Source organism: Klebsiella sp. GG_Kp175, from assembly GCF_040062325.1.
Classification (GTDB): domain Bacteria; phylum Pseudomonadota; class Gammaproteobacteria; order Enterobacterales; family Enterobacteriaceae; genus Klebsiella; species Klebsiella quasipneumoniae.
Genome location: NZ_JBEAFX010000004.1, coordinates 449,385 through 506,236, shown reverse-complemented (window position 1 = coordinate 506,236; position 56,852 = coordinate 449,385). Strand labels below are relative to the sequence as shown.

Below are 56,852 nucleotides of genomic sequence, written 5' to 3'. Positions count from 1 at the left end.
TGGTCCCAGACGCGGGAGCCCGCCGCCCTCACCGGAATAAACGGCGCGGGGGCAAAACAGGGAACCAGGTAAGCGTCAAAATCTTCGCGAGTCATGCTGCCTGACATAATTTATCTCCGGAACGTAAGGCGACGGAAAACCCTCCCGTCGCGTTGGACAATCGACATTAACCCTGACCCTCGGCTTATTTTGGGCACGAGCGCGCCCGCTGCGATGGTAAAAATATTCACCACAGAAAAGTTAAGCCCTATTCTTTGTGCGGGTAATTGTTAATTCATGGTTAATGCCATGTTGTTGTGTGGGCTAATGCTGGCCTGTGAACAATAAGATTGTCAATACGGGGAAACGCAATTTATTCACTTTTTGAAGATCATCAAGATAATGAAAAACATAGAAAAAATATTTTCCTATTCACTTAAGTGAATAAAAAGTGAATTAAAATGCACAGCTTGCGGGTGGTTCTTGTGCGTAGTTATTCACTTAAAAAATAAAAAATCTAACAAAAATTTAAAAATCGGAATTGCCGTCAAATACCGCTTTATAAAATTGGTGATACCATTCATTGCACAGAGTTTACTGCTGTAGCTATTCCACGGTTTTACACGACATAAATAACACTGAGAAACAGGACTCTTATGGAAAAGTTATCTTACGCATCTGAAAGTAGTACATCTCCATGGACCACCTACCTGCGCCAGATCGACCGTGTCGCGCCTTATCTCGGCGATCTTGCCTACTGGGTGGAAACCCTGCGCCATCCGAAGCGTGCGCTGATCGTCGACATCCCTGTGCAGATGGACGACGGCACCATTCGCCACTTCGAGGGCTATCGCGTTCAGCACAATCTTTCGCGTGGACCGGGTAAAGGTGGTGTTCGCTACCATCCGGATGTCGATCTTAACGAAGTCATGGCACTTTCTGCCTGGATGACCATTAAGTGCGCCGCGGTCAATATTCCTTACGGCGGAGCCAAAGGCGGCATCCGCGTCGACCCCTTCTCGCTGTCGGAAGGTGAACTGGAACGCCTGACTCGCCGCTACACCAGCGAAATCGGCATTATCATCGGGCCGCAGAAAGATATTCCGGCGCCGGACGTTGGCACCAACGGCAAAGTGATGGCGTGGATGATGGACACCTACTCCATGAACCATGGCACCACCATCACCGGCGTGGTCACCGGCAAACCGATCCACCTCGGCGGCTCCCTCGGTCGTGAAAAAGCCACCGGACGCGGCGTGTTCGTCACCGGCCGGGAAGTGGCCCGTCGCGCCGGCATCGAAATTGAAGGCGCTAAAGTGGCGCTGCAGGGCTTTGGTAACGTCGGTAGCGAAGCGGCGCGCCTGTTCGCCGGCGTCGGCGCCCGTATCGTGGTTATTCAGGATCACACCGCCACCCTGTACAACGAAGGCGGAATTGATATGGCCGCCCTCACCGCCTGGCAGGCGGAGAAAAAGCAGATCGCGGGTTTCCCGGGCGCCCAGGAGATTGATAAAGAGGCTTTCTGGACCACCCCAATGGACATCCTGATCCCGGCGGCGCTGGAAGGGCAAATCACCCGCGAGCGCGCTGAGAAGCTGACCTGCAAACTGGTGCTGGAAGGGGCCAACGGCCCAACCTATCCGGAAGCGGACGATGTGCTGGCCGAGCGCGGGGTGATCGTGGTGCCGGACGTTATCTGTAACGCCGGCGGGGTGACCGTCAGCTACTTTGAGTGGGTGCAGGACATGGCCAGCTTCTTCTGGAGCGAAGAGGAGATCAACGCCAAGATGGACCGCATCATGACCGACGCCATCATTCACGTCTGCGATAAAGCGGCCGAGAAAGAATGTACGCTGCGTACCGCCGCCTATATCGTAGCCTGCGAGCGCATCCTGATGGCGCGTAAAGACCGCGGCATCTACCCGGGCTGATCCCCGTCAGAAAGTGCACCAGGGGTGGCATTGCGCCGCCCCTTTTTTTTTGCCGTCGCGCCGTCAGCCGACGGTGGACCACAGCACTGGCCATCCCCGACGCTGCGCCTCCGCCAGCAGACCCGGACAGGGATTCACCGCGCAGGGGTGACCAACCACGGTGAGCAGCGGCAGATCCGAGATATGATCGCCAAAGGCGTAGCACGCCGCCAGCGGCTGGCCCTGTTTCTGCGCATAGCACTGGGCATGCGTCGCCTTGTGTTCGCCGATGGCGGTCCGCCAGAGCTCGCCGGTATAGCGGTCATCCACCACCACCGGCTCCGAGCACAGGGCATGTTCCACCCCCAGCGCCGCCATCGCCGGCCAGAGAATGTCGGTCATCGACCCGGAGACAAACACCACGTCATCCCCCCGCGCCTGATGCTGCCTGAGGCGCGCCACCACCTCGTGGTGAAAACCATATCCGCCTTCGCGATACAGACGCTCGGCGACCGCCCGCACCCGGGGGCGCGACTCGTGGCGAAACAGCGAGTAATAGTAGCGGTTGATCGCTTCCCGCGGTTGACCCGCTTCGCTAAGCGCCTGAAGCTGGCGGACAATCGCCGCGGCCGTCAAACCGCACTGCAGCGGATATTCCTCGGCATAGCGGTGCAGAAACAGGAACATACTTTTGCCGGTAATCAGCGTTTCATCCACATCAAAAAAGGCGATGCTCATCCCCGTCCCCCTGCTCAATACTGACCAGATAATGTTGATGGCACTGCGCCGCCTGCTCGCACTCTTTGCGAGTGATGTAGTTAAGGTCATAGACGCTGAAGCTAAAGCCAACTTCCGCTTTGCGGGTGCCGGTCTGGTCAAACCCCACCGAGCATTCGCAGGTGAAGCGGCCATGGGCTGAACTTTTGCGTGACACCACATTGAGGACGATGGTCACCGGCAGCGGAAAAACAAAGCAGGAAAAGGCCACCTGCAGCGAGCTCAGGGTAAAGTACTTCTCCGCCATTGCCACGCCGGCCTCCGCCAGCAGGAATTTTTCCGAGGTGGCGATGATGGTCTGCCGCGCCGCCTCGATCAGCACCATCCCCTGAATATGTTGCCCGGTCTGGTGGTCGCAGAGTAACTCCGAGGCATCCTGCAGGATCAGGCGCGCGCAATAGCTATCCTCATCGCGTTGTTCCGGCGAGGTGATGAGGATATTCGCTTTTTTACGTTTATGTACCAACCGCTGATGATCGCGGTTGTTTTGATAATAGAGATCCTGCAGATTGACGATCTGGCGGATTTTGTCCGGATAGTGCTGACGAATAATGCAGATGGTGCGGGAGATGTCGTCGAGCTGTACCCCCTGACCGATAATGATTTTATCGACGCCGGCCAGCTCGCCGCTCCAGACAAACCGCTCAAACTCATTAACCGTCAGCACATTCTCATGCCGCCGGGCAAAATCGGTAAATTTCTCACCCACCACAATTAATTTTTCCATGGCGCTTGTCTCCTCAGATCGTTTTCACCAGTAACGCAATCCCCATCCCGCCGCCGATGCACAGCGACGCCAGGCCGGTCGGTTGATTCTCCCGGCGCAGCGCGTGCACCAGACTGACCACGATCCGCGTCCCGGAACTGCCCAGCGGGTGACCGAGGGCGATCGCGCCGCCGTGGACGTTCAGGCGGGAAGCAATCTCCTCCTCCGTCATCTGATGCTCTCTGGCCAGTCCCCTGACCACCCCCAATACCTGCGCGGCAAAGGCTTCGTTAATCTCCAGCCGGGCCATATCGCTGAGCTGAAAACCACCGCGGCGCAGGGCGCACGCTATCGCCGGCAGTGGGCCGAGCCCCATCAAGGACGGATCGACGCCGCCTTCGCCAAAGGAGACGATCTCCGCCAGCGGCTGCAGGCCATAGCGGGCAACGGCGCGCGCCGAAGCGAGGATCACCGACGCGGCGCCATCGTTCAGCCCGGAGGCGTTGCCCGCCGTGACGCTGCCGTCAGCGCGAAAAGCCGGTTTCAGCGCCGCCAGCTGCCCGGCGCTAAGATCATGGCGGATCGGCTCATCCTCGCGGACCGTGCTGACGCCCCGCTTCGCGCTGACCGTCACCGGCACAATCTCATCGGCAAAATAGCCGGCACGGCTGGCGACGGAGGCTTTTTGATGGCTCTCCAGCGCATACCGGTCCTGCGCCGCGCGCGAGATCTGCTCCTGCGCGGCGATGGCCTCCGCCGTTTCCCCCATCGGGATCTGCAGCAGCGGATCGGTTAACCCGTCGCGCTGGATCACATCCTCACTGCTGAATGCGCCGAATTTCATCCCGCCCCTTATCTCTCCCTGCAGCAAAAACGGCGCCTGACTCATATTTTCCATTCCGCCGGCGACCACCAGGTCGGCATAACCGCTCTGGATATGGATCGCCCCTTCGGTCATGCTTTTCATGCCGCTACCGCAGATCATATTCAGGGTGTAAGCCGGCGTTTGCACCGGGATCCCTGCCCGCAGCGCAACCTGACGCGCCGGTCCCATTCCCTGCCCGGCGGCGAGGACGCAGCCGCAGATCACCTCATCGATCCACGCCGGGTCAATGCCGGCCTGCTGCAGGTTGTGCCTGACGGTGAGCGCTGCCAGCTCCACCGCGGAGACCGTTTTCAGGGCACCAAGAAAGCGCCCCACCGGCGTACGGCAGGCCGCGACGATATAGACTTTGTTCATGATTATTCCATTACGTAGAGCGAGGAAAGATACTGCCGCGTCCCGGCTTCGCTGCCGGTAAAGCCCACATAGCCATCGGGATTAACCACCGCGTAGTCATCGGGACCGATCTGTAGCGCCTCAAGAAACGCCTTGTCCGCCGGTTCGAGGGAGCAGAACATAAACCAGCCGGCCTGCTTCAGGCGGGACAAAGGAGGACAGGCGGCGCGGGCGGAAAAGATCACCACCTTACCGCTGGCGAAGGCGTCATAGCTGTTGCGAAACGTCGCCTGCGGCGAGGCAAAAACGTACCAGGGAACATGGTGCCCTGCCAGGCCGTCCGTCTCCTGCGCCTGCGTCGCGGTGAAACCGGCGTACTGCAGCGGCAGCTGGTGACGATAGTAGTGACGGTTGCAAAACTCCGGAAAGTAGACCCCATCGATATGATTTCTCGGCACCAGACCGGCGATCAGGCCAGTATCATGGTCGGTGGAGCGCATCACACCGCTCACCGCGGCGAAGCGCTGGGTGCGATAGGACGCCGGCAGTCGGTCAGTGGCCACGCCGTGCAGACAGAAAGCCAGCTTCCAGGCGAGGTTCACCGCATCCTGGACGCCGGTGTTCATCCCCTGCCCGCCAATGGGACTGAACAGGTGGAAGGCATCTCCCGCCAGCATAATATGGTGCTGCAGATTGTCTTCGGCGATGCGGTTATAGAAATTGGCGCTGGAGGACCAGGTGAGCCTCTGCGCCGGCGGCACCTGAGGGCAGTAGCGCGCCAGCGCGGCGTTAATCTCCTGCAGGTCCGGCACCGGACGCGGCGACGGCAAGCGCCCGGCTTTTTTAATCACAATCCTGACCTGATTGTCCGGCATGGGCAGGAAAATCAGAAAGCCTTGCTCATCAATATGGTAGGAGGTCCCCGGGAGCGCCGCCGCGGGGTCGAACTGCACATCCGCCATCACAAAATGCAGCGGATAGTCATGACCGCTAAAGCCGATCCCGGCCAGCTCCCGGACGGTGCTGGCCGCGCCGTCGGCGCCGATAATATAGTCATAAGCGGCGGAACAGGCCCGACGGGCATCGTCGAGCAGGGAGACGTGATAGCGCTCCCCCTCCCGCCGCCAGGAGACCAGCTGGTGCCCGCGTTTTACCTGCCGCCCGGCGGCGGCTAATGCCGTTTCGAGGATCTTCTCCGTCCGCGGCTGCGGGATACTGACATGGAAGGGATAGCAGGTGGCGAGTCGGCGGTTATCAATATGCAGAAATTTGCGGTTTTTATAGTAAGCGTAGACTGACTGCACCTGTTTTCCCTGGGCGATCAGTTCCCCGGCAAGGCCTAAGCCGTGGAAGGCTTTAATGGTCGCCGGACTGACGCTCAGCGCTTTGGACCAGGTGGTGCTGTGGGTATTTTTATCAATGATATCAAAATCAATTCCATACTTATTCAGATAGCAGCCAATGATTAACCCTACCGGGCCGGCGCCAACAATGAGTACTTTTTTCACGATCGAGCCTCTCTGTATGCCCCATGTGGGGCATACGCGTGTTGCCTGGGTGCAGGGTGATTAGGGATAGATATCATCGGCCAGACGACGATCGCCGGCGACATTGCAGATATGCCAGTAGGGGTATGGTTTCTCTTTCTCGCTCACGCTGTTGAGGATCGCCGTCTCCTCGTCGCTCAGCGTCCAGTTCAGCGCCGCCAGGTTATCTTCCAGTTGGGCCAGTTTGGTCGCGCCGACCACCAGCGAAGCGATCCCCGGACGGGTACGCAGCCAGTTGAGCGCCACCTGCGCGACGCTGGCGTTGCGCTGGCGGGCAATCTCCTGCATCACCTCCAGGGTCTGCCAGGCCTGCTCGCGGTTGGCGATCGGCGCGGATTCGAACGGCGTGGCGTTCGCCAGGCGACTACCTTCGGGAAACGCCTGATTGCGCGGGTATTTGCCGGTGAGAAAGCCCCCGGCCAGCGGGCTCCAGACGGTGATGCCGACGTTCTGATCGACGCTGAGCGGGATAATCTCATGCTCCAGTTCACGCGCGGCGATATTGTAATAGCCCTGATAGACGCAGAATTTCTCCAGCCCAAGGCGCTCCGAGATCCCCAGCGCCTTCGCCAGCTGCCAGGCCGCGTAGTTGGAGACCCCGATATAGCGAATTTTCCCGGCGCGGATCAGGGTATCCAGCGTGCGCAGGGTATCCTCCAGTGCGGTGCGCGGATCGAACCCGTGAAGGTGATAGATATCGATATAATCGGTCTTCAGCCGCTGCAGGCTGGCCTCGACGGCATTGATGATATGGTAGCGCGACGCCCCCAGCGCATTCGGGTTGGGGTCGGTTTGCCAGCGCCCTTTAGTGCCGATAATCACCTGCTGGCGTTTTCCCTTCAGCGCGTTGCCGAGCAGCTCTTCGCCCTGGCCGTTCTTATAACAGTCCGCGGTATCAAAAAAGTTAATCCCGGCGTCCAGCGCTTTGTACACCAGATCGTAGGCCGTCTGCTCAGGCACCACGCCGAATTCCGACCAGTTGCGCCCCGGCGCGCCGAGAAAGGCCCCTTTCTCACCAAACGTCATGGCGCCGAAACAGAGCTCCGAAACCGACAGCCCGGTGGAACCTAAATACCGATACTTCATGCTTGACTTCCTTTTAAAGGTGACAACGTCACACTAGCGATAACCAATCCGCTGGCGGTCAGGCAAGCACCGGCCAGAGGAATGTGAGATAGAGAGACGCCGGAGGCGAGCAGCAGCCCGCCAAACCAGGCGCCGCCGGCATTGCCGAGGTTAAAGGCGGCGATATTGCACGAGGAGACCATGCTTTTACCGCTCTCACTGCTGTCCAGCGCCTGCATCTGCAGCGGCGGAATGGTGGAGAACATCGCCGCCCCCAGCAAAAACACCGCCGCGCAGGCACCAGGCAGCGTCTGAATAGCCAACGGGAAAAGGCACAGGACGACGCTCAGCAAAGCGAGAGTCAGCAGCAGCGCCCGGCGGACGCCGCCGTCGGTCAGTCGGCCGCCAAGATGATTCCCGGCGACCATCCCAACGCCGAACAGCATCAGCACCGGCGGAATAAGGTGTTCGCTCATCCCGGTGACGGTTTTCAGCATCGGCGCGATGTAGGTGAAGGCGGCGAAGACGCCGGAGAACCCGAGGGCAGTGATCAGCAGGCTGCGCAGCACCGCGGGATGGCGGAGCACCTTTAGCTCATCACGGATCCGGCTCTGGGCCGACGGTTGCGCCTGACGGCCAGGCACCAGGGCAATGACTGCCAGGGCGGAGAGAACGCCGATCAGCGTGACCATATAGAAGGTATAGCGCCAGCCAAGGTACTGCCCCACCCAGGCGCCGAGCGGCACGCCCAGAATATTGGCCAGGGTGGCGCCGAGAAACACGGCGGAGACCGCCGAAGCTCTTTTATCTACCGGCGCCAGCTCCGCGGCATAGACTGAGCTTATTCCGAAAAACGAAGCGTGAGCGAAAGCGGTTATTACCCTGGCAATAATTAGCATGGTCATATTACCGGCGATCGCGCAGCCTAAATTTCCAATGGAAAATAAGATCATCAAAAATAACAGCGCCGGTTTTTTGCGATAACGGCTTAATAGCGGCGTAAGCAGCGGCGCGCCAATCACCACCCCACAGGCATAAGCGGTAATAGACCAGGCGGCAAGAGTAATGGATATATGAAAATCATGGGCCACATCGAGTAATAAACCCATAATCACAAATTCGGTGGTGCCAATACCAAATGAACCCACGGAAAGCGCATACACCGCCGCAGGCAATCCCGCCGGACGGGAAACAGCAATAGTCATAAGTTACCTTATCTCCCGCCAGAACGGCGGGAGGAACGTATTCAGGAGATTATTTATCGATTAAATTAAAGTCGCCCTGGTTATAGCGTAAGCCGGCGACGTTTTCGGCAGCGAAAATATGATCGATGGTGTGAATATCTTCAGGCGAGAGCATAATATCGGCCGCAGCGGCATTATCGCGCAGGTGATTGATTTTTCGTGCCCCGGGGATCGGCACGATATCTTCGCCTTTGCTCATCACCCAGGCGAGAGCCATCTGCGCCAGGGTGGCATCGTAGCGGCCGGCGACCTGCTGCAGACGGTCGAGCAACTGCTGGTTTTTGCGCATGGTTTCGGCCTGGAAGCGCGGCAGATTGCGACGAAAATCATCGGCAGCGAAGAGGCTGGGGTCGGTGATTTTGCCTGTCAGGAAGCCGCGCCCCAGCGGGCTGTAAGGGACAAAGCCCACCCCCAGCTCGCGGCAGGCCTTGAGGATGCCGCCCTCCGGCTCACGGGTCCACAGCGAGTATTCCGTCTGCACCGCGGTAATCGGATGCACCTTGCAGGCCCGGCGCAGCGTCTGGGCTGACACTTCCGACAGCCCGATGTGGCGAATTTTACCCTCTTTAACCAGGTCGGCCATGGTGCCCACCACCTCTTCCACCGGCACCGCGGGATCGACGCGGTGCTGATAGAGCAGATCGATGGTCTCGATATTCAGCCGCTTCAGCGACCCTTCCACCGCCTCACGAATATGTTCCGGACGGCTGTCGACGCCGGCCATCCGCTCCAGCCCCTGGCCGGTCGGCAGAATACGAAAGCCAAATTTGGTGGCAATCTGCACCTTATCGCGAATGCCTTTAATCGCTTTCCCGACAAGGACTTCATTGTCAAAAGGCCCATACACTTCGGCGGAATCGAGGAAGGTCACGCCCATGTCCACTGCGGCATGGATGGTATTTATCGCCTGCGACTCCTCAGCGCCGCCATAGGCAAAACTCATTCCCATACACCCGAGACCCAATGCGGAAACCTGGAACTTCTCTTTTCCGAGATAACGTGTTTTCACCTTATTTTCCTTACGTGCTGAATGTTATTAAATATATACTTCCCTTTTACATTGATAACAATTAATCTATTCCGAACGCGGTGTTAGCTGGAAATTAACAATGAAAACGTTGCCTGATTTGCAACAAATTGAAATATTAATACTCATAGTGAAACATGGTAGTTTTCGACAAGCTGCCAGAGCATTAAATCTTTCACCGCCGGCCCTCACCAGCGCTATTAATCATCTGGAAGAAAAATTAGGCGTGCGCCTGCTCAATCGCTCGACGCGCAGTTTGTCTTTAACCGCCGTGGGTGAGGAATTTCTTAATAATATGACGCCGGTGGTGAATGATTATCGCCGGGTAGTCGACAGTCTGAATTATCACCGTCTGACCCCGGAAGGGGTGGTGAAAGTCAATTTACCGCGCATTGTTCTCGACCTTTTCTTTCAGCGCTATTTTATTGCTTTTAAAACCGCCTATCCAGACGTGACGCTGGAGCTGTTTACCACCGATCGGAAAGTGAATATTATCGAGTCCGGTTTTGACGCTGGCATTCGTTATTCCCGGGATGTGCCCAAAGATATGATTGCCATCCCCTTTGGCGAGAAACTGTCGCTGATCCCGGTAGCCAGCCCGGACTATCTCCGCCAGGCCGGAGCGCCCGACACCCCGCAGTCGCTGATCAATTTTCGCTGCATCAACCGATGTTTTCCCAGCGGCGAAAAGTACCGGTGGGAGTTTATCAGCCCCGACGGCGAGCCAGGCGAAGTCGCAGTCAAAGGCGATCTGGTCGTCGATTCCGATACGGCGATGATCCAGGCGGCGGAGAGCGGACTGGGGATCGCCTTTGTCTATCAGTCGCTGGTCTCCGCGCAACTGAACGCCGGCAGCCTGATCCGCTTATTGCCCAGCTACCGCTACCCGGCGGATCATTTCTGCGTCTACTATCCGAGTCGCAAACATATTCCCGCGCCCCTGCGCGCTTTTATCACCTGGGTGATGGCGCAGAATAAGAGCATCCTCCATGAGTAAATGGCCTGAGGGGGTATCCTCCTGTTCGCTACAATAAACGCACACACCGTTAACCCTTATTTATCCTTTCCCTTGAATTTCGTCGGTCGTCAGGCATAAACTCGTTAGAGCTCTAACGATTTTGGCAGACGACCTATGGACCATCGACAGCTAAACTTCTCCCATCTTTTATATCTGACCGCCCATCACTGGCGGCTGGCGGTTAATCGTCGGCTGAAAAACCTCGGCCTCAGCCAGGCCAGCTGGGTAGCGGTCGCCGCTATCGCCCGCAATCACCAGCCGCTGTCGCAAAGCGAACTGGCGCAGGAGCTGGGAGTGGAGAGCGCGACCATTGTGCCGCTGATCAACCGCCTGGTGACCCTCGGCCTGGTGGAGCGCGTCACCACCGACCGCGATAAACGCAAGCGGCTGCTGGTGGTCACCGACCAGGGGCAGGCCCTCTTCGAGCAGGTCAAAACGGTGGCGGACGATCTGCGTGAAGAGATCCTGACGGCGATTACTCCGCAGGAGCGGGAACAAACTCAGCGGGTGCTGGAAAAGCTGTTGCGCGAAGTGGAGAAGAAATAATGCCCCGTCGTCAGAGTAACCCTTACGCCCCCCATGACTGGGCGCCGCATGAAAAACCGGCCCTGCTCGGCTCGCCATCGACGCCGCTGCACAGCCCGGCGAAGCGCCTGGCCTACGGGGTGGTCGGGCTGCTGGTGTGCCTCACCGGCGCGCTGGGCAACGCGGTAGTCACCGCCAATCTGCAGCTGCTGCAGGGCACCTTCGCCGCCTGGTCGACGGAGATCGCCTGGCTGCCGGCGGTGTATGTCATGACCAACGTCTCCATCAACCTGCTGCTGGTGAAATTTCGTCAACAGTTCGGGCTGCGCGCCTTTACCGAAGGCTTTCTGGTGCTCTATGTGCTGGTCACCTTCTTCCACCTGTTCGTCAACGATCTCAGCTCGGCGATGATGGTCCGCGCCGCCCACGGCATGGTGGCCGCGGCGCTCAGCTCGCTGGGGATCTACTATCAGGTGCAGGCCTGGCCCGCACGCCACCGCCTTAAAGGGCTGACCATCGGTATCACTGGCTCGTCGCTGGCCATTCCGCTGGCGCGCCTCTTTTCCACCGAGCTGCTGCAGACCGACGAATGGCGCGGGCTCTACTTCTTTGAACTGGGGCTGGCGCTGGTGTCGCTGGCCTGCGTCATCGCGCTGAAGCTGCCGCCGAGCGATCGTAAAAAGGTGTTCGAGAAGAAGGATTTTATCACCTTCTTCCTGCTGGCCCCCGGCATGGCGCTGGTGTGCGCGGTGCTGTCGCTGGGGCGGCTCGAGTGGTGGTTCGAAGCGCCGTGGATCGGCTGGTCGCTGGCGGCGGCGGTGGTGCTGATCGTCGCTGCCATCGCCTTCGAGCATAACCGCAGCAATCCCCTGCTCAATACCAAATGGCTCTCCAGCGGCAGTATCCTGCGCCTCGGTCTGATTATGCTGCTGATCCGCATCGTGCTGGCGGAGCAGAATACCGGGGTGATCGGCTGGCTGCAGTACGTTGGCCTGCAAAACGAACAGATGACCAACCTTGCGTGGTCAATTTTCGCCGGCATTCTGTGCGGGATCATTGCCAGCTGCCTGACGCTTAACCCGCAGAAGCTCTACTGGCCGACCGCCACCGCCCTGGCGCTGATCATGGTGGCCTCGCTGCTCGACAGTCAGTCCAACGCCCTCACCCGCCCGGAACAACTGATGTTCAGCCAGTTTTTGCTTGGCTTCGGCAGCGCCTTTTTTCTGGCGCCGGCGATGCTCGCCGGTATTGGCGGGGTATTCGCCGATCCGCGCAACCTGGTCAGCTTCTCGGTGCTGTTCGGCATGAGCCAGAACATCGGCGGCCTGCTGGGATCGGCGATCCTCGGTACTTTCCAGACCTGGCGGGAGAAATTTCACTCCAGTCAGCTGGCGGATCAGATCACCACCCTCAACCCGCTGATCGTCGAGCGCCTGCAGCAGTACAGCCAGATGTACCAGAGCCAGATCGGCGACAGCACGCTGCTTAACGTCCAGGCCACGACGCTCCTGCAAAACGCCGCGACGCTGCAGGCCAATATTCTCGCCTGGAATGATACCTATCTGCTGACGGCGGCGATCTCCGCCGGGACGTTAGTGTGGGTTTTCTGGCGCTTAATTCGCTTACGACTGACCGCCCGTATCGCTTTAAAACGCGCCACTGGCAGCAAATAATTATCATCATTTCATCTCTGGAGTCGTTATGAGTCAGCAGGATGCGGCCAAACAACAGGCCAATACCCGAAACAACATTCGCGTGGTCTCCATTTTTACCGCCGCGGCGATAGGCCTCGTCGGCGTACTGGTGATCCTCTATGCCTGGCAGCTACCGCCGTTCACCCGGCATAGCCAGTTTACCGACAACGCCTACGTGCGCGGGCAGACCACCTTTATCAGCCCACAGGTCAACGGCTACATCACTGCCGTCAACGTCAAGGATTTCGCCATCGTTCAGCCGGGCGAGGTACTGTTCCAGATAGACGATCGCATCTATAAGCAGCGGGTGCACCAGGCCCAGGCCACCCTGGCGATGAAGGAGGCGGCGCTGCGCAACAACCTGCAGCAGCGCAAAAGCGCCGAGGCGACGATCGCCAAAAACGAAGCCGCGCTGCAAAACGCCCGCGCGCAGAATCTGAAAATCCAGGCCGATTTAAAAAGGGTGCAGGAACTGACCGCCGATGGCTCGCTGTCGATCCGCGAGCGTGATTCCGCCCGCGCCAGCGCCGCCCAGGGGGCAGCGGATATTGAACAGGCGAAAGCGGCGCTGGAGATGTCGCGCCAGGATCTCGAATCGACCATCGTCAATCGCGATTCGCTGGAGGCCGACGTGGCCAGCGCCAAAGCCGCCCTCGAACTGGCGCAGATTGACCTGCAGAATACGCAGATCATCGCCCCCACCGGCGGCCAGCTGGGGCAGATTTCGGTGCGTCTTGGCGCTTACGTCAGCGCCGGAACCCATCTGACTTCGCTGGTCCCGCCGCAGCACTGGGTGATCGCCAACCTGAAAGAGACCCAGCTGGCCGATGTGCGTATCGGCCAGCCGGTTACCTTCACCGTTGACGCGCTCAACGGCGAGACCTTCCACGGCAAGGTGCAGAGTATCTCCCCGGCGACCGGGGTGGAGTTCAGCGCTATTTCGCCGGACAACGCTACCGGCAACTTCGTCAAGATCGCCCAGCGCATCCCGGTGCGCATCACGGTTAACGAGGGGCAGCGCAACAGCGAGCGCCTGCGCCCCGGCATGTCGGTGCAGGTGACCATTGATACCCGCGCGGAGAAGCAGCCATGATCCGCCCGGTCACCCTTGTCATCGTCCTGGCGCTGGTCGGCTGTCAGTCCGCCGATGTCCAGCGCGCGCAGCCGACCCTGACCATCCCTGCCGCCTGGCGGGCCGACGTTGGCCCTGCCAGCCCGGTGGAAGGCGTATGGTGGCGCAATTTTCATGACAGTGCGCTGAATCAGTATGTCGACCGGGCGCTGCGCTATAACAGCGATGTGCTGATTGCCCGCGAGCGGGTCAATGAGTATCAGGCGCGGGCGTATGCCGCCGACAGCAGCCTTTTTCCCTCGCTGGATGCCAGCCTGACCGGCACCCGCGCCCGCGCGCAGTCCGCCGCCACCGGCCTGCCTATCCACAGCACGCTGTACAAAGGCGGCCTGACCGCCAGCTATGATGTCGATATCTGGGGCGCTAACCGCAGCGCGGCCAGCGCCGCCGGGGCCAGCCTCGAGGCGCAGAAAGCCGCTGCCGCCGCGGCCAATTTGAGCGTCGCCGCCTCGGTGGCCGTGGGCTACGTGACGCTGCTGTCGCTGGATGAGCAGCTGCGGGTTACGCAGCAGACGCTCCAATCACGGGAAGACGCCTGGCGGCTGGCCAAACGTCAGTTTGAAACCGGGTATACCTCGCGCCTTGAGCTGATGCAGGCGGATTCGGAGCTGCGCTCAACGCGGGCGCAGATCCCGCCGCTGCAGCACCAGATTGCGCAGCAGGAAAACGCCCTCAGCGTGCTGCTGGGGGATAACCCCGGCGCGGTAAAACGCGGCGAATTCGCCGGGCTCACCCCGCTGCGTCTGCCCTCGCAGTTGCCGTCCACCCTACTCAACCGCCGCCCGGATATCGTACAGGCCCAGCGTCAGCTGGTAGCCGCCGATGCCACCCTGGCCTCGTCGCAGGCGCAGCTGCTGCCGTCTATCAACCTGACCGCCACCGGCAGCCTGCAGGACCGGACGCTGCCGGATCTGCTCGACGATCCGCTGCGACTGTGGAGCATTGGCGGTAGCATCCTGGCGCCGCTGCTTAACCGCCAGGCGTTAAACGCCCAGGTGGATGTCTCCATGGCCCAGCGCAACCAGGCGCTGTACAGCTATGAGAAAACGGTGCGCGGCGCGTTCAAAGAGGTCAATGACAGCCTTGACGCCATTAGCCGCTACGGCGAACAGTTGACCGAGCTGCAGGGACAGGTGGCGGTAGCGGAGGAAACATTGCGCATTGCGCAGAATCGCTACCGTAACGGCTACTCTTCGTATCTGGATGTGCTTGATGCCCAGCGAACGCTGTTCTCCACCCAGCTTAGCGTGGTCCAGGTGAAGAATAACCTGCTGCTGGCGCAGATCGATCTGTACCGGGCGCTGGGAGGCGGCTGGATGAACGCGTGAAAAGCCTGCTCGCGTCGGTCCGCCACCGTCCAGAGCGCGGAAGCCAGTATTCAGGCCGGGATAGCGTTGCGCCACCCGGCCACTACTACCACCAGGGAGTTAATCTATGCAACAACAGTGGTCTGCTGTCGATAATTACATGATTTCTTCGCTTATTCCTGATGATGACGTGCTGAGACAGGTTCTGGAAAACAACAAACGCGCCGGGCTACCTGAACATGATGTTGCGGCCAATCAGGGGCAATTTCTGGCGCTGTTGGTGCGCATGACCCAGGCGCGGCGGATCCTTGAAATTGGCACGCTCGGCGCCTATAGCGCCATCTGGATGGCGCGTGCGCTGCCCGCCGACGGAAAGCTGATTACCCTCGAGGCCGACCCGACGCATGCGGGGGTGGCGCGCCAGAATATCCGCCTCGCCGGGCTAAACGAGCGCATTGAGCTTATTGAAGGACCCGCGCTGAACACGCTGGAAAATTTGGCGAACACGCCGCCATTCGACCTGATCTTTATTGATGCCGATAAACCTAATAATCCTCACTATCTGGAGTGGGCGCTGCACTATTCCCGCCCCGGGACGCTGATCGTGGGCGATAACGTGGTGCGCGATGGCGAGGTGATTAATGGGCAAAGCGATGACGCGCGTGTGCAGGGCGTGCGTCGGTTTATCGAGATGATCGGCGATAACCCGCGGCTCACCGCCACCGCGCTGCAGACGGTGGGCATTAAGGGATGGGATGGCTTTACGCTGGCGCTGGTGAATGGCTGAGATCCGGGCGGCCTGATGCCCTCACCCCGGCCCTCTCCCCCAGAGAGAGGGAGAAACCCCGCTCTCCTGCCCGGCAGCACCAGCCTGCATGAACCTATGCTGCCGGGCCAGCGGGGCTTTCTGCCGCGGAGGATCATCGAGGATAATAGGTATACTGGTAGTGCAGAGACTGATCTTTCATTGCCCCTGCAGCAGGCTGCTCGCCATACTCCGCAGTACAGTTCCCCTCGGGATCCCACCCTAAACAACGGGCCTGGCGTGGTCCATTATACGTTGAGGTCGTTTCCCGGGATATCCAGCGCCCTTTTTCATCCCAACGCAGCGTCGAGGTGGAGTCCGAGTCAGCCATGCGGCTAAGGCGCCCATCCGTATAGCGGTAATCGACAGCAAGCATGACCATCATACCGCCGTTGACCGTTTTACGGACCAGGCGGTGCCGGTCGTCATACTGATAGGTGGTCGTATGCAGGACTTTGGGCGGTTGCTGCGTCGCGGACACATTTTCGGCGCGCACAATCCGCCCGAGAGAATCGGTATAAAACTGTTCGCGCATCACCATCTTGCTGATATTTCCCGTCGCGCTCCGGGTCTGCCGGATATATTCCCGCATCCATCCTTTATCATTTCGCCAGCGAACATTATCTCTGACGATCGTTGAGCCATGTGCTGTGTTAAGGGTTTTTGCCCGCTCATAGCTTGCCAGCCGGCGGCATCGCGCGAAACGAAGGGCGCCATATTCGTTATTCTGGCTGCCGACGATTTGCACGCTCTGCACTTCGCCGTTCAGCGGCGGAAGGGAGGTCAAAATAAAAAAGTTCGCATCGTTGATCGCCCGCTGTGTTTCATCGCAGGAGGAAGCGTCAACGAAGGGTTTACACGCGGGCATCACAAGGATAGCCAGCGCCAGCATGAGGAATTTGTCCATATCAAGAAGGGTAAAAATAGACTCCGTGTTCTGGTTTTCCTGCGAAACAAGGCTAAAAATACGCGAAGACAGCCGATGACCCAAGCCGGCAGGTCGATTTTCAGATTCCGTTCATTTTTCATTCGGCGGGGAAGCATCAGGGCGGGGAGATAACCGGGTACGGCGTACGGCTTCGCGACCGCTCCCGGGTTTCCCCTGCCCGGCAAGCACTGCGCCGCCGGGCAGGGAAAAGGGTGGGATTACGGCGTCACCTGCTCCATCGCCTGCAGGACACGCTTGTCCGAGATGGGGTACGGGGTCCCCAGCTGCTGGGCGAAGAAGCTCACCCGCAGCTCCTCGATCATCCAGCGGATCTCCCGGACATCGTCGTCCTCACGGCGGTTCGGCGGTAGCTTATTCAGCCACTGCTGCCACGCCTGCTGCACGCTCTCAATTTTCAGCATCTGCGCGCGGTCGCGGTGCGGATCGATAGCCATCTTCTCCAGGCGCTTTTCAATCGCCTGCAGGTAGCGCAGCGTATCGCCAAGACGACGGAAGCCGTTGCTGGTGACAAAGCCGCGGTAAACCAGCCCCGCCATCTGCGCTTTGATGTCCGACAGCCCCAGCGCCATGGTCATATCCACCCGGCCTTTCAGCCGTTTGTTGATATTGAACACCGCAGTGAGGATCTGCTCGACCTGTTTGGCGATCTCTACCACCGTCTCGTTGAGCTCGGCGCGAACTTTATCGTGCAGCTGGTTGAAGCCCTCTTCCGTCCATACCGGACCGCCCGCCTCGTCGATAAGCTTATCAACGCCGCAGGAGATACAGTCGTCAATCAGATCCAGCACTTTGCCGTACGGGTTGAAATAGAGCCCGAGCTTGGCTTTGTTCGGCAGTTTCTCGTGCAGATACTTAATGGGCGACGGAATGTTAAGCAGCAGCAGGCGACGCAGACCGCGCCACATGGCCTGCTGCTGTTCCTGTGGATTATCAAACAGCTTGATGGCCACGCTGTCGCGCTCGTCCACCAGCGCCGGCCAGGCTTTCACCTTATAGTTGCCGCGCTTCTGTTCATAGCTTTCCGCCAGGGTGCCAAAGCTCCAGATATGCAGCCCGCTCTGCTCGATGCCATCATCAGCAACCGCCGACAGCGTCTCCTGAACTTTGCCCTTCAGCGCCTCTTTCAGCGCCTGCAGCGAGCGCCCTTCCTGCAGCTTCTTGTTTTTATCATCCACCACCCGGAAAGTGATTTTCAGGTGATCGGGCACCTGATCCCACTGCCAGGCTTCGCGGTCGATGGTCACGCCGGTCATCTTACGCAGCTCGCGCTCCAGGGAATCGAGCAGCGGCAGCTCAAGCGGCGTCGCCCGGCCAAGAAACGCTTCCGCATAGTTGGGAGCCGGGACAAAATTGCGCCGCACCGGCTTCGGCAGCGATTTTATCAGCGCGATAATCAGCTCACGACGCAGGCCGGGGATCTGCCATTCAAACCCAGCCTCCTCCACCTGGTTCAGCAGCGGCAGCGGAATATGCACCGTCACGCCGTCGGCGTCGGCGCCCGGCTCAAACTGATAGCTAAGCCGCAGCTTAAGGTTGCCCTGATGCCAGAAGTTCGGATAGTCCAGCTTGCTAACCTGCTCCGCCCCTTCCTTAATCAGCATGCTCTTCTCAAAGTTGAGCAGATCCGGCGTCTCTTTGCTGGCCTGCTTCCACCAGCTGTCGAAGTGGCGGGCGGAGATGACGTCGTGGCTGATGCGCTGGTCGTAGAATTCGAACAGGGTCTCGTCGTCCACCAGAATGTCGCGGCGGCGCGACTTATGCTCCAGCTCTTCGATTTCCGCCCGCAGCTTCAGGTTCTCCCGGAAGAAGGCATGGCGCGTTTGCCAGTCGCCCTCCACCAGCGCGTGGCGGATAAACAGCTCGCGGCACAGCGCCGGATCGATCTGGCTGTAGTTGACCTTACGCGCGCCCACGATCGGCAGGCCGTAGACGGTGACCTTTTCCGTCGCCATCACCGCGCCCTGCGCCCGCTCCCAGTGCGGCTCGCTATATGAGCGTTTGATCAGGTGCTGCGCTACCGGCTCCACCCACTCCGGCTCAATGCGGGCGGCAATGCGGCCCCACAGCCGGCTGGTCTCCACCAGTTCCGCCACCATCGTCCACTTCGGCGGCTTTTTAAACAGACCGGACCCCGGGAAAATGGAAAAGCGGGCGTTGCGCGCCCCGGTAAACTCCTGTTTATCGGCATCCTTCATGCCGATGTGCGACAGCAGACCGGTCAGCAGCGCGGTATGGATCTCGCGATATTCCGCTGGCTCGCTGTTGATCGGCAGGCCAAGCTCCTTCACCACCTGGCGCAGCTGGGTATAGATATCCTGCCACTCGCGCACGCGCAGATAGTTCAGAAAATCGACCCGGCACTGACGGCGGAACTGATTCGACGACAGGGCTTTCTGCTGTTCGCCGAGATAGTTCCACAGGTTCACAAAGGCAAGGAAGTCAGACTCTTTATCGTGAAAGCGGCGGTGTTTTTCGTCAGAGGCCTGCTGTTTGTCCATCGGCCGCTCGCGCGGATCCTGAATCGACAGCGCGGAGGTGATGATCATCGCTTCTCGCACGCAGCCGTGCTTCTGCGCCTCCAGCACCATCCGCGCCAGACGCGGGTCTACCGGCAACTGGCTAAGTTGACGGCCCATCGGGGTCAGCTTGTAGGCGGTGGCCTGCTCATCGGTGGTGATGGCGCCCAGCTCTTCCAGCAGGCGCACGCCGTCCTGAATGTTGCGCTTATCCGGCGCTTCAACGAACGGGAAGGCGGCGATATCGCCTAAGCCCAGGGCGGTCATCTGCAGGATGACCGACGCCAGGTTGGTGCGCAGAATTTCCGGATCGGTAAATTCCGGGCGCGACAGGAAATCGTCTTCTGAATAAAGACGAATACAGATCCCTTCCGAGACGCGACCGCAGCGGCCTTTACGCTGGTTGGCGGAGGCCTGGGAAACTGGCTCGATCGGCAGGCGCTGCACCTTGGTGCGGTAGCTGTAGCGGCTGATACGCGCGGTACCGGGATCGATAACGTACTTAATGCCCGGTACGGTCAGCGAGGTTTCCGCCACGTTGGTCGCCAGCACGATGCGTCGTCCACTGTGCGGCTGGAAGACGCGGTTCTGCTCGCTGTTGGACAAGCGAGCGTACAGCGGCAGCACTTCGGTATGGCGCAGATCCAGCTTATTCAGCGCATCGGCGGTATCGCGAATCTCCCGCTCGCCGCTCATAAAGATCAGAATATCGCCGGGCCCTTCGCGCCCGAGCTCATCGACGGCATCAAAGATCGCCTGCAGCTGATCGCGCTCGGTATCGTCCGCCTCTTCCACTATCGGCCGATAGCGCACTTCCACCGGGTAAGTCCGCCCGGAGACTTCGATAATCGGCGCATTATTGAAATGCTTTGAGAAACGTTCCGGGTCGATGGTCGCCGAGGTGATGATGATTTTCAGGTCAGGACGGCGCGGCAGCAGCTCTTTCAGATAGCCGAGCAGGAAGTCAATGTTCAGGCTGCGCTCGTGCGCTTCATCGATAATGATGGTGTCGTACTGCATCAGCAGGCGATCCTGCTGGATCTCCGCCAGCAGAATACCGTCGGTCATCAGCTTGACCATGGTGTTGTCGCTGACGTGATCGCTAAAGCGGACCTTATAGCCGATACAGCCGCCCGGCTCCGTTTGCAGCTCCTCGGCGATACGGTTGGCCACGGTTCGCGCGGCCAGACGGCGCGGCTGGGTATGGCCGATTAGCCCTTTCAGCCCGCGGCCCAGCTCCATGCAGATTTTTGGCAGCTGGGTGGTTTTACCCGAACCGGTCTCCCCGGCGACAATCACCACCTGGTGATCGCGTACCGCCTCGAGAATTTCTTGTTTTTTCTGGCTAACCGGCAGATTTTCCGGATAGGTGATGGCCGGACGCGCCGCTTCGCGCAGCAGGACTTTACTGGCTGCCTGGCTTATCTCCTGCGCCATCTCCTGAAGGATGGCCTGTTGCGATTCAGGATTTTTAACCTTCTTCACGCCGTGCAGACGGCGGGCAAAGCGCGTTTTGTCGCGCAGCATCAGGCCGTCGAGCTGGTGATAAAGCTGGGGGAAGGTGATTTTTTGTTGTTCTGTCATAGCGTTATCGGGCAGAGCTCTGCCGGGAAAATCTCTTTTGAAGTATTGCCTTAGAGTACCACATCTGCGCCACTCATGCCTTGTTCAAAAAATCTGAACATAGGATTCGATATATTGCGCTATCTCTGTGGCGCGATTGTGAATACAGTGTCATCAAGCACCAGGGCACTGACCCGTCAATCACATTAAAAAAGGAAACACCCATGAGCAAAGTATTAGTTCTGAAATCCAGTATTCTGGCAGGGTACTCACAATCTGGTCAGCTTTCCGACTATTTTGTTGAACAATGGCAGGAAAAACACCCGGGCGACGAGATCACCGTGCGTGACCTGGCCGCTAATCCGATCCCGGTTCTGGATGGTGAACTGGTTGGCGCCCTGCGTCCGAGCGACGCGCCGCTGACTCCGCGTCAGCAGGAAGCGCTGGCCCTTTCCGACGAGCTGATCGCTGAACTGAAAGGCAACGATGTGATTGTTATCGCTGCGCCGATGTACAACTTCAACATCCCGACGCAGTTGAAAAACTATTTCGACCTGGTGGCTCGCGCCGGCGTGACCTTCCGCTACACCGAAAAAGGGCCGGAAGGTCTGGTGACCGGTAAACGCGCGGTCGTTGTGACCAGCCGCGGCGGTATCCATAAAGATACCCCGACCGACCTGGTCACCCCGTACCTGTCCACCTTCCTCGGCTTCATCGGCATCACCGACGTGAACTTCGTGTTCGCCGAAGGTATCGCTTACGGCCCGGAAGTCGCGGCCAAAGCGCAGTCTGACGCGAAAGCGGCCATCGACAGCGTGGTTGCAGCCTAATAGTTAACTCCTCTCGCTTCCTGCGGGAGGAGATTTTTGCTTTTTCTCGTAGCGCAAATACCCCACCACGCCTCCGCCGCCATCTTTTGGATGATTCACGCCGTCGTTGACTTCCACGCAAGGAAAATCGAAAGGTGAAACGCCGTCAATGCAGGCCACATTCACCCCATACTGCTGTGGGTTTGATCGCCGTTGATGAAAGGTGTAGATCCCGCATACCGAGCAGAAAAAGTGCACGGCTTCCCCTGTATTAAAGCGATACTCTGTGAGCTTATCCCTGCCGCGTACCACATCGATTCCTGAACGCGGCGAAGAGACCGCGACCGCCCCACGCATTCGACAATATGAACAGTTACAGCGCCGAACGGTGTTGAAGCCGTCGCTTAGCTCAACGGTAAAGGCCACCGCACCGCAGTGACAGTGAGCGGATAATTTCTCTGCCATTATATTTACCCCTCAGGTGGAGGATTTTGGCCGCAGGTTTTCATCAAACTCCAGCCGCTTACGCCCGTCCTCCACTTCCCGTAATGGCTCAACCTGGTGGAGCGTCTGCTTACAGCGTTCCACCAGCACCTGGTATTCACGGGTACCGTGCTTTTTCCACGCCAGCTCCTGTTCGCTCAGGACGCGAATCGCTTTTGCCGGGCTTCCGATAATCAGATGGTTGGCGGGCATCTCGGCGTTGGCTTTGACGAAGGCCGAGGCGCCGACAATGCTGTTTTCGCCGATAGTCGCCCCGTCGATAATCACCGCGCTCATCCCCACCAGCGCATTGCGGCCAATTACGCAGCCGTGAAGAATAGCGCCGTGGCCGATATGGCCCTCCTCTTCCACCACCGTATCCTGGCCTGGGAAGCCGTGCATCACGCAGTTGTCCTGTATATTGGCCCCGTCTTTGACCACGATGCGGCCAAAATCGCCGCGCAGGCTGGCGTTGGGCCCAACATAGACCCCTTTGCCGAGGATCACGTCGCCAATCAACACCGCGGTCGGGTGGACGTAACTCTCCTCCGGCACCACCGGGGTCAGTCCATCAATCTGATAAATCGGCATGCAACCTCCTTATGCGCCCGGCAAACCGCCAAAGCGCTGATAATAGAGCGGGCCCGGCGCGGGAAGCTCGCCGACCGAGCTTTCACCTTTCTCGCTGACGAACGCCAGCGCGCCGGGACTCACCCGTTGGTAAATATTGATACACAGCTGGCGGGCGGTTTGCCCCGCCCAGTGCGCCGGCAGCAGCTCTTCCGGCAGCAGCGGATCTTTGAGCACCACCCGGCGATAGAAATGAATCAGCAGGAGCTGGATCTGAAAGCTGCGCTCCGGCGTTAACTCCGCGGGGTCGCAGTCACGGAGCAGCGGCAGTATCGGCCGGAATAGCGAGATGAACGATTCATACATCTCGTTTTGTTCGGTGAGATGCCAGCACTCCTCTACCCGGCTGCGCAGCGCCGCCCGGGAGAGCGCCAGCGGCGAGTGGGCTTCAAAACAGATGACGTTTTCGGCGACGCCTGCTTCGTGGAGCAGCGACTGGACATCCGCCAGCTTTTGCGACGGCGAGGCTAACAGGCTCGGGGCCAGCGCGCCAAATCCCTGCCACAGCAGCTGCTTTTTGACGTCGGCCAGCACATTTTTTTCCAGGCCTTCCGAGAGCAACAGCAGCCAGGTACCATCCCATTCCGGGGCGTTCGCCCGATAAATTTTATGTTCCGCACGACGGGTCAGGCGCAGCCCTTTGTCACTCAGACGATAGAAGCTGCGGCGGCCGATACGGACGACATCAAGCCACTCTTCTTTATTGAGGCGAAACAGCGCGGTGCGGACGAAGCGCTCGCCGAAGCCTAATCCTTCCAGCAGCGCCGCGACGCTGCCCAGCCACACTTCCCCACCGCGTTGTAATAAGGCGTCGCCATACAGCGAGGCGATCAATGACGTGCCGCTGATCGGCGTCGCCGTCACGGCTTGTTGAATAAAGGCGTCGAGTTTACTCATCTGATTCATGCTGTTGTTATATTTTTCCTTTATGAATCATAGCACAGGAATTTCCCCGGCTGAGGGCGTAAAGGCCTCAGCCGGGCTAACCGCGTAGCCCCGGTCAGCGCAGCGCCACCGGGGAGAGGTTTAACCGCTGACCACCGCTTTACGCAGATCAAATACCCGACAGGCTTTGCCTTCAGAGCGCGGAATGCTGCCGCAGTTGACGATAGTGATATCGGTGGAGATCCCGACCATCGACTTGATGCGGTGGCGCAACTGGTGACAAATCTGGCAGCGCTGCTCGTGACTCAGCGCCAGCCCGCTCTCTTTCAGCTCCACGCGCACCGCCAGCGAATCAAGATGGCCGCGGCGATTGACCTCCAGCTGGTAGTGCGGCGCCAGATGTTCAAACTTAAGGATCTCCTCTTCCAGCTGCGACGGGAAGACGTTAACCCCGCGGATGATCAGCATATCGTCGCTGCGTCCGCTGATGCGGTCCATACGGCGCATGGTGCGGGCGGTGCCCGGCAGCAGGCGCGTCAGATCGCGGGTACGATAGCGGATCACCGGCAGCGCCTCTTTGGTCAACGTGGTGAACAGCAGTTCGCCGTGTTCGCCATCGGCCAGCGGCGTGCCGTCGTCCGGGTTAACGATTTCCGGGAAGAAGTGGTCTTCCCAGATGGTCGGGCCGTCAACAGTCTCCAGACACTCCATCGCCACCCCCGGGCCCATCACCTCCGACAGACCGTATATGTCCAGGGCGGTGATCCCCAGCCGGCGCTCGATCTCCGCGCGCATCGCCAGGGTCCACGGCTCGGCGCCAAAGACGCCGACGCGTAATGAACAGCCGCGGGCATCGCCGTCCATCTGGCGCTCCAGCTCTTCAATCAGATTCAGACAGTAGGACGGCGTCACCATGATCATATCCGGCTTGAAATCACGGATCAGCTGCGCCTGTTTTTCGGTCTGTCCGCCGGACATCGGGATCACCGTCGCGCCTAAGCGTTCCGCGCCGTAGTGCGCGCCAAGGCCGCCGGTGAACAGGCCATAGCCGTAGGCGACGTGAATTTTATCTTTCGCCGTGCCGCCGGCGGCGCGCAGCGAACGGGCGACGATATTGGCCCAGTTATCAATATCGTTCTGCGTGTAGCCCACCACCGTCGGTTTGCCGGTGGTCCCGGAAGAGGCGTGAATGCGCACCACCTGCTCCATCGGCACCGCGAAGGTATCGAAGGGATAGTTGTCGCGCAGATCCTGTTTGGTGGTGCACGGGAATTTGGTCAGGTCGCTCAGTTCGCGAAAGTCGTCAGGGTGCACGCCGGCGGCGTCGAATTTGCGACGATACATCGGCACATTGTTATACGCATGATTCAGGGTCCACTTCAGCCGTTGGGTTTGCAGGGCCTGCAGCTCATCACGCGAGGCGGTTTCAATCGGATCTAATTTTGTAGTAGTTATCATTGTAGGGTACTCGCAGGTAAATTAGCTCACACTCGCTCGAGGATCATGGCGATGCCCTGACCCACGCCAATACACATCGTACACAACGCATAGCGCCCGCCGCGGCGCTGCAGCTCAAGGCTGGCGCTCAGCGCCAGACGCGCGCCGCTCATGCCCAGCGGATGGCCTAACGCGATGGCGCCGCCGTTGGGATTCACATGCTCCGCATCGTCCGGCACGCCAAGCTGTCTGAGCACGCCCAGCGCCTGAGCGGCGAAGGCCTCATTCAGCTCAATCAGATCCATATCGTGGATATTGAGTCCCGCCCGCTCCAGCACTTTACGCACCGCCGGTACCGGCCCCAGCCCCATCAGCCGCGGTTCGACCCCTGCCGTCGCCATCGCCACGATACGCGCGCGCGGCGTGAGCCCCTGGATAGCGGTCTGCTGTTCGCTGGCGACGATCAGCGCCGCGGCGCCATCGTTGACGCCGGAAGCATTGCCCGCGGTAATGACGCCGCCCTGACGGAACGGCGCTTTCAGTTGCGCCAGCTGCTCAAGCGTGGTTTCCGGGCGCGGATGCTCGTCCTCGCGCACATCGCTGACCGCCCCTTTCCGGCCGACAATCTGCACCGGCACGATCTCCTGCGCCAGAATGCCATCGCGCTGGGCCTGCGCCGTGCGATGCTGGCTGCGCCAGGCGAAAGCATCCTGATCGGCGCGGCTAATATTTAACAATTCAGCTACATTCTCGGCCGTTTCCGGCATGCTGTCAGTTCCGAAGTGTTGCGCCATGAGCGGGTTCACAAAACGCCAGCCAATGGTGGTGTCAAACAGCTCCGCCTGACGCTGATACGGCGCGCTAGCCTTCCCCATCACAAACGGCGCGCGCGACATCGACTCTACGCCGCCGGCAATCAGCAGATCGGCATCGCCGGCTTTGATCGCTCTGGCGGCAAAGCCGATCGCATCCAGACCAGACCCACATAGACGGTTAATCGTGGTGCCCGGTACGGTATGCGGGAAACCGGCCAACAGCGTCGCCATATGCGCCACATTGCGGTTATCTTCGCCCGCCTGATTCGCGCAGCCGTAAATCACGTCATCGATCGCGGTCGGGTCAAGCCTGGGGTTGCGGCTCAGCAGCGCCCGCAGCGGGATCGCCGCCAGGTCGTCGGCGCGCACGCTGGCCAGCGCGCCGCCGTAGCGGCCAATCGGCGTGCGGATCCCGTCACAAATAAAGGCCTCGCGCATTAGACTTCTCCTGTGATTGTGCCGCCGATGCGGTGCGATTTGCCGCGAAACAGGGCCACAATTTTTTGCTGTTGATTAACAATTTCAATGTCGTAGACCCCGGTCAGCTTGCCCTGCTGTTTGACTCGGGCAGTGGCGACCAGCCGGTCCCCGGCAAACGCCGGGCGAAGGAAATCAATGCTGGCCGCCGAAGCCACCGCCGCCAGCCCCTGGCTGTTACAGGCGTAGGCGAAAGCGGTATCGGCAAGGGTAAATAGCTGACCGCCGTGACAGGTTTGATGGCCGTTAAGCATGTCCGGCGAGACGGTCATGGTCATCTGCGCAAAACCATCGTCCATTTCGATAAGTTCGATCCCCATCGTTCTGGCGCAGGTATCTTTTTCGTACATCGCGCGCGCGTTGCGCCAGGCGTTATTGCTCATGGTGCTTCTCCATCAGCGCCTTCTGGCGCAACAGGGAACCGGGGCGATAGCGCTCCTCGCCATAATGGTGGTGCAGGTTCTCCAGCAGGCGCAGCACGCGGCGCCAGCCGAGGCTTTCCCCCCACGCCAGCGGGCCCTGCGGGTAGTTGACGCCAAGACGCATGGCGGTATCGATATCCTGCGCGCTGGCCACCCCTTTCTGCAGTGCGTCCAGCGCTTCGTTAACCAGCATCGCCACCGTGCGCCACACCAGCAGGCCGGGATAATCGGCGATGCGCAGCACTTTCTTGCCCTGCTGCTGGAAATAGTGCACCGCTTTGTCCGTCGCCGCCGGCGCGTTGGTCGCCGCGGCGGCCAGCACCACCGTATCGCTGGCGCACAGGTCATACACCACCACCGGACGACGATGCTTAACGCTCAGCGCCAGGGCGGTTTCGCCTTCGGTCTCCAGCAACAAAAGCTCGTCCAGCTCGGTGACACTGTCACTTACCGTCATCACGGATTGCGCGCCAGTGGCGACCGGCGGCAGCGTCACCTCCGGCTGCGTCTCCGCAGGCCAGCGATAGACGCCGTGACCGCTCTTTTTCCCCAATCGCCCGGCCTGCGCCAGCTCCTGCTGCAGGAGCGATGGCAGGTAACGGCGGTCCTGCCAGAAGGCGTTAAATACCGAGCAGGTCACGGCGAAGTTGACGTCCTGGCCAATCAGGTCCGTCAGCGCCAGGGGCCCCATCGGGAAGCCGCCGCCGTCACGCAAAGCGGCATCGATAACTTCCGGGGCGGCCACCTGCTCCTCCAGCGCCCGCCAGGCTTCAGCATAGAACGGACGCGCCACGCGGTTAACGATAAAGCCGGGCGTCGAGCGGCAGCGAACCGGCCGTTTCCCCCAGCCGCTCACGCACTGGCACAACTGCTCCACCACTTCCGCAGACGTCGCCAGGCCGCTCACCACCTCGACCAGCTTCATCACCGGCGCCGGATTAAAAAAGTGCAGCCCGGCCACCCGCTCCGGGTTTTTGACCCCGGCGGCGATGGCGGTAATCGAAATCGACGAAGTGTTGCTGGTCAGCAATGTTGACGGCGAGCAGATCGCCGCCAGCTGCGCGAACAGCGCCGCTTTCACCTCCAGGCTTTCAGAGGCCGCTTCGATCACTAAATCTGCGTCGGCCAGCGCGGCTAAATCGTGGGCCGGATGCAGCCGCGCCAGCAGCGCGTCGGCCTGCTCTGACGCCAGTTTGCCGCGCTCGACCCGAGAGGCAAGACGCCTGGCAATGCCATCGATCGCCCGGACGATGGCCTGATGATCGATGTCGTAAATCAGTACCGGGTGCCCGGCGGCAGCAGCCACTTCGGCGATGCCGGCCCCCATGGTGCCGCTGCCGATCACCGCCACGTTGACTAAGGATGTCGTCATCATCTATTTCCCGCTGAACTGTGGTGGCCGTTTGGCCAGAAACGCGCTGACCCCTTCGCGGTAATCATCGCTGCGCCCGGCGAGGCGCTGATAATCGCGCTCCAGATCCAGCTGCGCGTCGAGACTGTTGGTTTCCGCCGCCAGCAGCGCCTTTTTAATCAGCCCAAGACCAAACGTCGGCTGGGCCGCCAGATGGCGCGCCAGCTGCAGACTGGTATCCGCCAGTTCGGCATCGTCCACCAGTTGCCAGATCATTCCCCACTGCGCGGCCTGTTCCGCGCTGAGGCTGTCGCCCAGCAGCGCCAGCCCCATCGCGCGCGCGCGGCCAGCCACCCGCGGCAGGAACCAGCTGCCGCCGCAGTCCGGCACCAGCCCGAGCTTGCTGAACGCCATCACAAACTTGGCCGAACGCGCGGCCAGCACGATATCGCAGCCCAGCGCCAAGGTGGCGCCTGCGCCAGCGGCTACGCCGTTGACCGCGCAGATAACCGGTTTCGGCAGCGCCGCCAGACGGCGCACTAACGGGTTGTAAAAGCGTTCCACCGACAGGCCGAGATCCGGCGGCGGACCACTGGGGTCGACGTTGCGGTCATTCAGATCCTGGCCGGCGCAAAAGCCGCGGCCGGCGCCGGTGATCAGCAGGCAACGTACGCCGTCGTCGCGCTCGGCCTGCTTCAGACATTCCGCCAGCTGCTGATGCATCCGATCGTTAAAACTGTTGAGGCGGTCCGGGCGATTGAGAGTGATGGTCATGACGCCCTGTTCCACTGCGCTGAGAATGAAAGCTTCCACGATTAGCGTCCTTTAAATTCCGGGTTACGTTTTTGTAAGAAGGCGTCGATGCCTTCGCGGCGGTCTTCGGTGGCGCTCAGCAGGCTGAACAGCTGGCGCTCCTGCTGGAGACCGGCCTGCAGGCTCACTTCCTGCGACAGGCGCAGCGACTGTTTCGCCGCCCGCAGCGCCAGCGGCGCATGGCGGGCGATGGTGGTCGCCAGTTGCAGGGCATACTCATCGGTTAACGCCGCCGGATGGACATCGCTCACCAGCCCGACCTGCTGCGCCTGACGGGCGTCAATACTCTCGCCGCTCAGCACCATCCGGCTGGCCAGCGCCTTGCCAACGCTGCGGATCAGCCGCTGGGTGCCGCCAGCGCCCGGCATTATGCCGAGGGTAATTTCCGGCAGGCCAAAGCGGGCGTTGTCCCCGGCGACAATCAGATCGCACAGCAGGGCCAGCTCGCAGCCGGCGCCGAGGGCGTAGCCGTTGACCGAGGCGATCAGCGGTTTGGGGAAGGCATCGATACGCGCCCACAGCCGCGGGCGGATATCGTCCAGGGTCGCCGGGAGATCTTTCTCCGCCATCTCATTCAGGTCGGCCCCGGCGGCAAAGAAGCGCGGGTTACCGCTGATGACGCAGACGCTGACGCGGTTATCAGCGGCCGCGACCTCCAGCGCCTCGGCAATCTGGGTTAATAAGGCATTGTTCAGTGCATTGCGGGCCTGCGGACGGTTGAGCGTCAGCTGCAGCACCCGGCCATGGCGGTGGATCAGCAGCTCGCTCATGCCATCCCCCGCGCGTCAAAGTCGACAACTACGTCGCCGCTGGTGGGCAGCGCCTGGCAGCTCAGTACATAACCCGCCGCCAGCTCATCCGCTTCGAGGCTATAGTTGGCGGCCATCGCCACTTCGCCGCGCAGCACTTTGCATTTACAGGTGGCGCACACCCCGCCCTTGCAGGCAAACGGCAGGTCTGCCCCCTGACGCAATGCGGCATCCAGGATGCTGTCGTCTTCGGCGCTGAGGGCGATCAGCCGATCGCGCCCGTCCTGGCGGATGGTGACCGTGCGTCCCTCCGCCTGCACCCCGGCGGCGCGCTTAACGCTGCCGCCCGGCGTATTGAAGCGTTCGAGATGAATCGATTTCTCCGCTACGCCAAGTTCACGTAACGTTGCTTCCGCCTCGTCCATCATCGTCGCCGGACCGCAGATAAAGGCCTCGTCGAAACGGCTGAAATCCAGCAGATGGTCAGCGAGCTGGCGCAGTTTGTCGCCGTCAATGCGCCCCTGTAAAAGATCGCTGTCCATCGACTCCTGGCTGAACAGATGTATCACCTGCAGGCGCTGCGGATAGCGGTCTTTTAAATCGGCTAGCGCCTGGCGGAACATCATGCTGTGGCTGTTGCGGTTACCGTAGATCAGCGTGAAGCGACTGTACGGCTCGGTGGCCAGGGTGGCGCTAACGATCGCCATCATCGGCGTGATCCCGGAGCCGGCGGCAATCGCGAGATAGTCGCCCTGCCGTTCGGCCTGAGGCTGATAGCCGAAATGCCCCTGCGGCACCATCACCTCCAGCTCCATCCCCTGCTGGATATCGTGCTGGGCGTAGCGCGAGAAGCGCCCGCCGTCGATGGCTTTGATCGCGACGCTGATCTCTCCCGGCGTGCGGCTGCGGCAGATGGAGTAACAGCGGCGCAGCTCTTCACCGCCCAGACGGGCTTTTAGCGTCAGATGCTGGCCCGGGCGAAAACAGTATTCCGCCTGCAGGGCTTGCGGGATCGCAAAAGTGATGGTCACCGCATCGCGGGTTTCCGGCTCGACTCTCGCCACCTTAAGCGAATGGAACGTCGTCATGGCAACCTCAAATACATTTAAAGTAATCAAAAGGTTCCCGGCAGCTGTCGCAGCGATAGAGCGCTTTGCAGGCCGTGGAACCGAATTCGCTAAGCAGCGAGGTATGGGTGCTGCCGCAGCGTGGACAACTCACCTCGGCGGGCATATCCGCATGGCAGGCGTGCCCCTGGGGCGGGCTGATGCCGTACTGGCGCAGGCGCTCGCGGGCATCCTGACTCATCCAGTCGGTGGTCCACGGCGGATCCAGCTGCAGGACGATGTGGACCGGCAGATAACCATGCTCGCTCATCACTGCGCGGATCTCCCCCAGCAGATGCTCCGTCGCCGGACAGCCCGAATAAGTCGGGGTAAAGCCAATCACCCAGCCGTCGCCGTGGCGCGCGACGCTGCGCACCATGCCGAGATCGGTGATGGTCAGCACCGGTACTTCCGGGTCCGGGATCGCGCTTAACAATCCCCAGATAGCACGCACCTCGGCGGGAGCGATGTCATCTAAACGTTGCATCTTCTCCTCCCTTACCACTGCAGGCCGGGATGCGAACGCTGCAGATATTGCATCTCCGCCAGTAGCGGGCCGAGATGTTCACTGTGCAGCCCCTGTTTGCCGCCGCTGCGGAAGGCCGCTTCCTGCGGGATCGATAAGCCTGAGTCAAGCAGCGCGGTATGCACGGTGCTTTGCCATTCGGCCTGAAGCTCGCGCGGATCAACCGCAATGCCCTGCCCGGCCAGGCTGAGCTCCAGGTCATCGGCAAGGAACAGTTCGCCGGTGAAGCGCCACAGATTGTCGACCGCCTGCTGCATTTTGCGATTTGATAATTCGGTGCCGTTGCCAAGACGCTCCAGCCAGCCACGGCTGAAGCGCTGGTGGTAACGCACTTCTTTCAGCCCTTTAGCGGCAATTGCCGCCAGCTGCGCATCGCGGCTGTTCACCAGCCGGCTGTACAGGGCGACGTGCCAGACGTCGATAAAGAACTGGCGGGCGATGGTGTCGGCAAAATTGCCGTTGGGCTGCTCCACCAGCAGCAGGTTGCTGAACTGGCGCTCATCGCGGCCGAAGGCCAGGGTATCTTCGTCGCCGCAGCCGTTAAGCTCGGCGGCATAGCTTAAAAAGTTGCGCGCCTGACCGAGCAGGTCGAGGCCGATGTTGGCCAGCGCAAGATCGATCTCCAGCTCCGGGGCATGGCCGCACCAGGCGCCTAAACGCTGGGCCAGCACCAGACCATTGTCGCCAAGCCGCAGGGCATAGGTGGCGATGGGATTCGGGTTATTCATCGCCGCCTCACATATGTTCCATGCCGTCCGGCACGGTATAGAAAGTCGGATGGCGGTAGACTTTGCTTTCCGCCGGGTCGAAGAATTCGCCGCGCTCTTCCGGCTGCGAGGCAACGATTTCGCTGGCCTTCACCACCCAAATTGAGCAGCCTTCGCTGCGGCGGGTGTAGGCGTCGCGGGCGTTTTCCAGCGCCATTTGATCGTCGGCGGCATGCAGGCTGCCGACGTGACGATGGGAAAGCCCCTGTTTGCTGCGAACGAACACTTCATATAATGGCCAGTAAACTTTGCTCATGTTGTCTCTCCTTATGCCGCGCTGCGGGCCTGCTGTTTTTGCGCATGGGCCAGCGCGGCTTCGCGCACCCATTCGCCCTCTTCCCAGGCCTTACGCTTGGCGGCCAACCGCTCGTGATTGCAAATGCCACGGCCGCTAATCACCTCGTTAAATTCCTGCCAGTCGATTTCGCCGAAGCGGTAGTGCCCGCTGGCTGCATCAAACTGCAAATCCGGGTCCGGGACGGTCATGCCGAGGATCTCCACCTGCGGCACGGTGTTGTCGACGAAGCGTTGACGCAGCTCGTCGTTGGAGTGCAGTTTGATTTTCCACGCCATGCTGCGGGCGCTGTTTGGCGAGTTGTCGTCGTTGGGGCCAAACATCATCAGCGCTGGCCACCAGAAGCGGTTAATGGCGTCCTGCAGCATTTGCCGCTGCGCGTCATTGCCCTGCGCCAGCGCCATGCAGGCTTCGAATCCCTGGCGCTGGTGAAAGCTCTCTTCTTTGCAGATTTTGACCATCGCCCGGGCATAGGGCCCGTAGGAGGTCCGGCACAGCGCCACCTGGTTGACGATAGCCGCGCCATCCACCAGCCAGCCGATCACGCCGATATCCGCCCAGCTCAGCGTCGGGTAGTTAAAAATGGAGGAGTATTTCATCTGCCCGTCGAGCATCTTCTGATACAGATCTTCCCGGGCGCAGCCAAGGGTTTCCGCGGCGCTATAGAGATACAGCCCGTGTCCAGCCTCATCCTGTACCTTAGCCAACAGGATCGCTTTGCGGCGCAGCGTCGGCGCGCGGGTGATCCAGTTGCCTTCCGGCAGCATGCCGACGATCTCCGAGTGCGCGTGCTGGCCTATCTGCCGAATCAAGGTCTTACGGTAGGCATCCGGCATCCAGTCCTGCGGTTCGATGGCCGTTTCCTGCGCGATGCGCTGGTCAAAGCGTTGTTCTTCTGTCACGTCATCACCTTTATGATTCCGATATTCACAACAAAAACATTTATGTGAATCACTTTGTTTATTGAAGGTTACATATTGGTTAAATAAAACCACAAATTTTGTTTGCTCTTTTTGTGATAATCTCCGCAAAACCTTTTGTAAACCACAATAAATACAGTAAGTTAAGCATAAAGCGTAACGCCATCGCGATCACAATGTTAATAATTTATTAAATACGGGCTTGCATTTTATGATTCATAAAAGAACTATTTATAGATATCACACGTAACACATTTGGAGATTTGCGATGCAGCAGTTAGCCAGCTACTTATCCGGCGCCTGGCAGACCGGCCGGGGCCGCGCCCGTACTATTCATCACGCCATCACCGGCGCGGCGCTGTGGGAGGTGACCAGTGAAGGTCTGGATATGGCGCAGGCGCGCCGCTTCGCGATTGAGCGCGGCGGGAAGGCGCTGCAAGCCATGACCTTTATTGAACGCAGCGCGATGTTAAAAGCGGTAGCGAAACATCTGTTGGAGCAGAAAGACCAGTTCTACGCCATCTCGGCGCAAACCGGCGCCACCCGCGCCGACAGTTGGGTGGATATTGAAGGCGGTATCGGTACCCTTTTCACCTATGCCGGGCTGGGCAGTCGCGAACTGCCGGACGATATCCTGTGGCCGGAAGACGAGCTGATCCCGCTCTCAAAACAGGGCGGTTTTGCCGCCCGTCACGTGCTGACCTCAAAATCAGGCGTCGCCGTCCATATCAACGCCTTCAACTTTCCCTGCTGGGGAATGCTGGAAAAACTGGCCCCCACGTGGCTTGCCGGTATGCCGGCGATCGTTAAACCGGCAACCGCTACCGCCCAGCTCACCCAGGCAATGGTGAAAGCCATTGTCGACAGCGGCCTGGTGCCGGAGGGCGCCATCAACCTGATTTGCGGCGGCGCGGGCGATCTTCTCGACCATCTCGACAGCCAGGACGTGGTGACCTTTACCGGCTCTGCCGCCACCGGCCAGCAGCTGCGGTCGCACCCCAACCTGGTGGCCAAATCGATTCCCTTTACCATGGAAGCGGATTCGCTCAACTGCTGTGTGCTAGGCGAAGACGTCACGCCGGAGCAACCGGAGTTCGCGCTGTTTATCCGGGAAGTGGTTCGCGAAATGACGGCGAAAGCCGGGCAAAAATGTACCGCTATCCGCCGCATCATCGTTCCGCTGGCGCAGATCAATGCGGTTAGCGATGCGCTGATCGCCCGCCTGCATAAAGTGACCGTCGGCGACCCGGCGCAGGAAGGGATTAAGATGGGGGCGCTGGTTAATCACGAGCAGCGTCGGGACGTACAGGAGAGCGTCAATAAACTGATTGCCGCCGGCTGCGAAGCGCTGCTTGGCGGACAGGCAGACCTCAGCGCGGCCGGAGCCTTTTTCCCGCCGACGCTGCTCTACTGCGCGCAGCCGGATGAAACCCCGGCGGTTCACGCCATTGAAGCCTTTGGCCCGGTGGCGACCCTGATGCCCTACCAGGACCGCCAGCATGCGCTGACGCTGGCACGCGCCGGCGGCGGCAGCCTGGCGGGGACGCTGGTTACCGCCAGCGGCGAACTGGCGCGGGAGTTTATCCTCGGCGCCGCCCGCGCGCATGGCCGTATTCAGATCCTGAACGAAGCATCCTCCGCAGAATCAACCGGCCACGGTTCGCCGCTGCCGCAGCTGGTGCATGGCGGCCCCGGCCGCGCAGGCGGCGGAGAGGAGCTCGGCGGACTGCGTTCGGTGAAACACTATATGCAGCGCACCGCCGTCCAGGGCAGCCCAACGATGCTGGCGACCATCGGCCAGCAGTGGGTACGCGGCGCCCAGGTGAGCGAAGATCGCATTCACCCGTTTCGCAAATATTTCGAAGAGATCCAGCCCGGCGACAGTTTGCTGACCCCGCGCCGGACACTGACCGAAGCGGATATCGTTAACTTCGCCTGCCTGAGCGGCGACCATTTCTACGCCCACATGGACAAAATCGCCGCCGCCGAGTCGATTTTCGGCGAGCGGGTGGTTCACGGTTATTTCCTGATCTCCGCGGCGGCCGGTCTGTTCGTCGATGCCGGCGTCGGGCCAGTTATCGCCAACTACGGGATGGAAAACCTGCGCTTTATTGAACCGGTCAAGCCGGGAGACACCATCCAGGTGCGTCTGACCTGTAAGCGGAAAACGGTCAAGCGGCAGCGCAGCGCTGAGGAGAAAGCCACCGGCGTGGTGGAATGGGCGGTAGAGATTTTCAACCAGCACCAGCAGGCGGTGGCGCTGTATTCCATTCTCACCCTGGTGGCGCGCCAGCAGGGGGATTTCCCGGCGTAATGGCGGAAAATAGACCGCTGGCGCTCTGTTGGCCGGTCCTTGAGCTATGGTTTGCAACGGTTTCGCCCCGGGAAAACGTTTGTTCTGTGTGATTTATCTCAAGGCGCAGGGGGCGAAAACAGCTACCGGACAGTTCCTTCTCCCTCCGGTAGAGGGTCACGGTGAGGGGAAGTACTGAAGTGTGGTTCTTTATGTTATCTGTGGCTTCAGCGCACATTGCGCTCCCGGTTAATTTTTCTTCATTCTGTTTTCCGTGGCGCAGGGAGCGCACAGGGGGCGGCCAGTCGCCGCCGCCCCCTGTACCCCCGGGCTCCGGCCAGCAAAATCGCCGCTGCGCGGTCCCTTCGACTTATCCCTGCAGGCTTCGGGTCGGGCCGAGGCAGCGTCCATGCAAAACACGGCCCTCAGCCCGCATCCATGCGGGCTGCCCCGGCCTGCCGGGAACGTCTCAGCGATGTTGAGGCCGCCAGCACCGGCAGTTTCAGCGGCCCCAGCGCTAGCGCCAGCAGTGATTTGGGACTGTAGGCCGGGTAAGGCGTTAGCCGCCACCCGGCAAAAAAATCGGCGCTCGTGCTCAATGCCTCTGCGGAGGCATTTTTTACGTCCCTCTGGCAAAACTGACAAATAACCTGGCAAGAGCAAACAAACGCTACGGCGCCGCGGGCTGGTAGCTTAAGGGTGACAAAGCCGACATTCGCAGCGGCATAAGACAACACAACAATAAGATGAGGTCACAATGGCAAACGGCTTGAAATTTTCTCCTCGTAAAACCGCACTGGCTCTCGCTGTCGCGGTGGTTTGCGCCTGGCAATCACCGGTCTTCGCTCACGGTAGCGAAGCCCACATGGTACCGCTGGATAAAACGCTGCAGGCGTTCGGCGCTGACGTGCAGTGGGATGACTATGCGCAAATGTTTACCCTGATAAAAGATGGCGCTTACGTCAAAGTGAAGCCCGGCGCCAAAACGGCGATCGTCAACGGTAAATCCCTTGACCTACCGGTGCCGGTGGTGATGAAGGAAGGTAAAGCCTGGGTCTCCGATACCTTTATCAACGACGTGTTCCAGTCCGGTCTCGACCAGACCTTCCAGGTGGAAAAACGCCCTCACCCGTTAAACTCGCTCTCGGCGGCGGAAATCAGCGAAGCGGTGACCATTGTCAAAACCGCGCCGGAGTTCCAGCCGAATACCCGCTTTACTGAGATTTCCCTGCACGAGCCGGATAAAGCGGCGGTATGGGCCTTTGCCCTGCAGGGAACGCCCGTTGATGCCCCCCGCACTGCCGATGTGGTGATGCTCGATGGCAAACATGTCATTGAAGCCGTCGTCGATCTGCAAAACAAAAAAATCCTCTCATGGACGCCGATCAAAGGCGCGCACGGCATGGTGCTGCTCGATGATTTCGCCAGCGTGCAGAACATCATCAACGCCAGCAGCGAATTCACGGCGGTGCTGAAAAAACACGGTATTACCGATCCTGGCAAGGTGGTCACCACCCCGCTCACCGTCGGCTACTTCGATGGCAAAGATGGCCTGCAGCAGGATGCGCGTCTGCTGAAGGTGGTCAGCTATCTCGATACCGGCGACGGCAACTACTGGGCGCACCCGATTGAAAACCTGGTGGCGGTGGTCGACCTGGAAGCAAAGAAAATCATCAAAATCGAGGAAGGCCCGGTGATTCCGGTGCCGATGGAACCGCGTCCGTATGATGGCCGCGACCGCAACGCCCCGGCGGTGAAACCGCTGGATATTACTGAACCGGAAGGCAAAAACTATACCATTACCGGGGATACCATTCACTGGCGGAACTGGGATTTCCATCTGCGTCTTAACTCGCGCGTCGGGCCAATCCTCTCGACGGTGACCTACAACGATAACGGCAAAAAACGCCAGGTGATGTATGAAGGTTCGCTCGGCGGGATGATCGTCCCCTACGGCGACCCGGACGTCGGCTGGTATTTCAAAGCCTATCTGGACTCCGGCGATTACGGCATGGGCACCCTGACCTCGCCGATTGTACGCGGCAAAGACGCGCCGTCGAATGCGGTGCTGCTGGATGAAACCATCGCCGACTACACCGGCGCGCCGACCACCATCCCGCACGCCGTCGCCATATTCGAGCGCTACGCCGGGCCGGAATATAAGCACCTGGAGATGGGCAAGCCCAACGTCAGTACCGAGCGCCGGGAGCTGGTGGTGCGCTGGATCAGCACCGTCGGCAACTACGACTATATCTTTGACTGGGTATTCCACGACAACGGCACCATCGGCATCGATGCCGGCGCCACCGGGATTGAGGCGGTGAAAGGCGTGCTGGCGAAAACCATGCACGACCCGAGCGCCAAAGAAGATACCCGCTACGGAACGCTGATCGACCATAATATTGTCGGCACCACCCACCAGCATATCTATAACTTCCGCCTCGACCTCGACGTGGACGGCGAAAACAACACTCTGGTGGCGATGGACCCGGAGGTGAAGCCCAACACCGCCGGCGGCCCGCGCACCAGCACCATGCAGGTGAATCAGTACACGATTGACAGCGAACAGAAAGCGGCGCAGAAATTCGACCCGGGTACGATTCGCCTGCTGAGCAACACCAGCAAAGAGAACCGCATGGGTAACCCAGTCTCTTACCAGATCATCCCTTACGCTGGCGGCACCCATCCGGCGGCGACCGGCGCCAAGTTCGCCCCCGACGAGTGGATCTACCATCGTCTGAGCTTTATGGATAAACAGCTGTGGGTGACGCGCTACCACCCGAGCGAACGCTATCCGGAAGGCAAATACCCCAACCGCTCCGCTCACGATACCGGGTTAGGCCAGTATGCCAAGGACGATGAGTCGCTGACGCACCAGGATGACGTGGTGTGGATCACCACCGGCACCACCCACGTGGCGCGCGCTGAAGAGTGGCCGATCATGCCAACCGAATGGGCGCACGCCCTGCTGAAGCCATGGAACTTCTTTGACGAAACGCCGACCCTCGGCGAGAAGAAACAGTAATCTCAACCCACGGTGAAATCGAGCAGGATTTTACCGCCTCTTCCCGGCTGGCCGGCGGCGGCAATCGCCTCGCGCCAGTCGTTCAACGCCACCCGCTGGGCCGGCGGTTGCGTAGTCGTCGGCAGCCGCTGCCAGATCTCATCGAACGCCGCCCGCCATGCCGCCACGCTGAGGCCAGGCAGCGCCTCCCGCAGATGAAACTTGCGCACCGCCGCGCTGGCGCGCGTCTGGATCAACGGCCGCCCGGATAATAAGCCGTAGGAGACCAGGGTCGACGACGCGGGCAGCACCGACAACAGCGTGTTCCCCAGCTCCCCGCCCACCGCGTCAAACACCAGATCGCTGTGCTGGCTGACCTTCTCCACCAGCGCCCGGTCGGCGTCGAGGATCGGATAGATCCCGGCCTGCTCCAGACGCGCCCGATGCTGCGGCGAGCGAATAATCCCACTTACCGAACGGGCGCCCATGGCCAGCGCCCACTGCCCCAGCAGGCTGGCGCAGGAGGAGGCGGCGGCGGTCAGCACGATCTGTTTCCCGGCAACCGGCCAGTGACTGAGCATCAGCATCGCAGTCAGCGGATTGATATACCCGCGGGCGGCCAGCAGATCGTCCACCGCCGGGGGAACCGGCACCAGCCAGGTCTCATCGAGATCGATAAACCGTTGCCAGGTGCCGCCCCCGCGCAGGGGCAGCACCCGCTGGCCCGCGGTCAGCCGGCTGCCGAATGGCGCGGCGACCACCTCGCCAAGGCCTTCGTAGCCGGGGACGGCCGGCAGTCGGGTACGGTGGCGATAGGCGCCGGTGATGGGGATCAGATCTGAAGGATTCACCGGGGCATAGCGCATCCTGACCCGCACCCGTCCACCGGCCAGCGGCGCCAGCGGGGCGCGTTTCAGCGTTAGCACCGCGGCCGGCGGCCCGTAGCGGTCATAAACAATGGCGTCGTTGAACATCGACTGGCTCCAGACAACGAAAGACGGGATCATAGCAGATCCCGTCCGAAGCCGCTTACGCTGGTGGCCAGACCTGGGGGAACAGTGGAGAATCCAGCGGGTCGCCGTCCCGCAGGGTCAGCTCGGGGAACGGCGGCGACGTCACGCCGCCGCGGTCGGCAAAGGCGGCGTCATCCCCCACCCAGCGGGCGGAGAAGACCCGTCGCGCCCGCGCTCCAGGGTTGCCGCGGGCGCCATGGACGGTGCGAAAATGAAAGGCCACCGCATCCCCCGGCTCCAGCGCCCAGCTGACGATATCGTACTCGTCCTCATGGGCGTCGATATCCGGCAGCGCGCTGAACCGGGTGTGCTCATAGAGCCTGGTGCCATTGAAGCGGGTGGGACTGTACTCCGCCTCCCAGCGATGCGACCCGCGAATGCAGCGCAGCGAGGTGGCCTCTGCTACCGGGTCCAGCGGGATCCAGAAGCTGACGTTCTGTCGGCCGGAGACGCAATAGTAAGGCTGGTCATGATGCCAGGGGGTGACCGTGCTGCCCCCGGCGGGTTTGACCAGCGTATGCTCATGGAAAAATTTCGCCGTCTGCGACTGCATCAGCGCCGCGGCGATTTCGGCGGCGGCCGACTGGAAGACAAACTCGCTAAACGCCGGGATCCGCGACCAGTTGCAGTAATCCTGAAAAAAAGGCGGCGAACCATCTTTGGGGATCACCGTGCGCGCATGACCATATTCGCTGGGGCTGGCCATCAGCGCCGTGACCCCCTCGGCGAGGCGCTCAACCCAGGGGGTAAAAACGCCCTTCAGTAATACCACGCCATCCGCCTGCCAGCGGTCGACTGTCGCTTGATCGATATGGTGAGAGTGTTGGTTGTGCATCGCTTGGGTTCCTGTGTGGGTGGATCAGGTAAGCGGTTCTGCGGGCTCGGCGCGCATCCACGCGCAAAGCTGGCCCAGCATCGCCATGCAGCGTTCGGTCTGGTCGATGCTGATGTACTCATCGGCCTTATGGCCCTGGGCCATGCTGCCCGGCCCGCAGACCAGGGTCGCGACGCCCATCTCGTCGAACAGCCCCCCTTCGGTGCCGAACGCCACGGTGGAAAACCGATCGCTGCCGCACCACTGCGCCAGCCAGCGGGCGAAGTCGGACTGTGGATCGCTGAGCAGCGGCGGGTAGTGGCTCAACAGCTGAAACTGGATGTCGCTTCCGCCGCCGACCCGGCGCATCTCCGGCAGCAGCCGGCGGCGGGCGTAGGCCGCCAGCGCTTCGGTAACCGCTTCGGGACGCATCCCCGGCAGGTAGCGGATTTCAAAATCAAAGCGACAGGACTGCGGAACGATGTTCAGCGCGGCGCCGCCCTGAATGGTGCCCACCTGCAGGGTGCTGAAAGGCGGCGAAAAGCGGCTGTCCAGCTGCCGGGCCAGACGCTCGCCCAGCCGATCCAGGCGGTTGATCAGCCTGGCCGCGTAGCGGATGGCGTTCACCCCCTGCGGGGCATAGGCCGAATGGCAGGCCTGGCCCTCAATGCAGCAGCGCATGGCCAGTTTGCCTTTATGACCGAACACCGGCTGCATCTCCGTCGGCTCGCCGATGAGGCACAGCGCCGGTTTCTCCGGCGAGGCCTGCAGAAAATCCACCAGGCTGCGCACGCCGAGGCAGCCGACCTCTTCGTCATAGGAGAAGGCCAGATGCAGCGGCATCCGCAGCGGCGCCGCCAGAAAGTCATCCACCGCCGTCAGCACGCAGGCGAGAAAGCCCTTCATATCGGCGCTGCCGCGGCCGTAGTAGCGGCCATCGCGCTCGGTCAGGCTGAACGGCGGCACGCTCCAGTCCTGCCCGTCCACCGGGACCACGTCGGTATGGCCCGAGAGCATCACCCCGCCGCCGCCGGACGGCCCCAGCCGGGCGTAGAGATTGGCCTTTCCCCCCGACGGGTCATAAAAGCGGCGGGACGCCACGCCGCGGGCGGCGAGAAAATCGGCGATCCAGTCGATCATCGCCATGTTTGAATGGCGGCTGGTGGTATCAAAGGCCAGCAGCGCGGCAAGGATCGCTCCCGGCGTGTTATTCATCGCCAGGCACGCCATAGGCCGGCGCCTCGCGCGGGTCGAGCGCCCGGGTAATATAGGCCTCCATTTGCGGCTCCCACGCCAGCCAGAGCTGCTCAAGGGCCGCCAGCGGATCCGCTTCCGCCCAGTCAATGCGCAGGTCGACCACCGGCCACGGGTAATCGTCCACCACCTTCACCGCCGCCGAGTGGACCGGCCCGGCCTCGCCCCCGGCGACGATCCCGGCGCGCAGTCCGGCCAGCAGCCGGCTGGTCAGCTCACCGGTGGCGGCCTCAAAGGCGCCCACCATCGCAGCGATCACCCCCTCACTGGCCAGCATGTTGCCCGCCGCCACGCAGTTATCCCCCGCCAGGGCGCCGCCGATCCCGAGGGTGAATTCCCCGCTGAACACCGCCGTGTCGCCGTTGGCGTCAATCGCCGCGACCTGGCGATATTCGCGGAAGCGATCCTCCGCCAGCGCCTGCTTCAGGGCCTGCTCAACGCTGGCTCCCGCTTCGAGCGCGCTGAGGATCTGCTGCCCCAGCGACGGCAGGGTAATGTTCTGGCTGGAAACCGCCCCCACGCCGGGCAGCAGCCACGGACAGCGCGACCCGACGGCCATGCTCGATGAACTAATGGCGATGCCCAACTGACCCGTTTCCGGGCAACGGGCGGTAAGGGAAAGGGTCATTCTGCCGCCTCCCCCTGCCAGTCGTCAGGGATCACCGCCGTGACGTCAATCTCCATCAGCCACTGCGGCTGCGCCAGGGCCGACACCACCACCCCGGTGGAGATGGGAAAGACCCCTTTCAACCATTTTCCCACCTCCTGATAGACCGGCTCGCGATAGCGGGGGTCGATCAGATAAGTGGTGGTCTTGACGATATGCGAGAGGTCGCTGCCGGCCTCTTTCAGCAGCTGCTCGACATTCTTCATCGCCTGTTCCGCCTGGGCTCGCGGGTCGCCGAGGCCGATCAGGTTGCCGGCGAAATCGGTGCCGACCTGGCCGCGAACGTAGACGGTATTCCCGGCCCGCACCGCCTGGCACAGATCGTTGTTCAGCGCCTGGTTCGGGTAGGTCTCTTTGGTGTTAAACATGCGAATACGGGTATGGGTTGGCATCAAAGCACTCCTTCAGGAAACGGTTATCAGGACGGCTGGTAACGCTGATACTGGCGCTGAATGGCGATCTGGTCGGCAATATATTTGGCATCGTGCCAGACGCCCCAGATAAAGGTGGACCCGCGCCGCGACAGCCACGGCAGGCCGAGAAAATAGACCCCCGGCTCCGTCGACACGCCGCGGTGATGCTGCGGCCGCTGCGCGTCATCGAAGGCGTTGACCTTCAGCCAGCGATAGTCGGTGGTATATCCGGTCGCCCAGATGATGGCGCCGATCCCGGCCTCGGCCAGGTCGAGGCTAAGCAGCGGGTCGCTGACGCAGGCCGGATCGGGCAGAAACTCACGGGCGGAGGGCTCTTCAGGCAGATCCGAACCGTTGCGCGCTACCCAGTCGTCGGCGGCGTCGAGCAACGCAAGATAAGAGGCATCGCCGCGGCGGATATTCTCCGCCAGGTCGGGGTGGAACAACGCCCTGGCGCCGTCAAAGCCGCGGGTCTGCCCCACCAGGGTGACCCCCTGATGTGCAAGTTGGCGAAAATCGACGGTATGGCCGCCGCGCGCGCCGCTCACCGCGATAGTGACATGCTCTTTCCCCGGCGCATTGGCCGCGGCGTCCCACATTCCCAGCACCCCGAGCCACCAGCAAAAATCGCGCTGGCGATAGCGACGCGGCGGCCGGTCGTGCGCCCCCACCGACAGCCACACCGCGCGTCCGGCACGCTGCAGCTCATCGGCAATCTGGACGCCGGAGGAGCCGGCCCCCACCACCAGCACGCCGCCCTCCGGCAGCTGCTGCGGATTAAAATAGTGCGCCGAGTGGAGCTGCTGAATAGCCGGACTCTGCGGGGCGATGGCCGGGATCGCCGGGCGCTGAAAGGGTCCGGTGGCCGCTACGATCCGCTGCGCCTCAATCACCCCCTGGGAGGTGTCGACACGAAAGCCCGGTCGCCCGGCGAGGCGTTCGGCGCTGTACACCTCCACCCCGGTACGGATCGGCGCATTGAAGCTGCGGGCATAGGCGGCAAAATAGTCCGCAACCTGCTCTTTGCCGACAAAGCTATCCGGCGGGCAGTCCGGGAACACCATCCCCGGAAACCGATCGTGCCAGGCCGGGCCGTTGGCCACCAGCGAATCCCAGCGCCCACTGCGCCAGGCCTGGGCAATACCCTGTTTCTCCAGCACCAGGTGGGGAATATCCAGCCGGGTCAGATGCTCGCTCATGGCGACGCCCGCCTGCCCCGCGCCGACCACCAGGGTATCGATCTCGGTTATCTGTTCAGTCATTTCTCTATCCTTCAAGCACAGTTGCCGACGAGGTCGCCGGAATTGACGGCTTTCAGGTTATTTAACTGTGACGAATTGGTAAAATATTATAAAACGATCGACTGAATAGAATTTTACGAGGCTGAGTGACGACAAAAAAAATAACGCCTGCCGGATCGACAGGCGTTATTTCAGCCGTGAGAGGGGGTTAATTCGATACTGCGGCAATAATCCATAAACAGTTGCGTTGGCCGCGTCGGCTCATTATTCGCGAGATGCGCCATAATTAAGGTTGAGGCGGGCATATCGTCGGCAATATCCCGCTGCACCACCCTTTCACCATCGTAGGTCATATCGCAACAGGGCCGGGTGACCAGCACCGAAAAACCGAGCCCCTGACCGACCATACAGCGCACCATTTCGATAGAGGGTGAGCTGTAAGCTACTTCCGGGTGATAGCCTTTTTCCTTAAAGATGGAGATGAAATAATTTTTGCTCGGGACCGCATCAAGGAGGATCATCGGCTCGCGGCTCAGCTCCTGCAGCGTCACCTGCGCCTTTTGCGCCAGCGGATGCGCGGCGGGCAGCAGCGCGTAGGGTTTATGCGGGGCGTTAAGCCGTTCTTTATTGATCGAGTGGCCAAGCTCCAGATCGTAGACCAGCGCCAGGTCAAAGCGGCCGCGGTGCAGGCCATGCATCAGCTCATGCTGTTCGCCGTCATACAGATGCAGCGTAATTTCCGGATAGCATTTCTTAAATCCAGCCACCAGCTTCGGCATATACAGCGGAGCTACCGATTCAAAGCAACCGATGGAGATCATGCCAGAAACCAGCTCTTTATCCGCCCGCGAATTCTGCTCAAATTCCCACGACAGGCGCAGCAGCTCCTTCGCTTTATCGTAGATCCGCCGACCGCTGGAGGTGAGCGAGACGCCCTGCGCGTGGTGGCGAATAAACAGCTGCTGGTCGAAGGTGCTCTCCAGATTCTTAATGGCAATGGAAATCGACGGCTGCGCAATGTGCAGCTGGCGGGAGGCCTCGGCGATACTCTCCGTCTCCACCACGGTGACGAAATATTTGAGCTGCTTCAGGGTAAATCGGTTCATAGCATCACCATTGATAAAATATGGTCCGGCGCACGCAGGAAATAGTTTTCCCCTAAGTCCCAAGCAATCCGCGTGCCACCCGTGAAAAATGGCGGCGCATTGCCCGCCAGGGGGCGATATTATTTATTCTCCTCCCGCGCCGGCACGGTTTATTTCCGCTTTTGCACCATCATGCAACACGCTGCACATTGAGCAGGCAGCGGTCGCCCCAGTTTCGCGCAAAATAACCTGTCTGCATAAAATATCGTTATTCAATTGCAGCTATTGTTTTTAAATTGTTTACGAAAAGTATCCCGATAATCACTTTAAATTCCATATCGTTAATAACGCTGTATAGTTTTTTTAAACTTAAAGGCCAAAAATTTACTAATTGCCTCTGAAAGCATCCTGCCAGCATAGTGTATTCGCACGATGAACACCGGCGGCTCCCCATTAATGCACAGCCGAGCCGCTTTCATTTAGGTTAATTATGACGAGTGAAATAGCCCATGACGTTTAACTGGAACTACATGTTAAGCCTGCTCAGCGATGCCGATTTTTGGTGGGCCACCTGGACCGTCATTAAATTAAGTCTGCTGACCTGGGGCTGCAGTATTGTGCTCGGATTTATTCTGGCGCTGGCTAAACAGTCGCCGCGCGGCTGGTTATCCACCCCTGCCCGGCTGTATATCTGGTTATTTCGCAGTATGCCGCTGCTGGTCCTGCTGATTTTTATCTACAACATGCCGCAGGCGTTGCCCTCCTTCGCGCCGGTGCTGAACGATCCCTTCTGGGCCGGCCTGCTGGCGATGGTCCTCAGCGAAGCGGCCTATATTGCCGAGATCCATCGCGGCGGGCTGCTCTCCATCCCCCGCGGGCAGAGTGAAGCCGCGCGGGCCCTGGGTTTACGCTACGCCGGGATCCAGTGGCGGGTGATCATTCCCCAGGCGCTGCGCGTCGCCCTACCGGCGCTGGCCAATGAGTATATCGCCATCGTGAAGCTCAGTTCGCTGGTGTCGGTGATCTCCCTGACCGAAATATTGATGGTCGGCCAGCAGCTCTACTCGCAGAACTTTCTGGTCATGGAGACCATGACCGCCGTGGCGTTTTATTACATCTTTATCGTCACGGTGTTCGATTTTCTGCTGAAACGGCTGGAGAACTACCTCGATGTCACCCGACGCGACACCGCCCGGCCGGTGGATGCCGAGATGCAGCAGTTGGCGACCGCCCGTCGCCCGGCGATGGCGCGCAGCGTCTCCCAGGGCCAGGAGCCGGCGCTGCAGGCCTCTAAGCTGCATAAGGCCTACAACAATGTCGAAGTGCTGGGGGCGGTGAGCCTGCAGATCCAGCCCGGCGAAGTGGTCTCGGTTATCGGCCCGTCGGGCTCGGGGAAAACCACCCTCATTCGCCTGCTAAACGGTCTTGAGCAGATCGATAACGGCGAAATTCAGATTAACGGCCAGCCCTTTATTCATCTCGACCGTCAGGGGCAGCAGAAGCCGCGCTTTATGGAGAATGCCGAACACCGTCTGAATATCGGCATGGTGTTCCAGAGCTTTAACCTGTTCCCGCATCTGACCGTGTTCGGCAATCTGCTGCTGGCCCCGCGCTATCACCATCTGGCGAGCGACACGGAGCTGCGCCAGCACGCCTGCGAGCTGCTGCACAAGGTGGGCATGCTGGAACACGCCTGGAAGTATCCGCACCAGCTCTCCGGCGGTCAGCAGCAGCGGGTGGCGATCGCCCGCGCCCTGATGATGCGTCCGCAGATCATGCTGTTCGATGAGCCCACCTCGGCGCTGGATCCGGAAAAAGTGAATGAGGTGCTGCAGGTTATCGAATCCCTGGCCCACGAAGGCATCACGATGGTCATCGTCACCCACGAGATGAACTTCGCCTTCAAAGTGTCTGACCGGATCGTGTTTATGGAGAAAGGCCGGGTGGTGTGCGATGACACGCCGCAGGCGATGCGCAGCGGGCAACACCCGCGGGTCGAGGCCTTTCTGAAAGATGTTTCTCTGGCTTAATTATCGGGACGTGAAGAGGAAAAACTATGATTGCGCAGTGGCAAATTGAGCAGTTTCATCAGCAGGGTTATCTGGTGGTCGAAGGGGTGCTTTCCGCCGCCGACATCGCCACGCTGCAGAGCGATTTCGACGGCTGGGTCGAGGAGAGCCGCCGTCACGCGACGGCGTGGGGAGAAACCCTTGACGGGCGGCCGCGTTTCGATATCGAACGCGACCATGCTCCCGACCATCCGTCGCTGCGCCGGGTCGCCTCCCCGACGGAGATCTCCGAGGCCTATCGCCATACTGCGCTGAATTCGCGGATGGCGACCATTGCCGCGCAGCTGATCGGCGGCAACGGCACCCGTTTTCACCACAGCAAAATTAACTCCAAGCTGCCGCACACCGCCACCGAGGTGAAATGGCATCAGGATTTCCTCTTCACCCCGCACAGCAATGACGACATTATCACCGCCCTGCTGATGGTCAGCGAGGTGACTCCTGAGAATGGCCCGCTCAATGTGGTGCCGGGCAGCCATCAGGGGCCGCTGTGGTCCCACTGGCAGGAGGGTCGCTTCACCGGGGCGGTGGATGACGAGGTGGTGACGGCTCACTGCCAGCAGCCGCAGGCCTGTTTTGGCCCGGCGGGCTCAGTCTGCTTTATGCATACCCGCCTGCTGCACGCCTCCAGCCCCAACGAAACCGCCCTGCCGCGCACCCTGTTCATCAGCGTCTACGCCGCCGAGGATGCGCTGCCCTTCGGCGAAAACCCGCTGCCGAGCCGCCATGCCGGCCAGCTGGTGGCCGGGGAAGAGAGCGGTCTGGTGCGCAGCACCAATAACCAGCTTCGCCTGCCGCAGAAGCCGCGCGGCGCTTCGTTTTTTGTTCAGCAGGCCGGTGCCGATCGCGCCAGCATGTAATTCGCCCACACTCCGGAGGTTTTATGACACGCTTTTTCGCACCACGCCCGCTGGCTCTGCTGCTCTGCGCAGCGGGGGCTCTGACATCCCTGAACGCGCTGGCCTTCCAGCAAAGCGGCAAGATCACCGCCGGTTCGGACATGACCTTTTTCCCTTACGAGTACATGGAGAACAACAAACCGGCGGGGTTTGATATTGAACTGCTCGACGGTCTGGCGAAGAGCATGGGCCGCGAGGCGGTGAATATCGACACCCGCTTCCCCAACCTGATCCCCGGACTGCAGGGCGGGCGCTTCGATATCACCAACTCGTCGATGTACATTACCGCCGAGCGCCTGAAGGTGATCGACATGGTGCCGTACCTGAAAAGCGGGGAAGCGATCCTCGCCCGCAAAGGGAGCGACTACCAGCCCAAGACGCCGGAAGACTTCTGCGGGCATAAAATCGGCTCGATGGGCGCCACCTCGTGGCTGGCGCAGTTGCAGAAGCTTTCCGCCGACTACTGCGTGAAGAAAGGGCTGAAGCCAATTGCGCTGAGCGTCTATACCACCGACCCGCAGACCACCCAGGCGCTGCTGTCCCGCGCAGTGGATGCGCAGATCACCGACGCCGCCGTGGCGCGCGGGGTGGTGGAAAAGCTGGGCGACCGGGTGGCGATCTCCTCTGACACCCTGATCTATCCGGTGCTGAACGGCTTTGGCGTTAAAAAAGGCAACACGGAGGTGAAAACCGCCCTCGAACAGGCGCTGAAAAAATACAGCGCGACGCCGGAATATGCCGCCTTGCTGAAGAAATATCACTTCCAGGCGCCGACGGCAGAGGATCTGCAGACCCTGATGCCGAAAGCGGAGTAATGCCCATGCGCGATTCCGATGAAGAGCAGATCCGCATCGACCTGGCGGCCACCTTTCGCATCATTGCCCATCTCGGCATGCATGAGGCGGTGGCCAACCATTTCAGCGCCGCGCTCTCCGCTGACGGGAAAACGTTTTTACTCAACCCGAAGTGGAAACACTTTTCGCGCATCCGCGCCAGCGATCTGCTGGTGCTGCACGCCGATGATGAACGTTGCGCCTCGCGACCTGACGTCGATGCCACCGCGTGGGCCATTCACGGGCAGATCCATCAGCAACTGCCCGACGTGCGGGTGGTGCTGCATCTGCACCCGGTGTACACCACCAGCCTCGCCTGTCTGGCGACGCCGCAGATCCTGCCCATTGACCAGAACACGGCCCGCTATTTTAACCGGGTCGCCGTCGATACCCTGTACGGCGGGATGGCGGACACCGCGGCAGAAGGCGCCCGGCTGGCGGGGCTGCTGACGGATAAACGCCGTCTGCTGATGGGCAACCATGGGGTGCTGGTGACCGCTCCGACTATCGGCGAAGCGTTCGACGATATCTGGACCCTGGAGCGCGCCTGTCAGATCCTGATCACCGCCTGGTCAACCGGCCAGCCGCTGAAGGTGCTGTCAGACGCGGTGGCGGAAAAAACCGCCCAGGACTGGGAGAAAATTGCCGATTTCTCCCGGCAGCACTTCGCCGAGATGAAGCAGTTGATGATCGACCTCGATCCCTCCCTGGTGGATTAACCCCGCGCCAGCCCGGGTCAGCCCGGGCCGTCGCTGGCCGCCGCCAGCAGCGGCACGATGATATCGCTGAGCGGCGTCGGTATGCCGTGTTGACGCCCGCGACGCTGTACCACCCCGTTACGAATATCCCACTCCAGCGGTCGGCCATGCAGGCGATCGATCAGAATAGAGGTGCTTAAGTCGGCAGGCGCCCGATGAAAGCCGGCGATGATCTCCTCCGGCACGCTGTCGCTCAGGACGGCCCCTTCCGCCCGCGCCACCTGCAGGCATTCGCGCAGATAGGCCAGTCCGAGGGCGGTGATCTCCTCCCGGGCGAACATCCCGGCGCGTCGTCCGGTCAGCACCATCAGTCCGGCGACGGCGTTCTGCAGCAGTTTACGCCAGGCGACGCTGGTAAAATCCGCCGCCAGCTCCACCGCGCAGTGGGTTCCCGCCAGCGCCTGCTGCACCCGCTCCGCCCCCGGCAGATCCGGCAGCGTCAGGCGCGGCGCGGCGCGCAGCCAGACCGAAGCATCGGCGTCGCGCTGCGCCGGAAACCAGACCACCGACGGCAGCACCGTCGCGCCGCCGGTCAAAGGGGCAAACTGCTGGCGCTGCTCGACGCCGTTTTGCAGCACGCACACCACGGTGTCTGGCGAACACAGGGCCGCCAGCCACGGGGCGATGGCCTCCGTTTGGGTGGCCTTCACCGCGACAAACACCAGGTCGAAGGGGGCGGCTATCGCCGTCGGGTCGGTGAGCACCGGGCCGGGCACCACGATCTCACCCTCATCAGTGCGCAGCACCAAAGACGAATGGGCAGTGCGCCCGCAGACCACCGGCGCCCTCCCCACCCCAAACAGGGCGGCGGCGATCGTGGTGCCGATGGCGCCAGGACCAATTAGTGCAACCTCAGGAAATGCTGTCATGCCGAAGACCTCCTCATCATTCACCGCCCTGCGCGGGCAAAGATTGCCCTCCACAGTAGCGAGAAAGAGCGGAGGTCGGCAAGCGGGACGTCGGGAAAAGCGATGCGCCTTCCCCGACGGAGGGCTAGTAACGCACGCAGACGGATTTGGTTTCGCACCAGCCGTCGAGCCAGTCCGGGCCGAAATCGCGACCGGTGCCGGACTGCTTCATGCCGCCGAACGGCAGGTTGGCGTCAATCAGGGTATGACTGTTGACCCAGACCGTCCCGGCCTGCAGGCGATCGGTATAGTTGAGAGCCTGGGTCAGGTCGCGGGTCCAGACGCTGGCGGTCAGGCCAAAATCGCTGTCATTGGCCAGGCGCAGCGCCTCCTCGCCGTCGGCCACCCGCACCAGGTTCACCACCGGACCAAACACCTCCTCACGGGTGAGGCGCAGCCCGGCGTCCGGGTTAACCACCAGCGTCGGCGGAATATAGTACCCCCCCGCATCCGGCCCGGCGCTGCCGCTGATAAGCTCCGCCTTCTGCTGTCGGGCCTCTTCAAGGTAGGCCGCCACCTTGTCGCAGTGGGCCCGGGAGACCACCGGGTTGATCTGCGCCGTCTCCAGCATCCCCGGCCCTACCTGCAGCGATTTCACCGCCTGCTCGAAGCCGCTGACCAGGGTGTCAAACAGCGGCGCTTCAATGTAGATCCGCGAGCTGGCGGCGCAGACCTGCCCCTGGTTAAGGAAGCTGCCGGTCATCAGCCCCTCAATGACCCACTGGGGATCGGCGTCTTTAAGCACAATCGCCGGGTTCTTGCCGCCCAGCTCCAGCGTCACGCGGGTCAGGCGGTCGGCGGCCACCCGCGCAATCTGTTTCCCGGTGGCCGTCGAGCCGGTAAAGCTCACCTTCGCCACCTGCGGATGGGCGGTCAGCGCCGCACCGCAGCCGGCACCGCTGCCGGTGACCACGTTGAACACCCCGTCAGGAATGCCCGCCTGGGTCGCCAGCTCCGCCACCCGCAGCAGGGTCAGCGGGGTGGTTTCTGAGGGTTTAATGACGATCGAACAACCCGCCGCCAGCGCCGGCATCACCTTCCACATACCGATCATCAGCGGGAAATTCCACGGAACGATGCCCGCCACTACTCCCACCGGCTCTTTTTTGGTCCACGCCTGATAACGCGCCCCTTGCGGGAACGGGATCGAGACGTCCAGCGTCCGGCCGCTGATTTTGGTGGTCAGCCCGGCGGTGTAACGCATCCAGTTCAGGGTGCAGCCGACCTCGAAGGCGCGGGAGATGGCGATGGATTTACCCTGCTCGAGGGTTTCCAGCTGCGCCAGCTCCTCGCCGTGCTGCTCCACCAGATCGGCAAAGCGCAGCAGGATGCGCTCGCGGTCGGCCGGGGTGCGCCCGGCCCAGCGGCGGTCGACGAAGGCACGCCAGGCGGACATCACCGCCCGGTCAACATCCGCCGGGCTGGCGTCGGCGGTGGTGGCGATCGCCTGCCCGGTGGCCGGATCCCAGACGGTTAACCGGTTTTCGCTCTGCGCGGCGCAGGGGGCGCCGTCGATATACAGGCCATGCTGACGGTCTAAAAACTGCTGGACGCTGGCAAGCAGCGCTATCTGAGAGGTGGACATACCCTTTCCTTATTCTTCGCGGATAGTGCTTTCAGTCTATGTCCGGTTGGCGGCGGGCGCTTTTTTCTCTGTGACATTCGTTTGCGCCGCTGTGACAGTCGCCGCAATTCCGTCGCCTGCCCTGACAGAAATGTGCCGCAGGTAATAGTTCTTTCATATACCCGCCATCGCGCCCTTGCCTGAGGCGGCATAAATGCAACAATGCAGAAACATTATTATTACAGGAGAAGGGCGAATGATGACCACGGCTGAGGGGGGGCTGGCGTACCAGCGCTGGCTGGCGACGATCAATCAGGTCTGCGGCCATTTCGCCGCCCGGCCGCTGGAGGGCCGCTTTCACGGCGAGATTGACGCCCGCTACGCCGGCAGCCTCAAGGTCAGCACGGTCACCGCCGCCGGCGTCAATCTCTACCGCACGCGCAATGAGATAAAACGCGATAACGACGCCTGGTTCTATACCGTGTTTCAGCTCGCCGGCGAAGCGGTGATCGAACAGGACGATCGCCAGGTGACCCTGGCGGCGGGGGATATCACGTTGATCGATGCCGCCCGCCCATGCTCTATCGTCTGGCAGCAGACCTCGCGTCAGGCTTCGCTGCTGCTGCCGCGCCAGCGGGTTGCGCCGACGGGCGAGATAGTTACCGCCTGCCGGCTGGATAAGTCTCTGCCGATGGTACAGCTCAGCCAGCGACTGCTGCTGGAGAGTATGGGCGGCACGGCGCTCTCCGCCAGCGAAAGTGAAGCGGCGCTGGAGGCGATCGCCTGCCTGTTGCGCCCGGTGCTGCGCCAGCGTGAGCCGACCCCGTCCCGGCGGGACAAGCAGTTTCAGAAGATAATAGCGTTAATCGACGCATCCATTCAGTCGGAGCATCTGCGGCCGGAGTGGCTGGCCAGCGAGATGGGAATGTCGGTGCGCAGCCTCTATCGGCTGTTTGCCGACAAAGGGCTGGTGGTGGCGCAGTATATTAAGAACCGGCGGCTGGATCTGTGCGCCCGGGCGTTACAGGACGTCCACGATGACGAAAAGCTGGCGGGGATCGGCTACCGCTGGGGCTTCAGCGACCATAGCCATTTCTCCACCGCCTTTAAGCAGCGCTTTGGCGTCTCGCCGGGCGAATACCGCAAGCGCTGCCGCTAATTATTTGCGCAGCCACTGGCCGTTTAGCCCCTGAACGTACTCGCCGGGTTGAGCGCGGGCAACCAGCTTCTGTCCGGCCATTTTCGCTACCTCATCCACCGGCAGATTGTTGTCATCCGCCAGCTGCTGGTAGCTTTCACTGCGCGCGGCGTTGATCTGTTTCACCAGCGCCAGCGTCTCTTTATCCTGACGCAGCGGCGCCAGATAGCCGTTCAGCGTCTCCCCCACCCGCCCCTGCTGGCGCGCTTCGCTCAGGGTTAACGCCAGCGCGGGCGCGCTGAGCAGAGTCAGCGCCAGCGCCGCGGTTAACAGTCGTTTTCTCATCGTCGCCTCAGAACAAATCGCTGCGGGATTTCAGCAGGTTTTCCACATCCTTATCGACCTTGATATGGATCTCATGCTCAATTTTGACATTCATATTGATGGTGATGGGCTCTTTCGACGCCGCAATTTCGATACGCGGCGTACAGCCGGCGAGCAGCATCGACGCCACTATGGCCAGTAACAGCTTCTTCATTTAGGTTCCTTACATGTCTTACCGTCCGTACAGCGCCGCACGGGCAGCGTGGCATTTTGCTCAAGCCACGCCTGTAAATTGTCGCCGAAGCGTAAACTGCGCCACAGATCGAAAATATTCTCCTCATGAGCGTAGTTTAAATGCACGGTACTGCTTTTCCCGTCCACCCGGCTGGTGCCGTTGATGGCGGCTTTAAGCGTCAGCACGCCCAGATTGTTCAGGTTAATCTGCGTCGATGAACGGGAGATCTCCATATAGCGCAGCCAGTTGATCGCCGCCCCGGCGGAGACGTTGTCCGCCACCAGCGCATCGGCGGTGTCTTTATCCAGCCGCAGGGTCATCGGTCCGTCATTGCGCAGCCAGCCGTCGTGGATAATCCATTGATTGTTCTCCAGCCACAGCGGCAGCGCGCCGCTCACCGCCCCGGACATGGCGAACTGCTTCACCTTGACCGCGCTGGTCAGTTCGCTGCTGGAGATGTGCTGCAGACGGATCAGCGCCGGGTCGCGCTGCGGCATGCGCAGCTGCAGCAGGGTCAGCTTGCCGCCTAACAGGTCGACGCTGACGTCGCTAAGCTGCAGTGGATTGGCCTCGCTCCACGGCCAGGTGCCCTGCAGGTCCGCCGTCAGGTTGCGCGCGGTGACCTGGTTGACGATTTCGCCAATGCGCAGGGAGACCGGACGGCGGGTGCCCAGCTGCCAGTGGCCGTCGCTGAAGCGGAACGGCAGGACGAAGTCGACGCCGTTGATCTGGTTATCCGGCATCCAGGCGCTGCCGCCCTTCAGGACGCCATGGCCGCCTGCCTCAAATCCCTGCCCGGCTGCCGCCGAGAAGGCCACCTGCGCATAGAGACTGCCTTCGCGCAGGTTCATCTTCCAGTCCGGCGGCACCAGCGGCTGGAATACCGTCAGCGACTGTTTTGGCCACCACGCCTGGCCGCGCAGCCGTTCGCCATCCCAGCGCCCGGTCAACCGCACCGGGCCAATGGTATCGGCGTGCAGCGCGCCGGTGAACTGGAACCACGTCGGGTCCCGGCCGTCGAGGGCGAATTTCAGCGTCGATGCCGGAAGATAGCTGCCGCCGGTGAAGGTAGTTTTTGCCGCATCCAGCGACAGCGCGCCGGTCAGCCGCGGATGCTCAGCATCGCGCAGCCAGCGGATCGGCTGCTCGAGGGTCAGACGCGGCGTGCTGACCCGCATCGTGCCGTACTCGAGCTTGTCGAAACCCGTGGAGAGGCTGCTCAGCGTAATGGCATTGTCCCGCCACTCACCGCTGCCCTTCACATCCCAGCGCGCCTGCATAGGCGTGAAATGCCCCTCGCCCCAGTAGCGCCACTGCCAGCGGCCGCTGTCGGGCAGAAAATCGTTCGCCAGGCCGTCCAGATGCAACGTAAAGTCGCCCATCTGCTGCTCATGGGCGCGGAGGATCGCCTGCAGGCGGCCATCGACGCCCTGCTGCGTGACCTTTACCCCGGCCAGCGGCCAGCGAATTTCGTCAATGTTCAGCGCGTCGATCACCCGCCCGCGCGACCGCAGCAGCGCCCCGGGGTGAAACGCCAGCTGCGGGCTGACCAGCGACCCGCTGAGCTGGGCCGGCAGCGCGGCGTAAAAGATCATCTCCCCCAGCTTGGCCTCGCCGGTGAGTCGCAGCGGCAGGTCGCTGTTATCCATGCTCAGCTTGCCCGGGCCGATATTCAGCACCGCGTTGCCTTTTCCGGCATGCCCCTCGGTGAGAACATTCAAGCGACCGCTGACGATCATCTGTTCCGTGCCCTGCTGCCAGTTACCCACCGACAGCGCCACGCGGCCGCTCAGCGGATACGCCTCGTAGCGGGTGCGCCAGCGGCCGTCGCTGATGGTGATCCGCTCCGGAGTGATCTCCCACGGCAGGTCGAGAATGGGCTCCACCTCGCCGCGTGGGGTGACCAACAGCTGGCCGCGATTATGCTGCCACGTCAGCTCGGCATCGATCCATTCCGCAGTCTGCGGGAATTCGAAGGTGCCCTGCATCTGGCCATCGACCGGCAGGCCATCCGGCACCAGCGGCAGATGGAAGGTCCCCACCAGCTTCACCGGCGGCTGATCGTCAGCCAGCCGGGCGCTGAACTGGCTGACGGTAAGCGCCTGGCCGCGCAAGCGCGCCTGCAGGCTCAAATCGTTACCGGCAAAGCCGATATCCTGCTGCGCAGGGGTCAGTGACATCACCAGCCGCCCCTGCCATTTTTCCCACGGCGACAGCCGCAGGTTATCAATAGTTAACCAGCTGTAGGGCAGCATCGATTGCCATTCGGCAAGGGTGCGCGGCGATCCGGGCGTGGGATCGCTGGCCGGCAGTTTGCTCAGGCAGGCGCTGTTGATGTCAAGTTGGCCAATATGCAGCCGCCAGCGGCTGGGGCGCGAGAGACGGGCATCGGTCACCCTGGCGAGTTCACACTCGCCCACCAGATAGCGCAGATCGGGGATCAGCAGGGCGGAACGCGTAAGACGCGGGCTCTCCTGCATAGCGATATGAGTGCCCACGGGCAGCCAGATGCCCGCCAGCGTCGGCACCCAGTGGGTCAGCGTCAACAGCAGGGTTAGCGGCAGTAACACCAGCGCTAACACCAGCGCGATGGCGGCTTTATATTTACCCTTCATGGGCAGTTAATATCCTGATTCAACATAAGTAAAAGCCGAAAGGCGCCCATTGTGACACGTTCGACCAGTGAGTGAAAGTTCGCGACCTGTTAAAGCATAGTTGCCAGCCGGTATCGCGGCGCGGCGATCGGCCGTCACCATTTAACTTTTGTTTAAGCACCCCCTGCCACACTCCAGAAAGATAGGTATTGCTTGCGGGAGAGACGGTGTCGTTAATTATCTCGCTCATTGAGAGCGCACAGGGCCACTATCCATTG

The 56,852-nt window shown here is 61.0% G+C and carries 53 protein-coding genes and 1 pseudogene (2 of these 54 cut by a window edge); 17 read left to right on the top strand and 37 right to left on the bottom strand.

Annotated elements, in window-relative coordinates; genetic code table 11:
• Positions 1-107 carry the start of a bifunctional succinylornithine transaminase/acetylornithine transaminase gene (locus tag ABLU73_RS11200; protein WP_004204075.1) on the bottom strand. Its footprint begins 1,099 nt before the window's first position, so the window shows 107 of its 1,206 coding nt (coding positions 1-107); the start codon lies at positions 105-107; its stop codon lies off the left edge, out of view.
• Between the two features lie 169 nt (positions 108-276).
• Here ABLU73_RS11200 and ABLU73_RS11195 point away from each other — a divergent pair.
• Positions 277-423: pseudogene (locus tag ABLU73_RS11195) on the top strand (hypothetical protein).
• A 212-nt stretch (positions 424-635) separates the two neighbouring features.
• Positions 636-1,910, top strand: coding sequence for a Glu/Leu/Phe/Val dehydrogenase (locus ABLU73_RS11190; RefSeq protein WP_004204074.1), 1,275 nt, complete (start codon positions 636-638; stop codon positions 1,908-1,910).
• Between the two features lie 63 nt (positions 1,911-1,973).
• On the opposite strand, the gene ABLU73_RS11185 is transcribed toward ABLU73_RS11190, so the two are convergent.
• From ABLU73_RS11185 to ABLU73_RS11155, 7 genes are read right to left on the bottom strand one after another with little or no spacing between them, the layout of a single operon-like run.
• Positions 1,974-2,627: an HAD-IB family hydrolase gene (locus ABLU73_RS11185; protein ID WP_017898717.1), complete on the bottom strand. Its 654-nt coding sequence runs from the start codon at positions 2,625-2,627 to the stop codon at positions 1,974-1,976.
• Positions 2,608-3,393 (bottom strand): AfsA-related hotdog domain-containing protein, encoded by a 786-nt coding sequence (locus ABLU73_RS11180; RefSeq protein WP_023318124.1) that lies wholly within the window; start codon positions 3,391-3,393, stop codon positions 2,608-2,610. Before ABLU73_RS11180 ends, ABLU73_RS11185 begins: the two co-directional genes overlap by 20 nt.
• Positions 3,394-3,406: 13 nt before the next feature.
• Positions 3,407-4,612 (bottom strand): acetyl-CoA C-acyltransferase, encoded by a 1,206-nt coding sequence (locus tag ABLU73_RS11175; protein WP_043522959.1) that lies wholly within the window; start codon positions 4,610-4,612, stop codon positions 3,407-3,409.
• A gap of 2 nt (positions 4,613-4,614) precedes the next feature.
• A complete protein-coding gene (locus tag ABLU73_RS11170) occupies positions 4,615-6,099 on the bottom strand; it encodes an FAD-dependent monooxygenase (RefSeq protein WP_348850207.1) in 1,485 nt (494 codons plus the stop codon).
• Positions 6,100-6,159: 60 nt separating this feature from the next.
• A complete protein-coding gene (locus ABLU73_RS11165; RefSeq protein WP_200927357.1) occupies positions 6,160-7,224 on the bottom strand; it encodes an aldo/keto reductase in 1,065 nt (354 codons plus the stop codon).
• Positions 7,221-8,408: an MFS transporter gene (locus ABLU73_RS11160; RefSeq protein ID WP_017898721.1), complete on the bottom strand. Its 1,188-nt coding sequence runs from the start codon at positions 8,406-8,408 to the stop codon at positions 7,221-7,223. The genes ABLU73_RS11165 and ABLU73_RS11160 overlap by 4 nt, the downstream gene beginning before the upstream one ends.
• A 49-nt stretch (positions 8,409-8,457) precedes the next feature.
• On the bottom strand, positions 8,458-9,456 hold the full coding sequence (locus ABLU73_RS11155; protein WP_043522965.1) for an aldo/keto reductase: 999 nt from the start codon (positions 9,454-9,456) through the stop codon (positions 8,458-8,460).
• A 100-nt stretch (positions 9,457-9,556) separates the two neighbouring features.
• On the opposite strand from ABLU73_RS11155, the gene ABLU73_RS11150 reads away from it, so the two are divergent.
• The 6 genes from ABLU73_RS11150 (at position 9,557) to ABLU73_RS11125 (ending at position 15,937) form a co-directional block, all read left to right on the top strand.
• Positions 9,557-10,471, top strand: a complete 915-nt coding sequence (locus ABLU73_RS11150; RefSeq protein ID WP_017898723.1) for a LysR family transcriptional regulator — start codon at positions 9,557-9,559, stop codon at positions 10,469-10,471.
• A gap of 135 nt (positions 10,472-10,606) precedes the next feature.
• Positions 10,607-11,038: a MarR family transcriptional regulator gene (locus tag ABLU73_RS11145; RefSeq protein WP_264923496.1), complete on the top strand. Its 432-nt coding sequence runs from the start codon at positions 10,607-10,609 to the stop codon at positions 11,036-11,038.
• The gene (locus ABLU73_RS11140; protein WP_017898724.1) at positions 11,038-12,690 is read left to right on the top strand and encodes an MFS transporter; all 1,653 of its coding nucleotides are present in this window, start codon (positions 11,038-11,040) and stop codon (positions 12,688-12,690) included. The genes ABLU73_RS11145 and ABLU73_RS11140 overlap by 1 nt, the downstream gene beginning before the upstream one ends.
• A 28-nt stretch (positions 12,691-12,718) precedes the next feature.
• Positions 12,719-13,804, top strand: coding sequence for an HlyD family secretion protein (locus ABLU73_RS11135; RefSeq protein WP_004204059.1), 1,086 nt, complete (start codon positions 12,719-12,721; stop codon positions 13,802-13,804).
• Entirely contained in the window at positions 13,801-15,171 is a 1,371-nt protein-coding gene (locus ABLU73_RS11130; protein WP_004204058.1) for an efflux transporter outer membrane subunit, read from the top strand. The genes ABLU73_RS11135 and ABLU73_RS11130 overlap by 4 nt, the downstream gene beginning before the upstream one ends.
• 106 nt (positions 15,172-15,277) lie before the next feature.
• Positions 15,278-15,937 (top strand): O-methyltransferase, encoded by a 660-nt coding sequence (locus ABLU73_RS11125; RefSeq protein ID WP_017898725.1) that lies wholly within the window; start codon positions 15,278-15,280, stop codon positions 15,935-15,937.
• 133 nt (positions 15,938-16,070) lie between these two features.
• Here the strand turns inward: ABLU73_RS11125 and ABLU73_RS11120 are convergent, their stop codons facing one another.
• The gene (locus tag ABLU73_RS11120; protein ID WP_228294904.1) at positions 16,071-16,946 is read right to left on the bottom strand and encodes a hypothetical protein; all 876 of its coding nucleotides are present in this window, start codon (positions 16,944-16,946) and stop codon (positions 16,071-16,073) included.
• Positions 16,947-17,101: 155 nt separating this feature from the next.
• Positions 17,102-21,004 carry an ATP-dependent RNA helicase HrpA gene (hrpA, locus tag ABLU73_RS11115; RefSeq protein ID WP_264923497.1) on the bottom strand — a complete coding sequence of 1,301 codons (3,903 nt, stop codon included), beginning with the start codon at positions 21,002-21,004 and terminating at the stop codon, positions 17,102-17,104.
• A gap of 203 nt (positions 21,005-21,207) precedes the next feature.
• On the opposite strand from hrpA, the gene azoR reads away from it, so the two are divergent.
• Entirely contained in the window at positions 21,208-21,813 is a 606-nt protein-coding gene (gene azoR / locus ABLU73_RS11110) for an FMN-dependent NADH-azoreductase (protein WP_002902889.1), read from the top strand.
• Positions 21,814-21,816: 3 nt separating this feature from the next.
• On the opposite strand, the gene ABLU73_RS11105 is transcribed toward azoR, so the two are convergent.
• The 14 genes from ABLU73_RS11105 to paaA form a co-directional block, all read right to left on the bottom strand.
• Complete coding sequence (locus ABLU73_RS11105) at positions 21,817-22,260, bottom strand: GFA family protein (RefSeq protein WP_025999094.1); 444 nt, start codon at positions 22,258-22,260, stop codon at positions 21,817-21,819.
• 9 nt (positions 22,261-22,269) lie between these two features.
• Positions 22,270-22,866 carry a phenylacetic acid degradation protein PaaY gene (gene paaY, locus ABLU73_RS11100; protein ID WP_004204049.1) on the bottom strand — a complete coding sequence of 199 codons (597 nt, stop codon included), beginning with the start codon at positions 22,864-22,866 and terminating at the stop codon, positions 22,270-22,272.
• Between the two features lie 9 nt (positions 22,867-22,875).
• Positions 22,876-23,802: a phenylacetic acid degradation operon negative regulatory protein PaaX gene (paaX, locus tag ABLU73_RS11095; protein WP_025999095.1), complete on the bottom strand. Its 927-nt coding sequence runs from the start codon at positions 23,800-23,802 to the stop codon at positions 22,876-22,878.
• 129 nt (positions 23,803-23,931) lie between these two features.
• Positions 23,932-25,248 carry a phenylacetate--CoA ligase PaaK gene (paaK, locus tag ABLU73_RS11090; RefSeq protein WP_004204046.1) on the bottom strand — a complete coding sequence of 439 codons (1,317 nt, stop codon included), beginning with the start codon at positions 25,246-25,248 and terminating at the stop codon, positions 23,932-23,934.
• Positions 25,249-25,274: 26 nt separating this feature from the next.
• Complete coding sequence (gene pcaF, locus ABLU73_RS11085; protein ID WP_126494401.1) at positions 25,275-26,480, bottom strand: 3-oxoadipyl-CoA thiolase; 1,206 nt, start codon at positions 26,478-26,480, stop codon at positions 25,275-25,277.
• Positions 26,480-26,902 carry a hydroxyphenylacetyl-CoA thioesterase PaaI gene (paaI, locus tag ABLU73_RS11080; protein WP_049115188.1) on the bottom strand — a complete coding sequence of 141 codons (423 nt, stop codon included), beginning with the start codon at positions 26,900-26,902 and terminating at the stop codon, positions 26,480-26,482. The genes pcaF and paaI overlap by 1 nt, the downstream gene beginning before the upstream one ends.
• Complete coding sequence (locus tag ABLU73_RS11075; protein ID WP_181947590.1) at positions 26,892-28,316, bottom strand: 3-hydroxyacyl-CoA dehydrogenase; 1,425 nt, start codon at positions 28,314-28,316, stop codon at positions 26,892-26,894. The genes paaI and ABLU73_RS11075 overlap by 11 nt, the downstream gene beginning before the upstream one ends.
• Positions 28,317-29,105 carry a 2-(1,2-epoxy-1,2-dihydrophenyl)acetyl-CoA isomerase PaaG gene (gene paaG, locus ABLU73_RS11070; RefSeq protein WP_049092120.1) on the bottom strand — a complete coding sequence of 263 codons (789 nt, stop codon included), beginning with the start codon at positions 29,103-29,105 and terminating at the stop codon, positions 28,317-28,319.
• 2 nt (positions 29,106-29,107) lie between these two features.
• Entirely contained in the window at positions 29,108-29,875 is a 768-nt protein-coding gene (gene paaF / locus ABLU73_RS11065; protein ID WP_264923498.1) for a 2,3-dehydroadipyl-CoA hydratase PaaF, read from the bottom strand.
• Complete coding sequence (gene paaE, locus ABLU73_RS11060) at positions 29,872-30,942, bottom strand: 1,2-phenylacetyl-CoA epoxidase subunit PaaE (protein WP_004204038.1); 1,071 nt, start codon at positions 30,940-30,942, stop codon at positions 29,872-29,874. The genes paaF and paaE overlap by 4 nt, the downstream gene beginning before the upstream one ends.
• 7 nt (positions 30,943-30,949) lie before the next feature.
• Entirely contained in the window at positions 30,950-31,447 is a 498-nt protein-coding gene (gene paaD / locus ABLU73_RS11055) for a 1,2-phenylacetyl-CoA epoxidase subunit PaaD (protein ID WP_004204037.1), read from the bottom strand.
• 11 nt (positions 31,448-31,458) lie between these two features.
• A complete protein-coding gene (paaC, locus tag ABLU73_RS11050) occupies positions 31,459-32,214 on the bottom strand; it encodes a 1,2-phenylacetyl-CoA epoxidase subunit PaaC (protein WP_057214834.1) in 756 nt (251 codons plus the stop codon).
• 7 nt (positions 32,215-32,221) lie between these two features.
• Positions 32,222-32,509, bottom strand: a complete 288-nt coding sequence (paaB, locus tag ABLU73_RS11045; protein WP_004224492.1) for a 1,2-phenylacetyl-CoA epoxidase subunit PaaB — start codon at positions 32,507-32,509, stop codon at positions 32,222-32,224.
• Positions 32,510-32,520: 11 nt separating this feature from the next.
• A complete protein-coding gene (gene paaA / locus ABLU73_RS11040) occupies positions 32,521-33,450 on the bottom strand; it encodes a 1,2-phenylacetyl-CoA epoxidase subunit PaaA (RefSeq protein ID WP_017898733.1) in 930 nt (309 codons plus the stop codon).
• Between the two features lie 286 nt (positions 33,451-33,736).
• Between paaA and paaZ the strand changes: the two genes are divergently transcribed.
• Entirely contained in the window at positions 33,737-35,782 is a 2,046-nt protein-coding gene (paaZ, locus tag ABLU73_RS11035) for a phenylacetic acid degradation bifunctional protein PaaZ (protein WP_065877740.1), read from the top strand.
• A gap of 404 nt (positions 35,783-36,186) precedes the next feature.
• On the opposite strand, the gene ABLU73_RS11030 is transcribed toward paaZ, so the two are convergent.
• Entirely contained in the window at positions 36,187-36,360 is a 174-nt protein-coding gene (locus ABLU73_RS11030; RefSeq protein WP_062913974.1) for a hypothetical protein, read from the bottom strand.
• A 158-nt stretch (positions 36,361-36,518) separates the two neighbouring features.
• Here ABLU73_RS11030 and tynA point away from each other — a divergent pair, with 158 nt between their 5' ends.
• Complete coding sequence (gene tynA / locus ABLU73_RS11025) at positions 36,519-38,786, top strand: primary-amine oxidase (RefSeq protein ID WP_264923499.1); 2,268 nt, start codon at positions 36,519-36,521, stop codon at positions 38,784-38,786.
• Positions 38,787-38,788: 2 nt separating this feature from the next.
• On the opposite strand, the gene ABLU73_RS11020 is transcribed toward tynA, so the two are convergent.
• The 7 genes from ABLU73_RS11020 to ABLU73_RS10990 form a co-directional block, all read right to left on the bottom strand.
• On the bottom strand, positions 38,789-39,772 hold the full coding sequence (locus tag ABLU73_RS11020; RefSeq protein WP_074194536.1) for a zinc-dependent alcohol dehydrogenase family protein: 984 nt from the start codon (positions 39,770-39,772) through the stop codon (positions 38,789-38,791).
• Positions 39,773-39,794: 22 nt separating this feature from the next.
• Positions 39,795-40,613: a phytanoyl-CoA dioxygenase family protein gene (locus tag ABLU73_RS11015; RefSeq protein ID WP_004204030.1), complete on the bottom strand. Its 819-nt coding sequence runs from the start codon at positions 40,611-40,613 to the stop codon at positions 39,795-39,797.
• 24 nt (positions 40,614-40,637) lie between these two features.
• Complete coding sequence (argE, locus tag ABLU73_RS11010) at positions 40,638-41,807, bottom strand: acetylornithine deacetylase (protein ID WP_124989213.1); 1,170 nt, start codon at positions 41,805-41,807, stop codon at positions 40,638-40,640.
• Positions 41,800-42,474, bottom strand: coding sequence for a DUF1028 domain-containing protein (locus ABLU73_RS11005; protein ID WP_043522027.1), 675 nt, complete (start codon positions 42,472-42,474; stop codon positions 41,800-41,802). The genes argE and ABLU73_RS11005 overlap by 8 nt, the downstream gene beginning before the upstream one ends.
• The gene (locus tag ABLU73_RS11000; RefSeq protein ID WP_004190423.1) at positions 42,471-42,905 is read right to left on the bottom strand and encodes a RidA family protein; all 435 of its coding nucleotides are present in this window, start codon (positions 42,903-42,905) and stop codon (positions 42,471-42,473) included. Before ABLU73_RS11000 ends, ABLU73_RS11005 begins: the two co-directional genes overlap by 4 nt.
• A gap of 26 nt (positions 42,906-42,931) precedes the next feature.
• The gene (locus ABLU73_RS10995) at positions 42,932-44,188 is read right to left on the bottom strand and encodes an NAD(P)/FAD-dependent oxidoreductase (protein WP_004204027.1); all 1,257 of its coding nucleotides are present in this window, start codon (positions 44,186-44,188) and stop codon (positions 42,932-42,934) included.
• A 170-nt stretch (positions 44,189-44,358) separates the two neighbouring features.
• A complete protein-coding gene (locus ABLU73_RS10990) occupies positions 44,359-45,273 on the bottom strand; it encodes a LysR substrate-binding domain-containing protein (protein ID WP_004204026.1) in 915 nt (304 codons plus the stop codon).
• A gap of 488 nt (positions 45,274-45,761) precedes the next feature.
• Between ABLU73_RS10990 and ABLU73_RS10985 the strand changes: the two genes are divergently transcribed.
• The 4 genes from ABLU73_RS10985 to ABLU73_RS10970 are packed head-to-tail and all read left to right on the top strand — an operon-like array spanning position 45,762 to position 49,772.
• On the top strand, positions 45,762-47,282 hold the full coding sequence (locus tag ABLU73_RS10985; protein ID WP_124989212.1) for an amino acid ABC transporter permease/ATP-binding protein: 1,521 nt from the start codon (positions 45,762-45,764) through the stop codon (positions 47,280-47,282).
• 26 nt (positions 47,283-47,308) lie between these two features.
• Positions 47,309-48,181, top strand: coding sequence for a phytanoyl-CoA dioxygenase family protein (locus tag ABLU73_RS10980; protein ID WP_017898740.1), 873 nt, complete (start codon positions 47,309-47,311; stop codon positions 48,179-48,181).
• A gap of 23 nt (positions 48,182-48,204) precedes the next feature.
• Positions 48,205-49,035, top strand: coding sequence for an ABC transporter substrate-binding protein (locus tag ABLU73_RS10975; RefSeq protein ID WP_004204023.1), 831 nt, complete (start codon positions 48,205-48,207; stop codon positions 49,033-49,035).
• 5 nt (positions 49,036-49,040) lie between these two features.
• On the top strand, positions 49,041-49,772 hold the full coding sequence (locus ABLU73_RS10970; RefSeq protein ID WP_124989211.1) for a class II aldolase and adducin N-terminal domain-containing protein: 732 nt from the start codon (positions 49,041-49,043) through the stop codon (positions 49,770-49,772).
• A 17-nt stretch (positions 49,773-49,789) separates the two neighbouring features.
• Here the strand turns inward: ABLU73_RS10970 and ABLU73_RS10965 are convergent, their stop codons facing one another.
• Both ABLU73_RS10965 and ABLU73_RS10960 read right to left on the bottom strand, forming a co-directional pair.
• On the bottom strand, positions 49,790-50,680 hold the full coding sequence (locus tag ABLU73_RS10965; RefSeq protein WP_264923501.1) for an oxidoreductase: 891 nt from the start codon (positions 50,678-50,680) through the stop codon (positions 49,790-49,792).
• Between the two features lie 124 nt (positions 50,681-50,804).
• Entirely contained in the window at positions 50,805-52,304 is a 1,500-nt protein-coding gene (locus ABLU73_RS10960; protein ID WP_048294657.1) for an aldehyde dehydrogenase family protein, read from the bottom strand.
• Between the two features lie 235 nt (positions 52,305-52,539).
• Here ABLU73_RS10960 and feaR point away from each other — a divergent pair, with 235 nt between their 5' ends.
• A complete protein-coding gene (gene feaR, locus ABLU73_RS10955; protein WP_032455921.1) occupies positions 52,540-53,442 on the top strand; it encodes a transcriptional regulator FeaR in 903 nt (300 codons plus the stop codon).
• Here the strand turns inward: feaR and ABLU73_RS10950 are convergent, their stop codons facing one another.
• From ABLU73_RS10950 to ABLU73_RS10940, 3 genes are read right to left on the bottom strand one after another with little or no spacing between them, the layout of a single operon-like run.
• Positions 53,443-53,766 carry a YdbL family protein gene (locus ABLU73_RS10950; RefSeq protein ID WP_004204018.1) on the bottom strand — a complete coding sequence of 108 codons (324 nt, stop codon included), beginning with the start codon at positions 53,764-53,766 and terminating at the stop codon, positions 53,443-53,445.
• A gap of 7 nt (positions 53,767-53,773) precedes the next feature.
• Positions 53,774-53,959, bottom strand: coding sequence for a YnbE family lipoprotein (locus ABLU73_RS10945; RefSeq protein WP_004204017.1), 186 nt, complete (start codon positions 53,957-53,959; stop codon positions 53,774-53,776).
• Positions 53,956-56,595 carry a YdbH family protein gene (locus ABLU73_RS10940; protein ID WP_004204016.1) on the bottom strand — a complete coding sequence of 880 codons (2,640 nt, stop codon included), beginning with the start codon at positions 56,593-56,595 and terminating at the stop codon, positions 53,956-53,958. The genes ABLU73_RS10945 and ABLU73_RS10940 overlap by 4 nt, the downstream gene beginning before the upstream one ends.
• A gap of 206 nt (positions 56,596-56,801) precedes the next feature.
• Between ABLU73_RS10940 and ABLU73_RS10935 the strand changes: the two genes are divergently transcribed.
• A protein-coding gene (locus ABLU73_RS10935) for a DedA family protein (RefSeq protein ID WP_004204015.1) crosses the window boundary here: on the top strand, positions 56,802-56,852 show its 5' portion. It continues 450 nt past the right edge of the window; the window shows 51 of its 501 coding nt (coding positions 1-51); its start codon is at positions 56,802-56,804; its stop codon lies off the right edge, out of view.

Coding starts and splice junctions, on each gene's coding strand:
- ABLU73_RS11190 (WP_004204074.1), top strand. CDS start 636: ATGGAAAAGTTATCTTACGCATCTGAAAGTAGTACATCTCCATGGACC.
- ABLU73_RS11185 (WP_017898717.1), bottom strand. CDS start 2,627: ATGAGCATCGCCTTTTTTGATGTGGATGAAACGCTGATTACCGGCAAA.
- ABLU73_RS11180 (WP_023318124.1), bottom strand. CDS start 3,393: ATGGAAAAATTAATTGTGGTGGGTGAGAAATTTACCGATTTTGCCCGG.
- ABLU73_RS11175 (WP_043522959.1), bottom strand. CDS start 4,612: ATGAACAAAGTCTATATCGTCGCGGCCTGCCGTACGCCGGTGGGGCGC.
- ABLU73_RS11165 (WP_200927357.1), bottom strand. CDS start 7,224: ATGAAGTATCGGTATTTAGGTTCCACCGGGCTGTCGGTTTCGGAGCTC.
- ABLU73_RS11160 (WP_017898721.1), bottom strand. CDS start 8,408: ATGACTATTGCTGTTTCCCGTCCGGCGGGATTGCCTGCGGCGGTGTAT.
- ABLU73_RS11150 (WP_017898723.1), top strand. CDS start 9,557: ATGAAAACGTTGCCTGATTTGCAACAAATTGAAATATTAATACTCATA.
- ABLU73_RS11145 (WP_264923496.1), top strand. CDS start 10,607: ATGGACCATCGACAGCTAAACTTCTCCCATCTTTTATATCTGACCGCC.
- ABLU73_RS11140 (WP_017898724.1), top strand. CDS start 11,038: ATGCCCCGTCGTCAGAGTAACCCTTACGCCCCCCATGACTGGGCGCCG.
- ABLU73_RS11135 (WP_004204059.1), top strand. CDS start 12,719: ATGAGTCAGCAGGATGCGGCCAAACAACAGGCCAATACCCGAAACAAC.
- ABLU73_RS11130 (WP_004204058.1), top strand. CDS start 13,801: ATGATCCGCCCGGTCACCCTTGTCATCGTCCTGGCGCTGGTCGGCTGT.
- ABLU73_RS11125 (WP_017898725.1), top strand. CDS start 15,278: ATGCAACAACAGTGGTCTGCTGTCGATAATTACATGATTTCTTCGCTT.
- hrpA (WP_264923497.1), bottom strand. CDS start 21,004: ATGACAGAACAACAAAAAATCACCTTCCCCCAGCTTTATCACCAGCTC.
- azoR (WP_002902889.1), top strand. CDS start 21,208: ATGAGCAAAGTATTAGTTCTGAAATCCAGTATTCTGGCAGGGTACTCA.
- paaY (WP_004204049.1), bottom strand. CDS start 22,866: ATGCCGATTTATCAGATTGATGGACTGACCCCGGTGGTGCCGGAGGAG.
- paaX (WP_025999095.1), bottom strand. CDS start 23,802: ATGAGTAAACTCGACGCCTTTATTCAACAAGCCGTGACGGCGACGCCG.
- paaK (WP_004204046.1), bottom strand. CDS start 25,248: ATGATAACTACTACAAAATTAGATCCGATTGAAACCGCCTCGCGTGAT.
- pcaF (WP_126494401.1), bottom strand. CDS start 26,480: ATGCGCGAGGCCTTTATTTGTGACGGGATCCGCACGCCGATTGGCCGC.
- paaI (WP_049115188.1), bottom strand. CDS start 26,902: ATGAGCAATAACGCCTGGCGCAACGCGCGCGCGATGTACGAAAAAGAT.
- ABLU73_RS11075 (WP_181947590.1), bottom strand. CDS start 28,316: ATGATGACGACATCCTTAGTCAACGTGGCGGTGATCGGCAGCGGCACC.
- paaF (WP_264923498.1), bottom strand. CDS start 29,875: ATGAGCGAGCTGCTGATCCACCGCCATGGCCGGGTGCTGCAGCTGACG.
- paaE (WP_004204038.1), bottom strand. CDS start 30,942: ATGACGACGTTCCATTCGCTTAAGGTGGCGAGAGTCGAGCCGGAAACC.
- paaD (WP_004204037.1), bottom strand. CDS start 31,447: ATGCAACGTTTAGATGACATCGCTCCCGCCGAGGTGCGTGCTATCTGG.
- paaC (WP_057214834.1), bottom strand. CDS start 32,214: ATGAATAACCCGAATCCCATCGCCACCTATGCCCTGCGGCTTGGCGAC.
- paaB (WP_004224492.1), bottom strand. CDS start 32,509: ATGAGCAAAGTTTACTGGCCATTATATGAAGTGTTCGTTCGCAGCAAA.
- paaZ (WP_065877740.1), top strand. CDS start 33,737: ATGCAGCAGTTAGCCAGCTACTTATCCGGCGCCTGGCAGACCGGCCGG.
- tynA (WP_264923499.1), top strand. CDS start 36,519: ATGGCAAACGGCTTGAAATTTTCTCCTCGTAAAACCGCACTGGCTCTC.
- ABLU73_RS11020 (WP_074194536.1), bottom strand. CDS start 39,772: ATGATCCCGTCTTTCGTTGTCTGGAGCCAGTCGATGTTCAACGACGCC.
- ABLU73_RS11015 (WP_004204030.1), bottom strand. CDS start 40,613: ATGCACAACCAACACTCTCACCATATCGATCAAGCGACAGTCGACCGC.
- argE (WP_124989213.1), bottom strand. CDS start 41,807: ATGAATAACACGCCGGGAGCGATCCTTGCCGCGCTGCTGGCCTTTGAT.
- ABLU73_RS11005 (WP_043522027.1), bottom strand. CDS start 42,474: ATGACCCTTTCCCTTACCGCCCGTTGCCCGGAAACGGGTCAGTTGGGC.
- ABLU73_RS11000 (WP_004190423.1), bottom strand. CDS start 42,905: ATGCCAACCCATACCCGTATTCGCATGTTTAACACCAAAGAGACCTAC.
- ABLU73_RS10995 (WP_004204027.1), bottom strand. CDS start 44,188: ATGACTGAACAGATAACCGAGATCGATACCCTGGTGGTCGGCGCGGGG.
- ABLU73_RS10990 (WP_004204026.1), bottom strand. CDS start 45,273: ATGAACCGATTTACCCTGAAGCAGCTCAAATATTTCGTCACCGTGGTG.
- ABLU73_RS10985 (WP_124989212.1), top strand. CDS start 45,762: ATGACGTTTAACTGGAACTACATGTTAAGCCTGCTCAGCGATGCCGAT.
- ABLU73_RS10980 (WP_017898740.1), top strand. CDS start 47,309: ATGATTGCGCAGTGGCAAATTGAGCAGTTTCATCAGCAGGGTTATCTG.
- ABLU73_RS10975 (WP_004204023.1), top strand. CDS start 48,205: ATGACACGCTTTTTCGCACCACGCCCGCTGGCTCTGCTGCTCTGCGCA.
- ABLU73_RS10970 (WP_124989211.1), top strand. CDS start 49,041: ATGCGCGATTCCGATGAAGAGCAGATCCGCATCGACCTGGCGGCCACC.
- ABLU73_RS10965 (WP_264923501.1), bottom strand. CDS start 50,680: ATGACAGCATTTCCTGAGGTTGCACTAATTGGTCCTGGCGCCATCGGC.
- ABLU73_RS10960 (WP_048294657.1), bottom strand. CDS start 52,304: ATGTCCACCTCTCAGATAGCGCTGCTTGCCAGCGTCCAGCAGTTTTTA.
- feaR (WP_032455921.1), top strand. CDS start 52,540: ATGATGACCACGGCTGAGGGGGGGCTGGCGTACCAGCGCTGGCTGGCG.
- ABLU73_RS10950 (WP_004204018.1), bottom strand. CDS start 53,766: ATGAGAAAACGACTGTTAACCGCGGCGCTGGCGCTGACTCTGCTCAGC.
- ABLU73_RS10945 (WP_004204017.1), bottom strand. CDS start 53,959: ATGAAGAAGCTGTTACTGGCCATAGTGGCGTCGATGCTGCTCGCCGGC.
- ABLU73_RS10940 (WP_004204016.1), bottom strand. CDS start 56,595: ATGAAGGGTAAATATAAAGCCGCCATCGCGCTGGTGTTAGCGCTGGTG.